Below are 46,494 nucleotides of genomic sequence, written 5' to 3'. Positions count from 1 at the left end.
CAAATTAAAATGAGGACATATAAAACAAAAAACACTTGCAAAAACGTTTTTGCAAGTGTTTAATTAAATATTTTTATCTAATAATCTGTATCGGTTATTCAGGACAAGACAATATTTAAGTCATTTAAGTTTTTAGTTATAAAATTATCAATTAAAATTATTTTTAAACGATTAAGAAATTAAGTTTCATTTAGAATTAACACTTAATTTTTCTTAATTTCTTAATGGTTTAAATCAGAAACTTTTTAATTTCTCTTAAAAATTAGACATAAAATAAACCTCCAAGTTTGCTACGCCAATTCACTTTGTTTGTGTCTTTGAAGGTTTTAGAGGCATCTCCCGAAGCTTCGGGACGGATTCGAACTACATCTTTATTAAATTTTTTCTAAAAATTAAGCATAAAAAAAAGAGACACATTTCTGTATCTCTTTTAGAGGCATCTCCCGAAGCCTCGGGACGGATTCGAACCATATCTTTATTTAATTTTTTCTAAAAATTAGTCATAAAAAAAAGAGACACATTTCTGTATCTCTTTTGGAGGCATCTCCCGAAGCCTCGGGACGGATTCGAACCATATCTTTATTTAATTTTTTCTAAAAATTAGTCATAAAAAAAAGTGACACATTTCTGTATCTCTTTTGGAGGCATCTCCCGAAGCCTCGGGACGGATTCGAACCACATCTTTATTTAATTTTTTCTAAAAATTAGTCATAAAAAAAAGAGACACATTTCTGTATCTCTTTTGGAGGCATCGTCCGGATTCGAACCGGAGTAGGAGCTTTTGCAGAGCCCAGCCTAGCCGCTCGGCCACGACGCCAATTATTTATTGGTGTGCAAATATAGTAAAAAAGTTAAAAAAGGAAAGCTAATAATTACAAAGTTTTTAAAATTCATAATTCATAATTTGTAATTCATAATTAACTTAACTTCTATATTCTTCCATTTCTATAGTAACTGCTTCAACATCACCACCAATAGGAGGATTGAGTTTAGAAACCGCCACAATAATTCTGGAAACTTCAGGAATTTCTTCAAAAATTCGAGTTATGATTCGGTGAGCAACATGTTCTAATAAGTCCGAACGAATAGCCATTTCTTCCACAACAATGCGATTTAAAAGCACATAATCCACTGTATCTTTTAAATCATCTGATATACTTGATTTTCTCAAGTCAGTCTTAACTTCTAAGTTTATGGTATAGTCAGAGCCAATTTTTCCTTCTTCGATCAAGCATCCGTGGTAAGAGAAGGTTCTGATATTTTTAAGTTTTATAATTCCCATTATTATATTTTTTATTTATGGTGTAAAGTATAAAGTGCAATTGCGAACTTTTCATAGGTTTCTATGGAAACAGTAAACATTAAACCTTAAACTTTTTTACCTTTGCTAAAATAAAACAAAAAAATGTCAACTGAAGAAAAATCACTCCATTTTATAGAACAAATCATTGAAGACAGTGTATCCAACGGTTTTCCCCAAGATAAATTACGTTTTCGTTTTCCACCAGAACCTAATGGATATTTACACATAGGTCATGCCAAATCGATTTGCTTGAATTTTGGATTGGGTTTAAAGTACAATGCGCCAGTAAACTTGCGTTTTGACGATACAAATCCAGCCAAAGAAGAGCAGGAATACGTAGATGCCATCAAAGAAGATTTGCAGTGGTTGGGTTTCAATTGGGCTGAAGAACGCTATGCATCTGATTACTTCCAACAATTGTACGATTGGGCTGTAAAAATGATTAAAAATGGGAAAGCGTATATTGACAGTCAATCTTCAGAAGATATGGCTGCGCAGAAAGGTACGCCTACACAACCTGGAGTTGATGGTCCTTACAGAAACCGTTCTATTGAAGAAAATCTTGCTTTGTTCGAAGGAATGAAAAATGGAGATTTTGAAGAAGGAAGCCATGTTTTGCGTGCTAAAATTAATATGACTTCGACTAATATGTTGATGCGTGATCCATTGATGTATCGTGTATTACACCGTCATCACCACAGAACTGGAAACGATTGGAAAATCTATCCTATGTATGATTTTGCACATGGAGAAAGTGATTATATAGAGCAAATTTCACATTCTATTTGTACATTAGAATTTGTAATGCACAGAGAATTATACAACTGGTTTTTGGACCAAATTTATGATGACTCAAAAGTAAAACCACATCAATATGAATTTGCCCGTTTGAACTTGAATTACACTGTAATGAGCAAGCGAAAACTGTTGCAATTGGTACAAGAAAATATAGTAAATGGTTGGGATGATCCTAGAATGCCAACAATTTCAGGATTGCGTAGGAGAGGGTATACAGCCAATTCTATTCGAAAATTTTGTGATATTATTGGTGTTGCCAAAAGAGAAAATATTATCGATTTTTCACTTTTGGAATTTTGCTTGCGCGAAGATTTGAATAAAACGGCTCCAAGAGTTATGGCGGTTTTAGATCCAATAAAATTAGTCATCACAAATTATCCAGTAGATAAAGAAGAATGGTTGGAAGCCGAAAATAATCAGGAAGATGAAAGCGCGGGATTTAGAAAAGTACCTTTTTCGAGAGAATTATTTATTGAAAGAGAAGACTTTTTAGAAGATGCTCCCGCAAAGTTTTTCCGATTGAGTTTAGGTAGAGAAGTGCGTCTTAAAAATGCGTTTATCATTAAAGGAGAAAGTGTTATAAAAGATGCTGCTGGAACTATTACTGAGATTCATGTAACGTATGATGAAGACAGTAGAAGTGGAAGTGGGAGCGAAGCCAGTCAACGGAAAGTAGCTGGAACCTTGCATTGGGTTTCTTTACAACATGCATTAGAAGCTGAAGTTCGTTTGTACGATCGCTTGTTTATTGATGAAGCTCCAGACAGTCATAAAGAGAAAAATTTCTTAGAATTTATGAATCCAAGTTCTTTACAAATTGTGAAGGGATTTGTAGAACCAAGTTTAGCAACGGCGCAATCTGGAGAGAAATTCCAGTTTCAACGTTTGGGTTATTTCAATGTAGATAAAGACACGGTTGAAGGCAAGATTGTCTTTAATAAAACGGTTGGATTGAAAGATGCCTGGGAAGAAAAAGGCAAAAAAGAAGAAAATGTATTGATGAATACTCAAAAAGAAATCAATAAATATGTAAAAGAAAAGGGTGAAAGCAATGCTAATTTGATTCTAAATAATATTGTTGACAACATTAAAAGTATTGACAATTACAGTTTAATTATTCAGACAATTGTAAAAAGCATTAAAAATGATAACAACTCGCTGTTATTTTCTAATTTGATTTTGCATCATTCAGATAAAGTAAAAGTAAAAGATATCGAAGAAGAAGCTTTGACGAAATTATACACCATGTCATTAAAAAGTCAAATGGCAGCGGTTAGAATTTTAGCGATTGAAAATTTGCAAAATGATTTGAATAATTATAGCCTTTTCGAAACACAGCTTTCAGAATTAAAATCAATCGAGAAAAACGAAAAAGTGTTACAATTATTAAAAGACCTTAAATTTTAAGACTTTTATTTTAAATAGATTTTATCAATCAAAAGTTCTCTTTTTAGAGGGCTTTTGTTATTATTGCAATTAATTATGAAAATATTGTTTTTAATATTTTTTTATTATTAAAAATGACTTTCATAAATCGATTTTAAGACCTTTTTTTAAAATAAATAACGATCTATATGGAATTAAAATAAACGTGAAACAGTTCGCTTGTATTCGCTTTTTGTCTTGTGAAATTACACTTTAACGAGTTGTTAACAGGGAGTTGTTAATAAACAGGTACCTTTATGAAACAAACTTTTAAAATTAAGAATCATGTCGAATTCAACAGGAAATACATTTTTGGCTCTTTTGACCGGAGCAGTAATTGGAGCTGGAATCGGGATTTTATTTGCTCCCGATAAAGGATCAAAAACCAGAGAAAAAATGAAAGATGGTTTTGATGATGTTAAGAATGAATTAAAAAATAAACTGGATCATGCCTCAGAAGAATTTAAAGACAAATTTTCTACTGCAAAAATTGATCTGGAAGAAACCTATGAAGAATTGGTTTCAAATATGAGTCACAAGACCGAAGATGTAATTTCGTTTTTAGAAGAAAAATTAGCAGAACTGAAAAGGCAGAACGCTAAACTTCAAAAATAATTTTGATGTACTCATTGTATCAAATCCTAAAATAAAATCTATGGCTTTTGAAGAATTAAAAGAAAATACAGAAAACATTCAAGAACAAGCTAAAGCGTATATAGAAAGTACTGCGGCTTATTATAAATTGTGGGGTTTTAAGGTTGCAATGAAATCAACAACGATGATCATAAAATTTTCATTGATTTTATTGTGTTTCAGCATGGTCTTATTATTTTGTTCTGTAGCTGCTGCTTTAGCTATAGGCATAGCTTTAGATAGTTACGCTTTGGGGTTTTTAATTGTTGGGGGAGTTTATCTTGTAGTAACAGGAATTTTATTTTCTATAAAAGATAAAATCGTTGAAGGACCCATTTTAGAGAAATTTTCAGAAATATTTTTTAACGATTAATTTATGGAAACCAAAAAATATTCTTCATATGCTCAAATAGAAAGGGAACTCGAAATTTTAAAGATTGAAAAAGAAATCAGTTATCAAAAATTGGCTTATGGTTTTCAAAAAACAAAGGAAAGTATTACGCCTCAAAATATTGTAAGTGACTTAATAGGGACGTATAGTTCTGTTATTCCGTATGGAGCAATTGTTTCTACTGCGGCTCCTTTTATATTAAATAAAGCAATATCGTTTATAAAAAATTGGTTTACTAAAAGAAAAAGAGGCAATTAAGCCTCTTTTTTTTATGAATTCAAGTACTCTATTCTTCTGTTTCCGGTGTTTCTTGAGCTTCTGGTTTTTCAGGTAGTTCGATGTTTTTTTCTCTTCTTGAAGTTCCTTTTTCACTTCTCTTTTTCATCAATTCACCCACTTGATTAGAAGCGCTAAACGATGCAATCATATTGTTAAGCATGTCGCTTCCTGCTTGTGGAGAATTAGGTAATAAAATTAAATTTGAATTGGTATCAGCACCAATAGCTTGCAGCGTATCATAATGTTGGGTTACAACAATCAATGCAGAAGCTTCTTGAGAATTGATTCCAACTCTATTTAAAACATCAACACTTTCTACTAAACCTTTGGCAATTTCCCTTCTTTGGTTTGCAATACCTTGTCCTTGTAAACGCTTGCTTTCTGCTTCGGCTTCGGCTTTAGCCACAATTCTAATTCTTGATGCTTCTGCTTCAAATTCAGCTACTGTTTTTTCTCTATCAGCAGCATTAATTCTATTCATGGCATTTTTCACTTGAATATCAGGATCAATATCTGTTACCAAAGTATTGATAATTGTGTATCCATAAGTCGTCATGGCTTCGTTTAATTCTCTTTTTACAGCAATGGCAATATCATCTTTTCTTTCAAAAACATCATCCAGTTTTAGTTTTGGAACTTCGGCACGAACAACATCAAATACATAAGAAGTAATTTGATCGTGTGGATATTCCAGTTTATAAAAAGCGTCATAAACGGTCTCTTTGATAACCATAAATTGGACTGAAACTTTAAGCTTTACAAAAACGTTGTCTTTGGTTTTTGTTTCAATGATAACATCTAATTGTTGGATTTTAAGATTCACGCGTCCCGCAATACGATCGATCAAAGGAATTTTTAAATGTAGTCCCGATTGTCTGATACTTAAAAATTTTCCGAATCGCTCTACAACAACAGCTGTTTGTTGTTTCACTGTAAAAAAAGAAGACAGTAAAATAAAGAATCCAAAGACTAGTAAGATAATTAATGCAATGTTCATGATAATTTGTTTTAGTTTAATTATAAATTTACAAATTAAACTTTAGAATTTATCGTATTTATCTTTCTTTATTTTTTGTGTAAAGGAAAGCTAAAAAATAAATCATATTTATCTTTTGTATTACTATTTCAAAACCTTTTTAAGCAATGTTTATCTTGAATGATGCAGTATTATTTTATCTGTATACTTTATTTTGTAATTTTTAATAAATTGTTTATAGGAAATATATCATTAATTTCTGTTTGCAAACACGAAAATGTCTATTTTTGACTCATCACTATTTTATAATCTTTTAATTTATTTTTATGAATAAATCTTTTTTATGCGTTGTACTACTTTCGAGTATTTATGGTACTGCTCAAACCACAGTTGTTGACGAAAAATTTGTCAAAGATGACAAACCCATTGAATTTCAATTATTAAAAAAACAAAACTTATTATTGGTTAATAAGGGTAAGCCTTATGGGTCTATTAGAGGAATTAATAAATCAGAATTGTATTCTGTTGAAAATTCCTCAAAAAAAACAATATTTGAAGATGGTAAATTTTTGGACTTTAACCCTTCAATTATTGATGACTCTTTTAGTGGTACACAATTTAATGGGGTTGGTTGGATATCAGACACTAAAGTGTATGATGGAAATAAGTTAATTGCGACAATTGACACCAAAAAACCAATGCTTTTATTTTCTAAAGAGTTTTCCATAAGTATCGGTAATGAAAAAAATAAAAGTGTAGGATCATTAGAGAAAGAAGATATTTTTTTACATAAATTTACCTATAAAACTGGAAAAACAGAAATTATTAAACTGGTTAAGCCAAAGTTTTTAAATGCAAACAAAAAAGATTATTTCAAATTAAAAGATATTAATTATAAGTTATATTATAACAAAGAATCGTTTGAAATAGCTACTAAATTTATCAATAATAGTACTAAATCATTTATACTTCATAGAGCAATTTATGATTATAATGGTAATATCATTGAAAATCTAGCTTACGATATTGATATCAATAAGCCGTTAATTTTTTCTAACAATGGTGGTGGAGCTATTGGTTCTGCAGCTAATGGATTTTCTATGTCATCAAACCGGACTTTTGGGAGTTCAACCGTTGATGTTTTTTCAGATCAATTATCAATTAATAATTATTATTTAGATCCTGGTGCCAGTAACTTATATATTTATGGTTTATATGGTAAGAAAAATGGTGAATTTGTGAACAATGATGTTCAAGGTTTTTACATAGTTAAATTTGATGCTAAGGGTAATAAAATTTGGCAGAAAACGGAAGAATTAATAGATGAACAAATAAAAAGGAATGCTGTTAAACTTAAATTGAACCTTGATTTTGATATTGTTCAAGGTAACATTTTGTTATCAATTCATAATAGTGCGTCAGATCCATATTATTTTTATAGTAAAATTAGTTCCAATAATGGATATATGATTAAGAATGATAAAATACTTTTTGAAGTTGATAAAATGGGTGTAGGCGAATACGTACAGACTGAAGTGGTTGCTTTCTATTATTTAAAAGATTTTAAAAATCTTAAATTTGACATGAATACTTTTAGTTTTTTAAAAGATAACCAAAAAGTTCAAAGCTATCTAGCCGGTTTGGGTAATCCTAAGAAAAAAATTTCGATCAACTCATTTACTTCTGATAAAGGTATTTGGTTAATAGAATCTGATAATAAGGAATATTATAAAGTTACCTATTTTAATCACTAGTAATAATTAAAGCCCACGTATAAATGAAAATGCCCCAAAAGTTCAGCACTATTTGGGGCATTTTTAATTACAAAGTAGCTATTGCTTTCTGAATTCTGCTTACTGTTTCTTCTTTTCCAATGACTTCAACGATATCAAATAGGTGAGGGCCTTTCAACGCGCCAACCAAACTCAAACGAAACGGTTGCATTACTTTTCCCATTCCAATTTCGTTTTTTGTCATCCAGTTTTTGACAATGGTTTCGATATTTATAGAGGTGAAGTCGGTAATTTTCTCTACAACAGAAATTAATTCTTGCATTAATGCCGGAGTCTCAGCTTTCCAGTTTTTACTGGCTTTTTCATCATAATTTGTTGGAGCTACAAAAAAGAAATCACTCATTTCCCAAAATTCTGATACAAAATGTGCTCGTTCTTTAATCAAGGAAACAATTTTCGTAACCTTAGACTCTTCAATATCAAAACCTTTTTCAGCCAAAATAGGGGAGAAGGCTTTAGCTAAAATAGCATCGTCTTGTTTGATTAAATACTGGTGATTGAACCATTTGTTTTTTTCCGGATCAAATTTTGCTCCAGATTTGTGAACTCTATTTAAGTCAAAAGAGTCTACTAATTCTTCCAGTGAGAATAATTCTTTTTCTGTACCGTCATTCCAACCTAATAATGCTAAAAAGTTTATTACGGCTTCCGGGAAAAATCCTTTTTCTCTGTAACCTGACGATTTTGTCATGCTGGAAGCATCAGTCCAATCTAATGGAAATACTGGAAATCCCATCTTGTCACCGTCACGTTTGGATAATTTTCCGTTACCAATAGGTTTCATGATCAATGGTAAATGAGCAAATTCTGGTGCTTCCCAACCAAATGCTCTGTACAATAAAACGTGCAAAGCCATGGATGGCAACCATTCTTCACCACGAATTACGTGAGACGTTTCCATTAAATGATCATCCACAATATTAGCCAAATGATAGGTTGGCATTCCGTCACTTTTGAATAATACTTTATCGTCTAAAAGATTGGTATCAAATTTTACATCACCACGAATAATGTCATGCATATGCAAGGTTTCATTCACCGGAGTTTTAAAACGGATGACATAATGTTCTCCATTAGCAATTCTTTTAGCAGTTTCGGTTGCAGAAATCACTAACGAAGTATCCAGTTTTTCTCTATTTGTATGGTTGTAGATAAATGTTTTTCCTTGTTCTTCTTCTAATTTTCTTGCTTCATCCAAAGCTTCGGCTGTATCAAAAGCATAATACGCATTTCCGGAATTGATTAATTCAGTAGCATATTGTTGGTACAAATCTTTTCTTTCGCTTTGGCGGTAAGGCGCAAATTTTTCATTTTTACCAATAGTTTCATCTGGCGCAATTCCTAACCATTCTAGAGCTTCCATGATATATTCTTCGGCACCTGGAACAAATCGGTTTTGATCCGTATCTTCAATTCTTAGGAAGAAAACGCCATTGTTTTTTTTGGCAAATAAATAATTGAATAATGCGGTACGAACGCCGCCAATATGTAAAGGTCCAGTTGGACTTGGTGCAAAACGCACCCGAACTTGTTTAGACATTGCTGTAAATTTTTTGCGAAGATACAAATTCGATTTCTGATGTTATTATCTGAAAATGAGATAATGTAAGATTAATGAGTTTGGTGATTTTTAACATTTCTTTATTCATTTAAATTATTACTTTTAGTGGTTATAAAAAATCAAAGTATAAATTTTGGAAAAACAGCAATTTATTTATCAAAAATTAGAAGCTTTCATCAGAAAGTTTTATACCAACGAATTGATTCGGGGAACTATTTTCTTTATCGGTTTAGGTTTGTTGTATTTTCTATTTACGCTTTTTGTCGAATATTTTCTTTGGCTCAAACCAATGGGAAGAACCATTTTATTTTGGATTTTCGTTGGTGTAGAAGTCTATTTGTTGTGTCGATTTATTTTGTTCCCCATTTTTAAATTATTCAAACTTCAAAAAGGAATCGATTACAATCAGGCTTCGGCAATTATAGGAAATCATTTTTCGGAAGTGAGTGATAAATTGACTAATTTTTTACAATTATCAAATCCTAATGAGCATCAAATTAAATCCGAATTATTATCCGCTTCGATTGAACAAAAAGCCAATGCGTTGCAACCAATTCCTTTTGGTAATGCCATAAATTATAACGGTAACAGGAAATATTTTCCTTTGGCTTTGATTCCAATAGTGTTATTTGCTTTCTTTTATTTTTCAGGAAACAGCAGCATGATTTCTCAAAGTTTTAATAGAGTAGTGCATTTCAATTCAGCTTTTATGCCACCGGCTCCATTTAAATTTGTAGTTCTTAATTCGAATTTACAAACCGAACAAGGAAAGGATTTTATACTTCGAATTAAAACAGAAGGGAAAGTAGTTCCTGAGAGTGCGATGATTTTTATTGATGACGAAAGTTATTTTATGGAATCTACTAAAGCAGGAGAGTTTCAATTTAAGATGGCAAAGCCCTCAGAAAATATTTTGTTCCACGTGGAGGGAAATGCTATTTCTTCTCCTGATTATGAACTTAAAGTGATAACCGTTCCCTCTATTGCAAATTTCGAAATGCAGTTGAACTTTCCAGCGTATTTGAATAAAAAATCAGAAGTTATCAAAGGAACAGGAAATGCTGTTATTCCCGAAGGAACGCGTGTTACTTGGAAGATGAATACGCTAGCGACACAAAGCGTGGATTGGATAGACGGAATTGTAAAAGCTACCTTTTCAAAAACAGAAAACACTTTTATTTTATCAAAAAATATTAGTCAAAATACAGATTATCAAATTCTTACTTCGAATGATAAAGTAAAAAACTATGAAAAACTCAATTATCAGCTTACTATTGTAAAAGATCAGTTTCCAACGATAAATGTGAACAATGCACCCGACAGTTTGAAGGTGGCTAAGAACTATGTTTTAGGTCAAATTTCGGATGATTATGGCTTGTCTAAACTTCAGGTTGTGTATTACGAAAGAGAGAAACCGCAAACTGCTAGACGTGGAACAATTGCTGTCGAGAAAAGTGCTTTTGACCAATTTATATTTTCGTTCCCAAGTAATCTCCCGGTTGAGCAAGGTGTATCTTATGATTATTATTTTGAAGTTTTTGATAATGATGCCATTCATAATTTCAAAAGTACGAAGTCATCTGTTTTCTCTAATCGTGTTGCTACAGATGAAGAAAATGAAGATCAAATTTTGCAACAACAAAATGACAATATCAATAGTTTAGAGAAGTCTTTGAAAAACCAAGACAAGCAAATTTCTGAAATGGAGAAGTTGCAAAAATCGGGAAAAGAGAAAGAAGTATTGGACTTCAAAGATCAGCAGAAAGTAAATGATTTTATCAAGCGTCAAATGAAACAAGATGAGATGATGAAGGAATTCACAAAAAAAATGAACGATAATTTGGAGCAATTTAAAACGGAAAAAAAGGATGATTTAAAAGAGGAGCTTCAAAAGCGAATGGACAAAGCGGAAAAAGAATTGGAGAAAAATCAAAAGCTTTTGGATGAATTGAAGGAACTGAATGATAAAATTCAGAATGAAGAGTTGTTGACTAAGTTGGATAAATTTAAGCAAAACAGTAAAAATCAAACTAAGAATTTAGAACAGTTGGTGGAGTTGACCAAGAGGTTTTATGTAGAAAAGAAAGCCGAACAACTACGGGACAAATTGGACAAGCTTTCTGAAAAGCAAGATCGATTATCCAATGACGAAAAGGAAAACAAACTGGAAAAGCAAGAAGATATTAATAGGGAGTTCGATAAAATTCAAGAAGATTTAAATGAGGTGGATAAAGAAAATAAGGAATTAAAATCACCTTTGGATTTACCAAAAGACGATACTAAAGAAAAAAGTATTGATGATGATTTAAAGAAAGCTTTGGAGGAATTGAAGAAAGACAAAAAAGATAAAGCGAAGCCAAATCAAAAAAGTGCATCTAAAAAGATGAAAGAGATGTCGAAAAAAATGGCCGAAAGTATGGCTGCAGGAGATATGGAGCAGTTGGAGGAAGATGTTGCGATGTTGCGACAAATACTAGATAATTTATTGGCTTTTTCTTTATCTCAGGAAGATGTTATGAATCAGTTTAGAAAACATAAATCTGGTTCGCCTGCATTCAATAAAAATATTAAAATTCAGCAAGATTTAAAACAACAGTTTAAGCATGTTGATGATAGTTTATTAGCGATGTCGTTGCGTAATCCAAAAATCGCTGAGGATATTACCAAAGAAATTGGCAATGTAATTTACAACGTCGACAAATCGTTGTCCAGTTTAACCGATGCACAAGTTACCAAAGGTTTGTCGCATCAACAATACACTATCTCAGCAGCTAATAAGTTAGCAGATTTTCTAAGCGACATGCTTAATAATATGCAAATGCAAATGTCAGGTGCTGGTTCTGGCAAACCGAAACCGGGTCAAGGACAGGGCATGCAATTGCCAGATATTATTAAAAAACAAGAAGGTCTTGGTGAGAAAATGAAAGATGGAATGAAAAAAGGAGATAAGCCAGGTGAGGGACAAAAAGGACAAAACGGCAAACAAGGCAAAGCAGGTCAGTCTGGACAAGAAGGTGAGGGTGGTGAAGGGGATGCGCAAGCTATTTTGGAAATATATAAGGAGCAAAAGCAATTACGTGAAGCACTACAAAACGAATTGAACAAACAAGGATTAGGTGGCAATGGACAAAGCGCTTTGGATCAAATGAAGCAAATTGAAAAACAACTATTGAATAAAGGGTTTAAGAACGAAACGCTTCAAAAGATGCTGAATGTAAAACAGGAATTATTAAAATTGAACACCGCCATTCAACAACAGGGAGAGGAAAACAAACGCCAATCTGAAACCAATAAAAAGGAGTTTAATAATCGATCTAATGCGTTGCCAGCTGCTTTATTAGATTATTTGAATAGCATAGAAATATTAAATAGACAATCCTTACCTTTGCGCTCGAATTTTAATCAAAAGGTTCAAGAATATTTTAATAAAAAATGATCAATTTTAATTACGAAACCGATTTTAATTTAGACAACGAAGACGTTGTTGCCGCTTGGTTAGGAAAAGTTATTACCTCGGAAAACAAGAAAGAAGGAGAGATAAATTATGTTTTTTGCGACGATGAATATCTGCATAAAATTAATGTAGAGTATCTTGATCACGATACGTTAACGGATATCATCAGTTTTGATTATTCTATGGGTAACGAATTGCACGGAGATATTTTCGTTTCTATCGAAAGAGTTAAAGACAACGCTGTTGACTTCAATGTTTCTTTTGAGGAAGAATTAAAGCGCGTTTTAGTTCATGGAATTTTACACTACTGCGGCTACAAAGACAAAGGCGAATCAGAAGAGCTTTTAATGCGTTCTAAAGAAGATGAAAAAATCGCTTTGTTCCACGTGAAACATTAGTGTTTTTTTGGTTTTCAAATCTAAAGTGTTTCACGTGGAACACACGGTACAGATCTGAAAAATTATTCGTCAATGTTTCACGTGGAACAAATACATAGATTTCTAAATTACAATCCTGAATCAGGGTTAAATTATATAAGAAGATGTTTCTAAATGAATATGATGTGATTGTTGTGGGCGCAGGACATGCTGGTTCTGAGGCTGCAGCTGCTGCCGCAAATCTGGGTTCGAAAACTTTATTGGTGACAATGAGTTTACAGAATATAGCCCAGATGTCATGCAACCCAGCGATGGGCGGAATTGCAAAAGGACAAATTGTGCGTGAGATTGATGCATTGGGTGGATACTCGGGAATTGTTTCGGACAGAACTGCAATCCAGTTCAAGATGCTGAACAAATCTAAGGGTCCTGCGATGTGGTCGCCACGTGTTCAAAGTGACCGTATGCGTTTTGCTGAAGAGTGGAGAATGATGTTGGAAGGAACTCCAAATCTTGATTTCTATCAAGAAATGGTCAAAGGTTTGATTATTGAAAACGGAAAAGTAAAAGGAATCCGTACTTCTCTTGGATTGGAGATACGATCTAAATCGGTTGTGTTGACCAATGGAACTTTCTTGAATGGTTTGATTCATATTGGTGAAAAACAATTTGGAGGAGGAAGAGCAGGCGAGAGTGCGTCGCATGGAGTTACAGAAGATTTAATTGCTGCAGGTTTTGAATCAGGTCGAATGAAAACAGGAACGCCTCCAAGAGTGGATGGTCGTTCGTTGGATTATTCGAAAATGAACGAAGAAAAAGGAGATGCCAAGCCGGATAAGTTTTCCTATTCAGATGTGACTTCGCCTTTGGTTCATCAGAGATCGTGTCACATGACGTACACTTCACTTGAAGTGCATGATATTTTGAGAGAAGGTTTTGATCGTTCGCCAATGTTCAACGGGAGAATAAAAAGTCTTGGTCCAAGATATTGTCCGTCTATTGAAGATAAAATTAATCGTTTTGCTGACAAGGAAAGACATCAATTATTTGTGGAGCCCGAAGGATGGAATACGTGTGAGGTTTATGTAAATGGATTTTCAACTTCGCTCCCGGAAGATATTCAATTTAAAGCCTTAAGTTCTGTTGCAGGATTTGAGAAAGTTAAATTCTTTCGTCCAGGTTATGCAATCGAATATGATTATTTTCCGCCAACACAATTGAAACATACTTTGGAAACAAAGCTTATTGAAGGATTGTATTTCGCAGGACAAATAAACGGAACCACCGGTTATGAAGAAGCAGCTTCCCAAGGATTGATGGCTGGAATAAATGCGCATCTAAAAGTGCGTGAAAAAGCGCCGTTAATATTAAAAAGAGACGAAGCATACATCGGAGTTTTAATTGATGATTTAATCACAAAAGGTACAGAGGAGCCGTATAGAATGTTTACTTCTCGTGCAGAATACAGAACTTTATTACGTCAGGATAATGCCGATTTCAGATTGACGCCAATGTCGCATATAATAGGTTTGGCTTCAGAAGCGCGTTTGCGTAGAATGGAACACAAATTAAATGAATCTGAAAAAATGGTGGCTTTCTTCAAAGAAACGAGTGTTTCGGTTGCAGAAGCAAATCCTATTTTAGAATCAAAAGATACGGCGCTGATTACGCAAGGGGATAAAATGTTCAAAGTTTTCTCTCGTCCGCAAATTGATTTGGAAGACATCATGAAATTCGACAAGGTTGCAGCGTATGTGGCAGAAAATGATTTGGACCAAGAAATTTTGGAACAAGCCGAAATCCAAGTCAAGTATTCTGGTTATATAGAAAAAGAAAGAAATAATGCGGATAAACTGCTTCGATTAGAAGATGTAAAAATACCAGAGAATTTTGATTATGAAAAAATCAAATCGATGTCTATAGAAGCAAAACAAAAATTAAGCAAGATTCGTCCAGTGACCATTTCTCAAGCATCAAGAATCAGTGGTGTATCACCAAGTGATGTTTCTGTTTTGTTGATTTACATGGGACGTTAGGCATTGTAGATTTTTGATTAACGATTTTGGATTGCTGATTTATGTAAAACCTGAAATCGTTAATCTTTATTCTTAAATCAATTTGTTCCACGTGAAACTACGTTGTGAAGGCTTGCTATAATTGAAGAATCACACAAATAAATAATTTAGCCCTGAAAGCATCCGTTGGTGTTTTCAGGGTTTAGTTTAAAATTAAAATATAAAAGCACTATTAATTAATGGACATTTCAAACCAACAGCCTTTTTTAACCGTTAAAGATTATTCTGTTTCTCAGGAAATTTTCGATTTATATCATGATGATAAATTGGATATGCTGATTACGACTCCGCAACCTAGTTTCGAAAATTTAGGAAAGTATTACGAAAGCGTTGATTATATATCGCACACAGATAGCAAAAGGTCTTTATTTGAAAAAGCATATCATTTTGTAAAAAACATTGCGCTTAAAAATAAATTGAATTTAATCAATTCATTGCAACCGAATAAAGGAAGCATTTTAGACATTGGTGCCGGAACAGGAGATTTTTTGTCCGTTGCCAAAGAAAACGGTTGGCATACGATAGGAGTAGAGCCTAGTGAAAAAGCAAAAGCTATTGCAAAAAATAAAGGTGTTTCATTTGTTGAAGAAACCAGAGAGTTAGAGATTCATTCTTTTGATGTGATTTCGATGTGGCATGTTTTGGAACACGTTCCAAATTTGGAAAACCAAATCAAAGAATTGAAACGATTATTAAAACCAAACGGAACTTTAATTATTGCGGTTCCAAATTTCAAATCCTTCGATGCAAAATATTACGGAAAGTTTTGGGCCGCTTATGATGTACCTATTCATTTTTGGCATTTCTCTAAAACAGCTATAAAAATGCTTTTCGAAAAAGAAGATATGAAATTGGTAAAAGTACTTCCTATGAAGTTTGACTCTTTTTATGTGAGCTTACTTTCGGAAAAATACAAAACTGGTAAAATGAATTATGTCAAAGCTTTTTTTGTGGGATTGCGTTCAAATTTTAAAGCAAAGCAAAATTTTGAGTATTCATCACACATTTACATCCTCAAAAACAACTAAAAATCATTTTAAACGCATTTAAACACCGATTTTTAATCAATCCACATCAGTAATCGGTATTTTAAAGAAGGTTCATTTAAATTAAGATATGAAAGCCGATTTTAATAGTTGTAAATTATATCAAAACCAATCGCAATAATAAAATCCTATATCATAAAAAAAGTAGCATTTTTAAAACTTTATGTCAATCCTATCTATTTTTTTATATTTTTGTCCATATTACTCAAAACTAGAAATTCAATAAAATGAAATCAATGATCTACGAATACCAAAAAAGCAATTTTAAAAATAAAAGTAAAAAAGCATTAGTGTTACTTGCATTATCAATTTCGATTGTTGCTTGTAACAAACCTGTCGAAGCAGTCAAAGAAGTAAAAACCGCTTACGTAGACACTTCAGAATTGATGAAAGAATATACAGAGGCAAAAGATCTTGAAGCAAAATACAAAGCAAAATCTGAAGAGAAAGGTAAACAGCTAGAAGCTGAAATTAATCGTTTCAAACAAGAAGCTGCCAACTTTCAAGCACAAGCACAAGCAAACGGTCAAGCTTGGGCACAGCAAAAAGGGGCTGAATTACAAAAAAGAGAGCAACAATTAGGGTACGCACAACAAGCGTTATCTCAGGAATTGCAAGTAGAAAGCGGAAAAGAAATGGATTCACTAGTTTCAGGAGTCAAAAAATTCATCAAAGCATACGGTAAAGAAAAAGGATATGCGTACATCTACGGTACAGGTGACGCGGCTTCAATTCTATATGCTGAAGACAAATTTGATATCACAAAAGAAATCATTAAAGCCTTGAATGACAAATACAAAGCACCTGCTAAAACAGAAGAAAAAGCAGAAGCTAAAAAATAATTTTTTTATATTAATTCAAAAAATTGCCTTCGTCTATCCTTAGATTGAAGGCATTTTTTTTGAAGCTAGTTACTTCGTCAGTTCGCTTCGCTCGTGTCCCGCTATCCGCTGTAAACGTAGTTCACTTAACGCCAATAAAATAAATGTACAATGAAGTAATCTCTCGTTTATAAAGTGTTTTTTCTTACCCTTCAAAGAAGCTTCCGTTGGTCGCTCTTTTCTGGCTATAAAAAAATCACTTTCTAAGTCTCGAGGATTTCCGCTACTATAACGGCTAAAAAAAACAATTCATCAGACAAATAGTTTCTTCAACTATAAAAAGTATTCCTAAAATTCAATACTTTAGCTTTATATATACACGCCAAATGCAAACTATTTCAGAAGCCGCCGCTTATACCTTACAATTCATCAATCAAACCCATCGATCCGTTTTCCTTACCGGGAAAGCAGGAACGGGAAAAACGACACTTTTACGGGAAATTATTCAAACCACGCACAAGAATACGGTTGTTGTGGCGCCAACAGGAATTGCGGCTTTAAATGCTGGCGGAGTTACGATTCACTCCATGTTTCAATTGCCGTTTGGAGGATTTATTCCAGATAATTCATCGCCTCAATTTTCAGAAAGTACTAAGTTTGAAACAAAAGCGACTCTACGCAGACATTTTAAAATGAGCGGGTTGAAGAAATCGGTCATTCGCAATATGGAATTATTGATTATTGATGAAGTGAGTATGCTTCGTGCAGATTTACTAGATGCTATGGATTATATGATGCAAACCGTTCGTAAAAAAAGCACTGCTTTTGGTGGTGTTCAAGTGTTGTATATTGGAGATTTATTGCAGTTGCCACCGGTAATTCGGGACGAAGAATGGCGTACGCTGAAAAGTTATTACAAAGGAAAATTCTTTTTCCATTCGCACGTGGTGCAACAAAACCCGCCACTTTATATTGAATTATCCAAGATTTTCCGTCAAACTGACGATACGTTTATTTCGGTTTTGAATAATCTGCGCAACAACCAGATTTCTCAGCAAGACATTCAAACTTTAAACCAATATGTAAAACCCGACTTTGATTTAAAAGCCAACAAAGGATACATTACATTAACTACGCACAACAACAAAGCTGATTCGATGAATGCGCAAGCTTTAGAAGATCTAGAAGGAAAATTAGTTACGTATCAACCAGTTATTACAGGCGATTTTCCCGATAAGATTTTTCCCGTGGAACAAGAACTGAAATTGAAAGTAGGTGCCCAAATTATGTTTGTGAAAAACGATTTGTCCTTTGATAAACATTATTTCAACGGAAAAATGGGCGTTATCAAATCCTTGGGAAGTCATGAGATTTTGGTTCATTTTCCCGAAGAAAACAAAACTATAGAAGTCGAAAAATACGAATGGCAAAACATTCGTTACAAAGTAGATCCAGCCACCAAGGAAATTGAAGAAGAGGTTTTGGGAACTTTTGTGCATTATCCCATCAAATTAGCGTGGGCCATAACGGTTCATAAAAGCCAAGGATTGACATTTGATAAAGCTGCGCTCGATGTATCGCAAGTTTTCCTACCAGGACAGGCATACGTGGCGTTATCGCGTTTGCGCTCATTAGAAGGGCTTATTTTGCTTTCTCCGTTGCGCATGAACGGCATTTCAAACGATCAGGATGTGATGGATTATTCGTTGAACAAAGCTTCGGATTCGTTTTTAGCTAATGCTTTGCATTTTGAAACCAAGAATTTTATCCATAACTATCTGATCAATACGTTCGATTGGAGTGAATTGGCACAGGAATGGCGTAACCACCGATTTAGTTATAATGAAAACTCGGAAGTTTCAGGAAAATCAAAACATGCGTTGTGGGCCAAAAAGCAAAACGAAGTCATCGAACAGCTTTTGAATCCATCCAAGAAATTCATATCGCAATTAAACAAGCTTTTTGCTCCCGAAACTGTAGATTTAAATCATGTCTCGGAACGCATTCAAGCCGCTTTTAGTTATTTTTTGAAACCTATGGATGACTTAGTATTTGAAATCCTTTGGAAAATCGAGGAAGTAAAACGCATCAAAAAGGCAAAGATGTTTTATGAAGAATTGATAGTTTTAGAAGAGGTACAAACCAAAGCCGTTCTGCGCCTGATGAAGGCAAAATTATTAATAGAAACCGTTGTTGCGGGCGAAACCATTTCGAAAGAAAAATTGACCTCCTCAGAAATAAAAAATTACATCATCCGCAAAACGGAAGCGATTCAAAATCAATTCAAAGAACTCAACATTACTTTGATAGATGATGAGAAAGACGTGGAACGCTACACTTCAAAAAAATCAAAAACTGTATTGCCAAAAAAATCAACGGTGCAAGAAACCTACGAATTGTGGGTCGAAAAGAAATCCATTGATGAGATTGCGACCATTAGAGTATTGACCAAACAAACCATTTATTCGCATTTTGTAAAGTTGATACAAACTAAAGCAGTAGCCATTTCAGAGGTTTTACCAGCAGATAAAGTGCAGGATTTAGCCGCCGCTTTTGAGGGGTACCGCGAAGAATCACTCAATGCTTTAATGGAAAAACACGGTCAAAAATTCTCTTGGGAAGAAGCCAGAATGTACAAAGCGAGTTTGAATTAACAACAAGAAAGTCTCACAACTAAAAAACCCTATTCGGTAAGAATAGGGTTTCGTTATTATAGTGATTCAATCAGTATCCAAGCCTCTGGATTGTGCTTTATATTGATTTCTTTTTTTGCTTTTTCGGCTTCAGCAAATGTGGCATAACTACCATATAAAACCGGATAATAACCGTTTTTGTTCGGCGCGATTCGTTTGGCATCATATCCTAAACGATTTAAAATTCGCAAGGTTTTATCAGCATTTTTTTCTTCTCTGTAAACTCCAGCCATAATGTGATAGGGCATTTTTGCTTCCGTAGTCGATTTTACTGCCAGTGTCACTGCAGGAACTGGGCTTTCGATAAAGAAAGTAGCTTGCTGAATTTTATTTTGAACTTGTTTTTGAACTGCAGTTTCAACCAGCAACGTTTCTGAGGCGATTTGGTTTTGATACATTGGATAACCAACACTTCCTGCAAGTCCTAATCCTAATACAAAAATTGCAGCGTATTTTAAGTAAGAATTTGTAGTTCTGGTTTCTTCAGGAATTAAAGTAATTGTTGCTTTTTCTTCAATTACCTCTATCTCTTTTTCGAAAATTTTTCTTTTTACAAGTGGAGAGACAAAAGGTGCCAACCCAAAAGAACTGGTCAAATAATTGGTTTGATCGTACGGAGTAAAAACAATATTTTTATCAGCGTTTAAACGAAGTTCACCGACATTTTTTATCGTAACATTCTGGTTTTCTTCGAATGTTTTTTTCCAATTAAAAACTTCGTATTGAATTTTACTAACAGCATATTCATAAGATGTCTTTTCAGCTAAAGCAATTTGATTGGCTAATAAACCGTCATTGTTTTTTAGATTCGCATTAAAGGCAATTCTTTTTGTAGGAGGAGAAAACGAATGCGTACTCTCATTAAGTGCTGCCGATTTGATTTCGGTCAAAAAAGCTCCGAAACCTGGCACGGTAACACATTGATAACGGTACAAAAGCTGTGCGATATAAAGTTCGATTTTCATACTTACAAAGTTATACAACCAAAATAGTTATCAAAATTTTATTCACAATTTTTATTAACAATCCGCATAAAAATTTATACATTTCACGTTCAAATAATTAGCATGAAGGAACAGGATTTATTTTATTTATTAGCATTGCAAAGAATAGAAGGCGTGGGCGATATTATGGCCAAAAAACTGCTCACGCATTGTGGTTCGGCCGAAGCGATCTTTACTACAAAGACTTCAGCGCTAGCGGCTATTGACGGAATTGGTAGTGTGTTGCTGAAAAATTTAAGAGATAAATCCGTTTTCGAAAAAGCAACTCAAGAACTGGAATTTATAAAATCGAATGAAATCAATGCAGCTTATTTTCAGGACGAGGATTATCCGGAACGTTTGAAACAGTGTATTGACGGTCCACTTTTATTATTCACCTCCGGAAATATCAATTTAAAAAACAGACGAATCATTAGCATTGTAGGAACGCGGCAAATTACCTCGTATGGAACGGAATTTTGCCGAAAACTGATCGAAGATTTAGCACCGCTTGATCCTATAATCGTGAGTGGTTTTGCTTATGGTGTTGATATTGTTGCGCACCAACTGGCAATGGAACATAATTTACAGACGATAGGAGTGGTGGCGCATGGTTTAAACCAAATTTACCCGAAAACCCATAAAAAATATGTAGCGAAAGTGGAGCAGAACGGTGGTTTTATGACCGAGTTTTGGAGTTCATCCAATCCAGATAAAGAAAATTTCGTTAGAAGAAACAGAATTGTTGCAGGAATGTCCGAAGCGACCATCGTAATCGAATCAGCCGATAGAGGCGGTTCCTTAATCACGGCAAATATGGCAAATGATTACAACCGTGATGTATTTGCAGTTCCAGGCCGTGTTACCGATAAGTACAGTCAAGGTTGCAACAACCTGATAAAAACCCAAAAAGCAAATGTATTGACTGGTGCCGCTGATTTGATATATATATTGAATTGGGATATTCAAAAGGAATCTAAACCCGTACAGAAACAACTCTTTGTAAGCCTTGACGATGACGAGCAAAAAGTCTACGATTACCTCCTTAAAACCGGAAAAGAACTGATGGATATTATTGCTTTGCGCTGTGATTTCCCTATTTACAAAATCTCAGGAATGCTTCTAAATATGGAGTTAAAAGGCGTTATAAGGCCATTACCAGGCAAATTATTCGAAGCAATATAAATGCGACAATCGAGGGTTTTTTGTTAAAACAGCACCTTAAAAACAGCGTTAATTTTTTTAAAGGTTATTGCAGAAGTATGTCCATAGAAATCATGCAGGTGTTTTTTTAGGAGCAGCACATTTTTTGCATAGCACCCGAGTTGTCCCGCTGTACTTTTCAATCTCTTATGCCGAACCCCGTCACAAGAGGATTTTCACTACCATCTGGGCTAGGTGAGAACGTTTTGTTTTCATAACAAAAAAAATAGGAACTACGTTTTGTAATACTGCTAGTTGAATTATTCGTTTTACAAGCGCTACGGTTTGTTTAGACCTAACAGGTTTTTAAAACCTGTTAGGTCTAAGTCCTAATAAAATTCTAGTATATTGTAAATAAAAAACGCTAATTCAATTAAGAAATAGCGTTTTTTTAAAAACCAGCAATAATGTTTATGAATTATTTAAGCTCCACTGGTACTCGTTTGCAACTAGTGCCTACTCTCCTCGCTACAGCACAAATCCTTTCTTGTGGTTTCTATTCAAATTATAAATTAACATTTTTAAACAAAATAAATCTAGAAAAATGGCTTTCATTTCATACTTATACCCTACAAAACTTGAGTGGTAACTAGTCATTGATCAGATGATAGTTTATCAAAAAGAACTTACATAAGTAGCATTGTCATCTTTATAAACTTTCCAATTGGTATTGGAGTAATTTACATCATCTACCGCTATTTTAAGAGTAGGCTGCATTAGACCTAAAATTTCCTCCTATAAAATTTACATTGTTACCGTTTTTTAAATTTAATTTCGTCAATAAATTATTAGCGCAAAGTAAATAATTAAGACTTCCAGTTGCAATAAGCGTATTCTTTGAAAGATCCAAATCCGTAAGTTTATTATTACTACATTTTAAATAAGTTAGTTTTAAATTATTGCTCAAATTTAAACTAGTGAGGTTATTATCTCCACAAGATAGTTTTACTAGTTGAGTATTTTTGCTGGTATTAAGAGTGGTTATTTTATTATATTCAGCATTAATGTCAATCAATGCGGGATTATTTGTTATATCTAATCCTGTCAATAGATTATAATTAGAAAGTAAAATTCTCAAGGCTGGATTTTTAGAAATGTCTAAAGTGCTTAATTGGTTACTACCAACCCATAATACTTCTAAAGTACTGTTGCTAGAAATATCCAAGTTTGTAAATTTACAATCATTAGCATATAGATTTACTAATGCAGTATTTTTAGAAACATCTAAAGTATTTACACTACTACTAACTGCTAGCTCTTTTAATAAAATATTTTTAGTTACGTCTACAGATGTAAGAGGATTTCTGTCGATAAACAATAAAGTCAATGCCGTGTGCTTTGAAACATCTAAACTAGTTACCAAATTAGAACTTAATTTTAATGAAACCAATGCTGTATTCTTTGAAATATCTAATGATGCTATTTTATTGAACGAAACATCAAGTAATTTTAATGCAGTATTATTAGAAATATCTATTGATGTAATCTTAACCACAGAAGCAGCATAAATATTAGAACAATAAAAATTTTCTAAGGCGGTAAAATCCTGAAGTCCCGTTAAATCTGCTACTCCTGAATCATTTAAAACCAATGTTTTTATCTTATTAATTTTATATGTAGGCACACTTCCATCAATTGGAGCTACATCGTGGCCTAGCTTGATTAATTTTTCTTCAAATTTAGCATCTGGGATCAGTGTTTTTACTGTCAAATCTCCTCCCATAGCCACAGCTACATTAGTCGTTTTACCTGCCGTTACACTAGCCTCTATAGTTTGAGAAATGTACAAAGGAAAAGAAACCATTAGGCTAACATTTCCTACAGGTAAATTGCTAAAACTAAAAACACCATTTGTTCCTACAGTAACACTTTTATCTTGTTGCCCTGTTTGTTTTAAGATTACGGTTGCTCCGGTAAGATTATTACTATCTTCTTTAACAGTTCCTGAAACTGAACCGACAGTTGCAACTGGTAATGTTGGTAATTCTGGAGCGTCGTCTTTGCTGCACGATGATGTAGTTAGGGCGATTATTGTAAGGAATAAGAAAAAAATTCTATTTACTTTTTCGAACTTAAATAATTCAGTTGTGTAATGGTTGTTCATAATGGTTATATTGGTTTAAATTATTACAAATTAACATATAAAATAGCTCAAAAGCAATCTCAAAATTATTAAAATTTATAATCACTTGAAGATTTAAAAGGGGATTAAAAAGAGAATTAGAAAGATGTAATATTTAAAACTCTAGCACACGAGTTGTCCCGCTGTCCGTTACAATCTCTTATGCCAAACCCTGGCACAAGAGGATTTTCACTGCCATCTGGGCTAGGTGAGAACGTTTTGTTTTCAGCACAATAAAAAACAGGAACAACGTTTTGTGTACTGCTTTTTGAATTATTCGTTTTGCAAACACCGCGTTTTGTTTAGACCTAATAGGTTTTTAAAACCTGTTAGGTCTAAGTCCTTATTCAACTCAGGATTTTGTAATTGGTGCACACTAGAATAGGAAACAAAAAACAAATTTAAATACTTCATTTAAAATAACTTAAAAGCTTCAAAAAATGAATCTTCTTTCTTTCAAGAAAATTTATAACTTTTTGAAGAATATAACTCATCGACTTGTTTTGTTTGTACAACTTTGTGGGCACGGAATGCAATTCCTCGCTATAGTAAGTAGAGACATATCCTCGCAATCGGGACTTTTTATCAAATACTAAGTTATGGTGGATTTATTCGCGATTCTCTTTTCAATTTTCAAGAGCAGTTTATTTCTAGCTTTATAAATATGCAATGTAAACACGTTCTGCTTTGTTTGACTGCGCTTAATCTCAGTTGGGAATAGCTCACAAATTTAACAGGTTTTTAAAACCTGTTAGGTCTGAGTTGTAATTGAACGTGGGTTTTAAAAAACAAAAACGCCATTTCAGTTAAGAAATAGCGTTTTTGTAAAAACGAGTACAAATAGTAAATAAATTATTTAACCATTACTTTTTTTACTGTTGTAGCATCATTACTAGTAAGGTAAATATAATAAATACCAGTAGGTAACTGTTCTAAATTTGCTGTAGAACTATTGCCCGTACTTGTAAATGGCACATTCATCAGTTTTCCTAAGGCATTATAAACTCTTATTTTATCAATTGCAACATTATCAAAGAATAATGCACCACTTGTAGGGTTAGGATACATACTTAATTTTTCAAATACAATTTCTGAAGTAGATAAATTGGTACATGATTCAGAATACGATGCAGCTGTGTCCTTACTCGATGACCAGTTGGCATCAGCATACGTTTTACTATCTACTTGAATACAAGTTAAATTAGGATTTCCTCTGGATATATAATAAGAAGCATTTGCATTGTATCCATTTTTTAAATTCAGGGTAGTCAATTGATTATCTCTTAAATTTAATTCTTTCAATACTTTATTGGTAGACACATCAAATTTTTGTAAGCTATTTTTATTAGCCTGTACAATTGTTAGTAGTACATTTTTACTAACGTCTAATGATGTTATCGTATTAAAATGACAATAAAGTTCAGTAAGTTTTAAATTCTTAGTCACATTCAATTGTGTCAAACTATTAATTGCACAGTCAAGTACTTCTAAATTTTTAAAATCTTCTATTCCTGTTAAATCTTTAATTTCCGAAAACTGTAAATTAATTGATTTTAAGTATTCGATACTGGTTGTTTTGACCTTTCCGTTTTTCCCGTCATTATCAATTCCTAGAGCAATTAATTTTTCTTCAAATTTAACATCAGGGATCGTGGTGTAAACCACAGTAGCAGTACAGTTTAATGAATAGTCAGATGTGACATCTTTTTGTGTAAAATTAGCAACAGCATATTCTACATTATCCACTAAAATACAAGAAAGGGCACTATTGTTTCTAGTATCTAGTATAGACAATAATGTATTTTTACCATTTTTTAAGTTCAAGGTAGTCAATACATTGTCTTTGCAAATAAGTGTTTCTAAAAGTACATTCTTAGAAAGGTCTAAACTAGCAATTTTATTATTTCTACAGCTTAGTGTTTTGAGCAGTACATTCTTGCTGACATCTAAAGCTGCTATCTGATTGACAAAACAAGCCAAATAAGAAAGGTTTATGTTTGTAGAAACATCTAGCGTGGTAATTAAATTATTGTTGCAATATAACTCTGTTAAAGCGATATTTTTACTAAGATCAATAGTGGTAAGTTCATTAGCGTTACAAATCAGAGTTTTTAGTGCTTTAAAATCTTGAATTCCCGTTAAGTCTTTAATCCCTGCATTGATTATACTAAGATCAGTTAGCAATGCTATACTTGCAGTTTTTACTTTTCCGTTTTTACCATCGGTATCGATGCCTAGTACTATTAATCGATCCTCAAAACGTCCGTCTGGAATCAAAGTGTAAGGCGTACAATCAGTTCCATTAAAAGAGGCAGTAGCATCTTTTTTGGTAGACCAATTAGCATTAGCATACGTCTCATCATCTACTAAAATGCATTTTAAATCAGGGTTATTAAAGAAGCGAACGCCTCCATTATTACTATTAGTAATTGGGATAGATGTGTTTTTTCCGTTTTTTATATTTAAACTTACTAAGTTATTGTTGCTACAAATAACTTGTGTTAATAATGGGTTTTTAGAAAAATCTAATGTTTTTATTTTATTTTCTTGACACCAAACTTGATATAACTTGACATTATTAGAAACATCTAAATTGGTTAATTGATTATTGTTACATAAAAAATAACCTAGAACTATATTCTTAGAAACATCAAGTGTGGTTAATAGATTATTAGTACATTCAAAATGAGATAGAGCTATATTTTTTGAAACATCAAGTGTGGTCAGTTGATTTCGAGAACAGTCTAAATAATTTAAGGCCAGATTTTTAGATAAGTCAAGTGTTGTTAATTGATTATTGTAACAAGAAAAAGTAGTTAAAGATACATTTTTAGAAATATCAAGTATGGTTAATCGATTAGAGTCACAAAATAATGAAGCTAAAGACACATTTTTAGAAACATCTAAAGTAGTTAATTGATTGTTTCTTAAGCTTAAAGAAGTTAAAGCAACAAAATCCTGTATTCCTGTTAGATTTGAAATTGAACTAGAATCAAGATTAATTGAGGTTACAGTAGCTATACTTTCTGTGGCTACTTTTCCGTTTTTACCGTCTCTATCAATACTAAGAGCAATTAATTTGTCTTCGAATTTTGCGTCAGGAATTAACGTATAAATGGTACAATCAATACTAAAACTAGCTATGGCATCTTTGGTAGTCGTCCAACTAGCAGCTGTAGCAATATCACCTACTTGAATACAAGTTAAACTTGAATTATTAGAACAATTTAGAGTAGCTATTGTAGTGTTTTTAGATAGATCTAATTTTTTCAATTGATTTCCAGAACAATTTAAAGTAGTCAAGGCTTTAAACCCTTCGATACCTTTTAAATCTATAATGCCACTATTACTAACATCCAACATAGTTATAGTTGCAATACTTGAGTTTAAGATTACACCATTTTTCCCATCAGTGTCAATTCCTAACGCAATGAGTTTGTCTTCAAATTTAGCATCTGGTATTTGTGTTATTAAGCTACAATCATACGGTGAGAAAAAAGCAAAAGAATCTTTTTTATCCGCCCAATTGGTGTTGGCGTAGGCAACATCGTCTACCACAATACAGTTTAGATTTGGGTTACTAGTAAGATTTATATTTATGTTAGCTAGTAAAGTATTTTTACCATTTTTGAGATTCAAACTGGTTAATTGGTTACTTGTTACATTAAGTCCGAATAAAGCTACATTTTTAGAAAGATCCAGTGTGGTTAATTTGTTATTTTGACATTGAAGACTTAATAAAGCCAAATTTTTAGCAAGATCTAGCGTGGTTAATTGATTATAATAACAATAAAGCTCTCTTAAAGCCAAATTTTTAGATAGATCTAGTGTAGTTAATTTGTTGACATAACTGTCTAGTCTAGTTAGCTCCACATTTTTAGAAAGGTCTATTGTGGTTAATTGATTGCTAGAACAATTAAGAAATGATAAAGCCACATTTTTGGTTATATCTAAGCTGGTTAAACCATTACTGTTACAATTCAAGTTTTTTAACGATACAAAATCTTGTATTCCGTTCAAGTCTGTTATCGAACTAGAAGAAACATCAAGTGAGGTTATGCCCGCTATACTTTGGGTAGCCACTTTACCGTTTTTACCATCTTTATCAATCCCTAGTGCAATCAGTTTATCTTCAAATTTAGCATCTGGAATTAACGTGTAAATAGTACAATCTAAACTAAAACTTGCTGTAGCATCTTTGGTAGTGTTCCATTTTTCAGCAGCAGCAATATCAGCTACTTGTATACAAGTTAAAGTAGAGCTACTAGAACAATTTAAAGTAGCTATTGCAGTGTTTTTAGAAAGATCTAATTTTTTCAATTGATTTCCCGAACAATTTAAAGTAGTCAAGGCTTTAAAACTTTCGATGCCTTTTAAATCTGTGATGCCATTATTACTCACATCTAATGTATTTATAGTTGCAATACTTGAACTTAAGACTACACCATTTTTCCCATCAGTGTCAATGCCCAAGGCAATAAGTTTGTCTTCAAATTTAGTATCAGGTATTTGTGTAATCAAGCTACAATCATACGGTGAGAAAAAAGCAAAAGAATCTTTTTTATTCGCCCAATTGGTATTGGCATAGTTAGTATCATCCACCAAAATACAGCTTAGATTTTGGTTTTGAGTAAGGTCTATATTATTTGTAGTAATTAAAGTGTTTTTTCCATTTTTAAGATTCAAACTGATTAATTTATTATATGAACAATCAAAATTTGATAAAGCCACATTTTTAGAAAGATCTAATGTGGTTAATTGGTTCCTCCTACAATCTAGTCTTGTTAAAGCGACATTTTTAGACAGATCTAATGTGGTTAATTGGTTGAAAGAAAAATAAAGAGTAGTTAAAGCCACATTTTTAGAAACATCAAGCGTTGTTAATTGATTGCTAGAACAATAAAGATATGATAAAGGCACATTTTTAGAAATGTCTAAGGTTGTTAATTGGTTGGTAGAACAATCAAGATTAGTTAAAGCTAGATTGTTAGAAACATCCAATCCAGTCATCCCATTCGCAGAAACACCTAAATAATTTAGCATCAAGTTCTTAGAGATATCTATACTTTTTATTTTATTATAACTAATATTCAAACTAGTTAAGACACTGTTATTGGAGACATCAATTTTTGTCAATAACCCATTCCCACCATTGGGCGAACCACTATTACCTGAGCAAATTAATGTTTTTAGAGCCACAAAATCCTCTATTCCAGTTAAATCAGCAATGGTTTTTGCGTCAAGAGTGAGTGATGTAACAGCTTTTATATTCGAAGTCAACACCTTACCATCAGGAGCACCAGAATCATACCCTAATTCAATTAATTTTTTCTCAAAATTAAGGTCAGGAATTGAAGTGTATAGTGGCCCTAAAGTAGCCGCATCAACTACAGAAATATTGTCTATCAAAATTTCTGAGTTCAAGGTACCAGTTGTCCAGATATCTACTTCTATAGATTCGCTTACGGTTGGGGTGTAGTCAAATTCTAATTTTCTCCATTCGGTGCTGGAAGTTACCGCAGTTGTTTTTTTAGCAATTTCTGTTTTAAAAGTACCTGGTTGGTGATACAAACTTAGGTCAATGGCCGAGAAAGTTCCTGTAACCAGTTTGTGATACATCGTAATGCGATACGTTTTACCGGCTACAACCGGAAAAAGCTCACTGTTGATGTAATTAAATGTACCGCTTGTAATTTGCATTTTTGTACTAGAGCTTCCATTTTGAGCAGATGAACTTTGGAATACTAATCCGCTAAAAGATCTGAACCATTTGTCTGGTTGTGAGGAGGATGTCCAGTTTTCGAAGTTTCCATTGGGCACCAAATTGGTTTGGGCTTGCAAGGTAATCGTCAAAAACATAAACATCAAAAGTAATTTTGTTTTCATAAAATATACACTGTTGATTTTTACTACAAAAGTATGATTTTTTTTAAAACTTTTTGAACTTTTTATCAAATACTAAGTTATGTTGGTTTTATAAGCGATTCTCTTTTCAATTTTCAAGAGCAGTTTAATTTCTAGCAATATAAATGTGCTATGTAAACACTTACTGCTTTGTTTTTATGAAGTTAATCTCAGTTGGGAATAGGTCAAATATTTATTTTATACCTAACAGGTTTTTAAAACCTGTTAGGTATAAGTTTTCATATAATTTTTGGAAATCACTTTCTGCATAACAGTATTTGCATCACGTTATTGGAGTGGGTGCGAAGTCGGGGACATTCGCACAGCAACTTGTAGTTTTTAAGGATGTTTTTTTTAAGGACACTTCGAGCAGCGGGGGTCAGAGACATTCGCGCAGCAGCCTGAAGTTTTTAAGAACGTTTTTTTTGAATACTTCGAGCAGCTGGGGGTTTTTGCTCCATCAGCTAATGATTTTTTTTCTAAAAAAAAATATTATCGATAAAGGAAAATAAGCCAAAAATAGATTTTTTGCCATATTCCATAAAAAAATAGATCTTCCTTCTGTAAAAGTAAAAAATAAAAGAATCGATGAATAAAAGATTATTGGAAACAAAAAAAAGTATTTTCTTTTCTCGCATTCATCTCTAAAAAAAAATCTTAAAAATGAACTGAAATACAAAATAGTAAAACAAAACAATTCTATAAAATAGACTAAACCCTCTTCTTTACTATGAAAACCTCCAGATAGATCTATTTTACACAACATTATAATTAGTATAGATCCTACTATGTAGTTAATAGCTCCATAAAGTTTAAACTTAAAAAAAATATAAAACATTAACACTACAATTATAATAACAAACAGCAACAATACTATTTCTAACTTCATAACTTTCTAATTTATAGTTATTTTATATGCCTCAATATCAAATACGCCATTAATATTGATTTTTCTTTGGACTCCTTTAATTCCCCTCTGGTGCTCGTTTGCAACGAGTACCTACTTACTTCATTTACGAAAATAAAGCGTTTGCAACGCGGATTACTTAGACAGATTACCCCTCTGGTGCTCGTTTGCAACGAGTACCTACTTACTTCATTTACGAAAATAAAGCGTTTGCAACGCGGATTACTTAGACAGATTACCATAAAGGTTCAACATTGAGGTTACAAAAAACAGTATTTTCTTCTTCATAATTTCTATAGCTGCTATTTACATAATCTCTTTCATGAAATACAATTTCCGCTTCAACTGGATTATAATGGATGTAGTTTACACGTTGTTCCATTTTTTCTAAAGTATCTAAGATAACGGGATGAAAACCATCTTTCCATAATTTATAATGTTTTGCTCTTCCTGATTTTTCAGCTTCAAAACTAAATTTTTTTAAAAGCCATTCGCGTCTACTTTCGGGATGTTCTTGTATTGCTTTAATTAATTTTTTTGAGGTATACTTTTTAAAATCACGTATCACATTTTGCAATTCCCCTTCAAGTGCTGTAACTATTAAATGAATATGGCTTGTCAAATAGACATAGGCATGCACACTCAATCCCTTTTCTTTAATACAATAATTCAAAGATTCATCTAAGATATTGCAATAAACGGGACGTGTAAATGAATCAACCCAATCAACAACGGTAATGGTAATAAAAGTAGGTACCGTACTATCTATGACTTTGTATTTCTCAGACATTTTTTTTAATCAAATGTATTGATTTTATAAGAAAAATTTACATGCATAAATTAACTCCTGTCTTAGTTAGCCGCGTTGCAAACGCTACGAATTGTTTTTAGAAGATAAATAGGCACTCGTTGCAAACGAGCGCCAGTGGGGGATACAAACTTAGGTCAATGGCCGAGAAAGTTCCTGTAACCAGTTTGTGATACATCGTAATGCGATACGTTTTACCGGCTACAACCGGAAAAAGCTCACTGTTGATGTAATTAAATGTACCGCTTGTAATTTGCATTTTTGTACTAGAGCTTCCATTTTGAGCAGATGAACTTTGGAATACTAATCCGCTAAAAGATCTGAACCATTTGTCTGGTTGTGAGGAGGATGTCCAGTTTTCGAAGTTTCCATTGGGCACCAAATTGGTTTGGGCTTGCAAGGTAATCGTCAAAAACATAAACATCAAAAGTAATTTTGTTTTCATAAAATATACACTGTTGATTTTTACTACAAAAGTATGATTTTTTTTAAAACTTTTTGAACTTTTTATCAAATACTAAGTTATGTTGGTTTTATAAGCGATTCTCTTTTCAATTTTCAAGAGCAGTTTAATTTCTAGCAATATAAATGTGCTATGTAAACACTTACTGCTTTGTTTTTATGAAGTTAATCTCAGTTGGGAATAGGTCAAATATTTATTTTATACCTAACAGGTTTTTAAAACCTGTTAGGTATAAGTCCTTATCCAATTCTATGAAATAACTTTCTGCATTACTGTATTTACACCAAGGGATTGGAGTGGGTGCGAAGTCGGGGACGTTCGCACCCATTTCTACATGCCGTTACAACTTTATCAAACTCAACATTCGTTGTATTTGGTAATATTATTCAAATTCATAACATCAACAATTGGAGTGTCTACTTTTTCTATTTTCAATAATCCTGAATCGGAGCTAGAAATTCTTTGAGGCGCTTTGATTTTAACATATAAGTCATCTAAGCTTTTGTAAATTGTAATAAACTATAAAAAACCTACATGACTTATATGTTTTAAAAAATAAGTTTGTTACACCTCAAACCCCAATTTTTCGCGCACTCTACCCAACACACCATTGGCAATAGCCGAAGCTTTCCCAGCACCTATTTTCAATAAGTCATCTACTTCAGGAAGGTTATTCATGTAATAGTTGTATTTTTCTCTTTCGGTTTTAAAAGTCTCACAAATTAATTCATATAACGCTTGTTTGGCATGACCATAACCGTAATTTCCGCCAAGGTAAAGTGCTTTCATAGCCGCGATTTGATCTTCATTGGCCAATAAAGAATAAATAGCAAATGCATTACAAGTATCGGGATTTTTAGGATCTTCCAGCGGCGTGCTGTCGGTTTCTATGCTCATGACTTGTTTGCGCAAGGATTTGTCATCCAAGAATATATTAATAATATTATTGGCTGATTTACTCATCTTTCCACCATTGGTACCCGGAATCAGCATGCTGTCTTCCTGAATTTTAGCTTCGGGAAGTACAAAGGTTTCGCCCATTTGGTGATTGAAGCGTGACGCAACATCACGGGTGATTTCTAAATGTTGCAACTGGTCTTTACCTACAGGAACAAACTCGGCATCGTATAATAAAATATCGGCCGCCATTAACATTGGATACGAAAACAGTCCAGCGTTTACATCTTCCAGTCTATCGGCTTTATCTTTAAACGAATGCGCCAAGGTTAAGCGTTGAAAAGGGAAAAAACAACTCAAATACCACGACAATTCTGCTGTTTGTGGCACATCAGATTGTCTATAGAAAACCACTTTATTTACATCTAAGCCACAAGCCAACCAAGCTGCGGCAGTGCTGTAAGTATTGGTTCGTAGGGTTTCACCGTTTTTGATCTGGGTGATAGAGTGTAAATCAGCAATGAAAAGAAAGGATTCGTTTTCGGGTTTATTGGATAATGCTATTGCGGGGATAATTGCGCCAAGTAGGTTTCCTAAATGTGGTGTTCCGGTACTTTGAACGCCGGTAAGTATTTTTGCCATTATTTCTTTTTTCTTAACCGCAAAGTTCGCAAAGATTTTCGCAAAGTTTGCAACGATTGTAAAGTTTTTCTATAAGGTAGATTTCCAAAGCAAATTCTTTTATTATTATTCGCCTTCGATTTCTTACTTTTGAACTTATGAAAGGATTAAAAATTATTTTTTGGGTACTGTGGCGCGTGTGGTTTTATATTTTAATGGCCATTCCCATATTGGTGATGTTTCCTTTTTTGGTGCTGTCTATATTGACTGAAAGTGGCTATCCTTATTTTTTTAAGATGGCTCGTATTTGGGCAAAATTCATTCTTTTTGGTATGGGATTTTACTATAAAATAGATAAAGAGCAGGAAATGCAGTATCAAAAAAGCTACATGATTGTTGCCAATCATACTTCTATGGCTGATATTATGTTGATGCTTGCTATTACTAGAAATCCTTTTGTTTTTGTAGGTAAAAAGGAGCTTTCAAAAATTCCTTTGTTTGGGTTTTTCTACAAAAGAACCTGCATTTTGGTTGACAGAGGGTCTACAAAAAGCAGAATGGAAGTTTTTGATCGGGCGCAAAAAAGAATCAATCAAGGTTTAAGCATTTGTATTTTTCCAGAAGGCGGAGTTCCTGATGATGAATCGATACTTTTAGATACTTTTAAAGATGGTGCTTTCCGCTTAGCGATTGAACATCAAATTCCGATTGTTCCCATCTCGTTTGCTGATAATAAAAAGCGATTTTCTTATACTTTTTTCAGCGGAAGCCCCGGTATTATGCGTGTTAAAATGCATGATCATGTTGATACTGGAGGTAAAACAGGAGTTGATCGCAAAAAAATTCGAGAGGATGTTCGCGACATAATTTACAATCAGCTAGTTGCTTTCGATTCAAATCCAATTAAAAGCTATAACTAACCCCAGAATATAGTCCAATAAATAAAGGTGTAAAGCCTCCTGAGTTATTTGAAAACGTATTCACTTGGTACTTTAGCATTGGTTCTACATTGATTTGAAATGATTCTAGTATTTTGTATCTAAATCCAAGTCCCACATTCGTACTAAAATGAATCGGATTTAAATTGTTTGCTTCGCCTAAATTCATATTGGTTTCTGAGGAAACTAACGCTATTTTATTTTGACTCAAAAACAAAGTACTAAAACCACCGATTAGGTTAATGCCAAATTTTTTGTCTAATACTGTATAGGAAACTTCAAATGGGATTTCATAATATCCCATTTTTTGATTGATAGCACCCGTATTTGTTTTTTGCAGGTCTTTTTCAAAAGGTGTTAGCGAATTGAGCGATGCTGCATTTTTGATTTCAATCAAGGCTTTTGATGAATACCGTATATTGGTAAGGTTGTTGTTTACCAGTCCCGTTGTATACACGACGTTATTTGTGTTGTATCCTAACGACAACCTGCTAATTCCGCTTCGTAAGGTTACTTTTTTAGAAATACCATACGTTATGCCAATTCCAAAACTTAAGCTGTTTTCGGCTGTTTTTTGATTTTCTAAAAATTGAGGATCAATAGCAGAACCGCCCGAATTGGGATTTAAATAAACCGCCGCAACATTGGGCGTAATGTGCCATTTTTTATTTTGGTTTTGTGCGATAACCTCCTTTTCGGACTCAGATTTGTTTTTAAGAATATCCTCTAGTTCGTTTGGGGTTTTTATGGACAGTTCAGATTGATGGTTTGTATCAATTACTGCAATGGACACGCGTGGGATATCTGCAACCTCACTTTTGCCAAAAGGCATTTTTTGAGAGGTGTTTTCAAGTATTAGATTTTTTTGTAAGCTGTTCTTTTCCTCTGCTATTGAATTGTTTTCATTTAGAGGATTGGTCGTTTTTTGTTTTATCGGTGAATGATTTTTTTGGAAATAAACGACATTAGATTTTTGATTCTTTTCTTGGTGTGAATTGATTTTAAATTGGTCAGGTGATGTAGAATTTTTTTCATTGTTTTTCACGGTTTTAATGGTGTTCACTATAACTTGAGGAATTCTATTTATTTCTAAAGCATTGCGCTCTTTTTTTATTGAACGAGTAATAGAATCCATGCTATCGAACGAATTTTTGATCATTTTAGTTTCTATAACCACATCTTTTTGAATATCATTTTTGGTAGCGGTGTACAATGCAAAGACGCCTAGAAGGAAAGTGGCCGCAATACCAGACGTTTTTATCCAGAAAGGAATACGTTTTTTGTCTTTATCTTTTTCTTTTAAAGCCAATTGAATGTTCTCCCATGCCTGTTTGCTGGCCTCTGATTCAAAATCTTTGAAGCGTTCTTGAAACAACCGATCTATGTTTTTCTTGTCGTTCATTGTGCCTGTGAATTTGTTTTGATTTTAGTGTGATGGTCTATTTTTTCTTTCAAAATAGCTCGGGCTCTAGCGAGATTTGACTTTGTTGTGCCAGTTGTAATTTGTAACATTTGAGCAATTTCCTTGTGAGAATAACCGTCGAGCACATAGAGACTGAATACTAATCTATATTGATCTGGTAACTCTTGTATGATTTGCAGTAGATAATCAATTGAGATGTTTTCGTCCTCAATTTCGACATTTTCCTCATTAATTGCTTCGTTGATGACTTCCATATAGCGTACACCTCTGAATTTTTGAAGCGCATTATTAATCATTACTTTCTTTGCCCAACCTTCAAAAGAACCTTTAAAAGTAAACTGTTCGATTTTGTCAAAAATAAGTATAAAACCATCTTGCAGGTTGTCTTGGGCATCGGCAAAATTGCTAGAGTATTTTAAGCAAACACCAAATAATTTCTTAGAAAATAGATGGTAAAGTTGCTCTTGTGCCTTAGGGCATTTTTTTTTACAATCAGCAATTATTTGATCTAATCCCACAGATATTAGCCTATTATTTAGTTGGTAACGGGCACTTCTACTTCTTCAAATTGGTTGACACCATTGGCGTCCTTTCCTTTATAAAATTTAAAAATATACGAACCGGTATTGGTTACATAAAAATTAAAAGTAACTTCTGATTGTGCTGGTACTACCTGTGCACATGCTTGATCTTTATCAACGGCAGTTTGAATAGCGATGGTTCTTGTATTCAAGTCTTTACTGTAATATATTCCTTGATAGAAGTGGCATTCCGTGGGTCTTGTAAATTTTAATGTGATTTCGTACGTTTCTCCTAATTTAAAAGTGGTAGGAATGATGAAGCTGTCTATTGGATTGACTTCATAACTGTAATTGGATTGGTCATTGTCTGTGCTGCAACTTATTAAAGTCAATAAAATAAAAGTGAGTAAAATAAATTTTTTCATTTGTACTAGTTTTAAAGTTATTATTCCGCTCGTTTTTAAGAACTAAAAACGATTTTAGTATTGGATGGTTAATTATAAAAAAGGTTGCGTTGTTCATAAAAAAAACCCGAGAATATCGGGTTTTAAGGTTTAAGCTTCAGCTAATTCTTTTATTCTAGCTTTAATTTTTTCTTCTAATTCATCCGCCAATTCCGGATTGTCTTTGATCAATGATTTAACAGCATCTCGGCCTTGTCCTAATTTGGTTTCGCCATAACTGAACCATGATCCTGCTTTTTTGATGATTTCAAATTCTACAGCAAGATCTAAAATCTCTCCTGTTTTTGAAATTCCTTCACCATACATGATGTCAAATTCAGCAATTTTAAATGGTGGAGCTACTTTGTTTTTTACGACTTTTACTTTAGTTCTGTTTCCAAGTACGTTGTCACCATCTTTAATTTGAGTAGAACGACGAATATCTAAACGAACTGAGGCATAAAATTTCAATGCATTTCCTCCTGTTGTTGTTTCTGGATTTCCAAACATAACCCCAATTTTTTCTCTTAATTGGTTAATGAAGAATACCGTACAATGAGTTTTACTAATGGTTCCAGTTAATTTACGCAAGGCTTGTGACATCAAACGCGCGTGAAGACCCATTTTTGAATCTCCCATTTCTCCCTCAATTTCACTTTTAGGAGTCAAAGCTGCCACCGAGTCAATAACTACAATGTCTATGGCTCCAGAACGAATTAAATTCTCTGCGATTTCAAGGGCTTGTTCTCCATTATCAGGTTGCGAAATAATCAAGTTTTCTATATCTACACCTAATTTTTCAGCATAATTTCTATCAAATGCGTGTTCTGCATCAATAAAAGCTGCAATTCCTCCTGCTTTTTGTGCCTCGGCAATGGCGTGAAGTGTCAAGGTTGTTTTTCCAGAAGATTCTGGACCGTATATTTCAATGATTCGTCCTCGTGGATATCCACCAACTCCAAGAGCTAAATCAATCCCTAAAGATCCAGATGAAATAGTTTCTACTTCTTCAATGGCCTTGTCACCCATTTTCATAACCGTACCTTTCCCGTAGGTTTTGTCGAGTTTGTCAAGCGTGAGTTGTAGCGCTTTTAATTTGGATTCTTTTTCTGTACTCATCTTCTCTTTTACCTTTTCTTTCATCTATTTGTATTATTTTATAACGGTAAGAAACTGATAGAATGACTATTTATCCTATCAGTTTCATTTGTAAACTGAATATTTGTTTTGTAAAAATACTTCTTTTTTTAATTAAAAATTTCGCTTTCAAGAATATTTTAAATTAAAAATTACAAGTCAATAATGCGATTTAAGTGAACAAAGCTTTCAGTTCCGTTGCATCGTGAGGATTGAGTTTCCCAGCAAGCACTAAACTCAATTGTTTGCGTCTCAAGGCTGCTTCAAAACGTTGTTTTTCTAGTTCAGTTTCAGGTATTATTTGCGGTACTTCAACAGGTCTTCCCGTATCATCAACGGCGACAAAAGTATAAATGGCTTCGTTGGCTTTAGTTTTGTTTCCAGATTCACGGTCTTCTACCCAAATATCAATATAGATTTCCATCGAACTTTTGAAAGAGCGGGAAACTTTGGCTTCGACCGTAACGACACTTCCTAGCGGAATGGCTCTGTTAAACGCCACGTGATTTACAGATGCTGTTACAACAATTCTTCGGGAATGTCTTCTTGCTGCAATACTTGCTGCGCGATCCATTCGGGCTAATAATTCACCGCCAAAAAGATTATTCAAAGGGTTTGTTTCACTTGGTAAAACTAAATCAGTGAGTATTGTTAAGGATTCAGAAGGATATTTTGGATTCATATTTTTAAAATAAAAAGTAAAATATTATTATATAAGATAATGAGTTTAGTTCAACCAATACACAGCTAGTATTGCGGGGATGAAATAAATCACAATGGTTCTTGCGCCATCATAATCTTTAGCAAGGCGCTGGCCAAATAGTAACATCAATAAGGTAACACAAGAAAAAACGGCACCGTAGAAACCAAAAACTCTTCCGTTATTGATCAATAGTTCGATACAACCGACCACACATAAAATTCCGGAAATCAATTCTAGAATTAAAATAGTAGCCAAAGCTAATGGGACTTGATTTTTTAAAGGTGTCTTTGCAAAGTGGCCTTTCAACCAATCGATATTGTCTTTCCAATAAAAAAGTTTGTCGTATCCAGATTGTAAAAAAGTAATGGCCAAGAAAATTAAGATTAAGATAGAGGTAATGTTGTTCATTTTTTTTATTTTTTATGAATTAATCGAGTGAGTTTTATAGATAAATCGGTTAAAATAATTTTGGCGTTCCCGTTGCGCTCAATGTGATACATAGCCTCCGAAAGTTCTGTAAAAATAGCATTGATATTGTTGCTATTTACAAATGGTGCAAATTTCCCCAGTTCAAATTTCTCCACTTGAGGTTCCATGTAAACTAAGCTTGGTGTTTGATAATTTAACAAAAGCGCTTGGCGAAACATTTCGATACAAAAATGTAGAAATTTCTTTTGGGTTTCTCTTCCTAAACCCGCTATTTGTTCACTCCACAGAATCAAATCTTGAATCGCTGCCGCATTTCCTTTTGCTCTAAATGCCGCTCGTACCCAATCTACAAACCATTTTTCAAAAAAAACGGATTCGCTATCGGGTTGCAGTAATTGCAGTGCTTTGTTAAAATTTCCCTGTGCTTGATGTGCTATTTTCAAGGCTGTTTTTGGGTCAATATTTTTTTTCGAAACTAAGGCGTCGGCGATATCGGCTTCGGGTAATCCATTGAAATGAAGCACTTGGCATCGAGAGCGAATGGTTTGAATGATATCTTCCTCGTTTTCCGAAATAAGAATGAAAACTGTTCTCTCGGTAGGTTCTTCCAATAATTTTAATAATTTATTGGCGGCAGCGGTATTCAATTTATCTGCCATCCAGATAATCATTACCTTATAGCCACCTTCATAGGATTTTAAAGCAAGTGATTTTAAAATTTCTTGTGCATCATCTACCCGGATCTCTCCTTGTTTATTTTTAATACCTAATATTTGATACCAATCAAATAGACTGGCATACGGATTTTGCTCTAGAAATTCGCGCCATTCTCTGATGAAATCAATGCTTTTTGGTTTTGTTTTTACATCTTCGGTACTTACGGTTGGGTAAATAAAATGCAAATCAGGATGCGCTGTTTTTAGAAATTTGATGTTGCAAGCAGGGTTAGAACTATCGTTTTCTGCATTTTGATTGTTGCAAATAATATATTGTGCATAGGCTATAGCCATTGGTAAAGTCCCACTTCCTTCCGGTCCAATAAACAATTGCGCATGTGGAATTCTTCCTAGATCAGCACTTTTTGTCAAATGACTTTTAATATGTTCTTGTCCTAAAATTTCTGAAAATAGCATGAAGCAAAGATAGAAGAAAATGGTTTAGTCTAAAATTTTTACAGGGCAAAGTTTATCGACAAACAGCTTATAAATGTCTGCTTTAAATTATGAGAATTGCTTTCATATTTTTGCGGATTGCATTAAATTAGTGTTTTATAGAAGTAAAAACTAGTGTGAACGGCTACCTAAATTTTAGTCATTGACAAGTATCAATTTAAGTACCAATTTGACAAATTTAGGTAGATTTAGGCATCAATAATATAATGGTAAAACGCTATTTTTTTTTGTTGAAAAGAGTTGAATAAAATATTGAATAATTAGTAAAAAGAATGGTATTTTCTGCATTTAATTTCGTAAGCTTTTGATTTTAAAAGTGAATTAAGTTTAAAAAAAGTCATTAAAATGATTCTAAAAGCGTTACAAATATCAGTTTATAGCTACAATAAATAGTTTGTAAATTGCAAATTTATTTGTTTTTATGGCACTGTTAAATTTTTACTTTATGAAGTAATATCTTATTTTTTATTCTTTTATTTTGTGCTTTTTTTTGTATGAAATAAAACCAAAAACAAAAGTCTTAAATAATTTATTAACAGTACTTTAAGTTCATTATTTTGAATTTATATTGTTTTTTTTTGGTATTTTTTACATTAATAAATCTTACATTTTTTTATTTTTTTTATTTTAGGTAAAAATAAAAAAAACCGACTAACTGCTTGTTTTGTCGACCATTTACTTTTATTTTTCCATTTGCAACGTTTTTTTAGTTAAAATAATTAACAGTAAATGTTTTTTATTTTGGTTTTATTGCTTAGTTTTGGAGCATACTACTAATTATAAAGTTCAGATTATGAAGACAAATATTGTTTTTTTAAGTATTTTTTTAAGTACCGCAAGCGTAGGGTTTTCTCAAAATAAAGTTGTTGTTCAGAGTATTATAAGTAGAGATGCTGCGATTAGAAAATACCACGAGTTAGATGAATTAAAAGCGATGCAAAAAGGGCAACTTGCAGAATTGTATACGGAGCGTTTTAGAGTTTTGACAAAAATTTTGCCAAATATCGCTTTGGCTAAAACTCCAGGGGTCACAATTGCAGATTTAGGCATTCCAAATGATTCTGAAAATAGGAAAACGATGGAGGCGCAATCAGCAAGTACAACTGTATTTATAACACAAACAGAAGATTTTCAAAAAAAAATGCTGCCTTATTCAGATAAAAACACCTTGATATCAGCAATTTTATTTTATGAAAGCACATTAAAATCATTACATGAATTTGAAGGTTTGTAGGCTGATGGTCCAAGTTTTCAATTCAATAAATAATTTATTAATTTAATTTTTACATCCAATGAAAAAAATTACTCAAACAATAGCAATGTTTCTTTTGGTGTTTTTCAGTGCGAATGCACAACAAGAAAAAGGGATCACAGGTTTAAACAATTGGTTGAATAACTGGACCGAATTCAAGCCTAACAAGGTGGAGTATGGCGAGGCGAATCAAATACTAGCTGGAAACATTTCAGTCAATACTAAGTTGTTAAAGAGAAACATATACTTAATTCAAGGTAATGTTTATGTAACTAACAATGCCGTTTTAACTATTGAGCCAGGAACTGTAATTATTGGAGACTTTGAATCAAAAGGTACTTTGGTAATAACTAAAGGAGCTTCAATGATAGCAGATGGTTTAGAAACAGATCCTATCGTTTTTACTTCAAATAGAAGTTTAAAGAAAGCAGGGGATTGGGGTGGAATAATAATTTTAGGAGATGCGCCAATCAATAAATGGGGAGGCGTAGCATCGGTTAGTCCCGCTAATTCTTATTTAAATCCATTGCTAACTTCTTATGGTGGATTGAATGCGTCTAGCTCATCGGGTATATTACGATATATGAGAATTGAGTTTGGTGGAGCTAAATTAGCAAATGGTGGTGGAAATCTAAATTCATTATTGATTGCTGGAGCTGGAAACAAAACGGTTATTGAAAATATAATGGTTAGTTTTTCTGGTGGAAACTCAGTTGAAGTATATGGAGGTGATCTTAATATGAACCAAATGGTTTCTTTCAAATCGAGTAATGATGATTACAGATTTAATTATGGAGCACAATGTCGAATTACTAATTCGTTAGCAGTTCGTTCCTCATTTTTATCCAGTAAATTAGGTTCAAGATGTTTAGACATAGCATCCTATGATAAAAAAGAGGAAGTTGATTTAGCTAAGAAACAAACATTTGTTGTAGCAACCAATTTAACTTTTGTGAACAATAGTACAAGTATTCTTGCTGATATTGAGTCAGGTTTGGTAAAAGAGGCTATTTATGTAGCTGAAAATACAACCTTACAATGTAAAAAAACAGTGATTTCGGGTTTTAAACCGGCAATCTTGTTAGATAGCAACATACAAATTAATTCAGAAAATCTTAATAAGATTAAATTAGATGCATTGCATATCAATAATTGTAAAGGCAACATTTTTACAGTTGACAACTCTAATAACGACGATTTAGAAAGTCATTACGGACAACCTGCTTTCAATAATTATTTTTCAAACACAAATAATTCGGAGACATTTATTGATTTTTCTAACGAGAAAAAGCCAGATTTCCGCTTACAAATATCAAAATTTACAGCATCAAAATAGATTGGATGGTAATAATTTGATTAGTAAGCATCATAAATATTGATTTTATAATAAGATATGAAATGTAGCTCCACCGCCATTTTAAATAAATATATTATTTTTTTTATTTTGGTGGTTTTTCCATCGACTGCCTCATTATGTGCACAAGTAGCAATTGGCAAACCCACACTTGGGTTTAGCCAAATTTGTGCTAATCCTAGTTTTAATACTTTTGAAGTTAGTTTCTCATTCTCACCTGCGGGATCTTTAAGCCCAACGAATCAATTTTTTTTAGAACTTTCAGACCCTGCTGGAAATTTTGGAACCCCCATAGCGCTTAATTATACTGAGAAGCCGCTAACAGCTACCCCAACATCTAGAACGTTTGTTTTTTCAGTTCCTACCAATACGGCTGGCGAACTCTATCAATTACGTGTTAAAAGTACAGCTCCAGCTTCTATAAGTCAATTATCTAATATTTTTGCTGCGTACTATAAAATTCAAGATTCACAATTTACTATCAATAATTTCAATGGAACTGCAACTTATTGTACTGGAGGCTCATTGGTTTTAAGGATAGACAATCCAGGTACAGGAACAAACGATTCTCCATTAAAATATCCTTCACTTACTTTTAAATGGTTTAAAGAACCGAGTTTAGTTCCAATTGCTACTACAGCAAGTTTAACAGTAAACCAACCTGGACGTTATTACGTTGAGACTAATTACGGAACATGTACTTCTGATTCCTACTCAAACAGAGTTACAGTTTCTGAAGCTACGGGAGTTACAGCAACTATAACTTCAAGTAAAGGAAACCCTTTTTGTCCTTCAACTGGCCCTACAACGTTGAGCACTCAAACAGGAAATTCGTACCAATGGTTTAAAGATGGCGCAGCTATTTCAGGTGCAATAAGTCAACAATATCAAACAAGTACAGCGGGGCAATACGCTGTAAAGGTTGATTTTGGTAGCTGTAGTTCGACACCTACTATAACTCTAGAAGACGTACCATTTACCAGTTCTTTAAACGTTTCTGCCACAACAATTATAAATGAAGGCGAAACAAAAACGGTTATCGCTACAACTAACGCGGTTAATCCTGTTTTTGAATGGTATCGAAACAGTACTATAATTGCCGGAGCAACCACCAATACTTTGGATGTTACCCAAGAAGGCAATTATACGGTTGTTATCAAACAAACATCAGGTTGTGTATCCCAAAAAACACTCCCCTTTGAAATTAAATTTCCGTTTGTAGATCCCAATGTAGTTTTAATTCCAAATTATATAAGCCCAAATAATGATGGCGTAAACGATACTTGGATTTTACCACAAGAGTATGTAAGCGGATCAAACACAGAAATTGTGTTATTAAATTCAAGAGGCGAAGTTGCTTTACAAACAAATAATTATCAGAATAATTGGCCGGAAAACAAACTTGATTTTAAGTCTGTGAATCCCATTTATTATTACATAATTACAACAACAGACAATAAAGTAAAAAAAGGTTCTATCACCGTAGTCAAGTAGTATGAAAAGTAGGTTTTTAATTTTAGTTTTTTTTTTCTGTTCACTACAGGCACTCTACTCTCAAGAAGGGGGAGTAGCTTCATTTGATATACCCGTTAGAAATTCGATGAGGTTTAATAAATTTTTATTAAATCCCGCTTTTAGTTTTGCTAGAGAACAAAACTCATATATTACACTCTTCAACAAACGAGAATGGGTACAGTTTGACAATGCTCCTCAAACGTATTTAGTAAGTTATTCCGGTCGCTTTAGAGAAAATCAAGGCGTATCATTGGGCGTTTTTCAACAAAATTATGGGGTACTCACGACTTTTGGCGGAGTAGCCAATTTTGCACAAAATGTGTATTTGGACCAAGACAGTAACCTTACTTTTGGTGTTAATTTAGGTTTTTATAAAAGTGGCATTAATAACGGAAAGGTCATTACCAATTATCCAGATCCAACTTTAGAAACAATACCTTCTAATTCTCTTTTTACTTTAAGCCCTGGGATCAATTATGGAAATGCTTTTTTTGATTTTGGATTGGCTGTAAAAAATGCAGTTTTATATAATCTTCAAAGTTCCAATTTAGTACAAGATGATCCATCTCGCAGCATACAAGCACACTTAATGTATACCGGATTTATTGATAGTTATGGTTTTTTTGACAGAAGCAAATTTTCAGGACTGATTCGTGCTGAAAGTAAAAAAGAGCAGACTATTGTTTCAGGATTAGTAATGTTCAGTATTCCAAAAGGAGTCTGGGCACAAGCTGGTTACAATAGTTTTCATGGAGTTTCAGGGGGAATTGGAATGAATGTAACTCCAAGAATCGCATTAGAGTATAATTATGAAAAAGCATTAGGTAGCTTTTCACAGTTTGGACCTTCGCATGAATTAGTTTTGGCTTACAAATTCAAAAGTGATTATAGCGATGATGACGAAGAAGAAGGAGCTATAATCCCAGCTGCTGAAGACAGGAGAGCTGCCCCTTCAAAAGCTGTTGTAAAACCTACGGTTAAATCAGATGCGGATATTCAGATAGAAAATGAGCTAAAAGCAGCCCGACAAAAAGCAATAGCAGATGCAAGAGCTACGGCTGATGCACTTGCACAAACGAGGTTAGAGAATGCTGCTAAGGCCAAAGCATTGTTCGAAGAAAATCGATTAAAAAGAGAAAAAATTGCTGCTGATGCTGCTGCCAAAGCGAAGGCAATCGCAGATGCTAAAGTGAAACCAACACCAGCACCAGTTGTTGCAAAACCACCTGTGGCAGTTGTACCAGATGCAAAAGCAATAGCTGATGCAAAAGTAAAAGCCGATGCTGCAGCCAAAGCCAAATTAGCCGCAGCTGCCAAAGCAAAAGCTGATGCTGATGCAAAAGCGAGACTAGCTGCAGGAGCAAAAGCTAAAGCCGATGCTGACGCGAAATTGGCAGCAGCTGCAAAAGTCAAAGCTGATGCTGACGCCAAAGCTAAATTGGAAGCAGACGCTAAAGCGAAACTGGCCGCTGATGCAAAAGCAAAAGCCGATGCAGACGCTCGTGCAACATTATCGGAAGAGGCCAAAGCAAAAGCTGATGCTGACGCCAAAGTTAAAGCAGACTCTGATGCGAAAGCTAAATTAGAAGCTGACGCTAAAGCAAAAGCCGATGCTGATGCCAAAGCTAAATTGGAAGCTGATGCGAAAGCTAAATTAGAAGCAGACGCCAAAGCAAAAGCCGATGCAGACGCTCGTGCAAAGTTATCGGAAGAGGCCAAAGCAAAAGCTGATGCTGACGCCAAAGTTAAAGCAGACTCTGATGCGAAAGCTAAATTAGAAGCAGATGCAAAAGCAAAAGCCGATGTAGACGCTCGTGCAAAATTATCGGAAGAGGCCAAAGCCAAAGCAGATGCTGATGCTCAAGCGAAACTAGCTGCAGATGCAAAAGCAAAAGCCGATGCTGATGCCAAAGCTAAATTGGAAGCTGAGGCTAAAGCAAAACTAGCATCAGATGCGAAAGCCAAAGCAGACGCTGATGCGAAACTAGCTTCAGATGCAAAAGTTAAAGCCGATGCCGACGCTAAAGCTAAACTGGCTGCAGATGCGAAAGCAAAAGCTGATTCAGAAGCTAAA

Annotated in this window: 33 protein-coding genes and 1 tRNA gene; 17 read left to right on the top strand and 17 right to left on the bottom strand. The window is 33.5% G+C overall.

Annotation, left to right across the window (positions count from 1 at the left end; all coding sequences use genetic code 11):
• Positions 1-743: 743 nt before the first annotated feature.
• Positions 744-817 (bottom strand) — tRNA-Cys (locus ACNQGO_RS13995).
• A gap of 105 nt (positions 818-922) precedes the next feature.
• The gene (folB, locus tag ACNQGO_RS13990; RefSeq protein WP_417985647.1) at positions 923-1,282 is read right to left on the bottom strand and encodes a dihydroneopterin aldolase; all 360 of its coding nucleotides are present in this window, start codon (positions 1,280-1,282) and stop codon (positions 923-925) included.
• Between the two features lie 123 nt (positions 1,283-1,405).
• On the opposite strand from folB, the gene ACNQGO_RS13985 reads away from it, so the two are divergent.
• The 4 genes from ACNQGO_RS13985 (at position 1,406) to ACNQGO_RS13970 (ending at position 4,808) form a co-directional block, all read left to right on the top strand.
• The gene (locus ACNQGO_RS13985) at positions 1,406-3,508 is read left to right on the top strand and encodes a glutamine--tRNA ligase/YqeY domain fusion protein (RefSeq protein ID WP_417985646.1); all 2,103 of its coding nucleotides are present in this window, start codon (positions 1,406-1,408) and stop codon (positions 3,506-3,508) included.
• Positions 3,509-3,811: 303 nt separating this feature from the next.
• Complete coding sequence (locus tag ACNQGO_RS13980) at positions 3,812-4,141, top strand: YtxH domain-containing protein (RefSeq protein ID WP_417947988.1); 330 nt, start codon at positions 3,812-3,814, stop codon at positions 4,139-4,141.
• A gap of 40 nt (positions 4,142-4,181) precedes the next feature.
• The gene (locus ACNQGO_RS13975; protein ID WP_417947989.1) at positions 4,182-4,532 is read left to right on the top strand and encodes a competence protein; all 351 of its coding nucleotides are present in this window, start codon (positions 4,182-4,184) and stop codon (positions 4,530-4,532) included.
• A 3-nt stretch (positions 4,533-4,535) separates the two neighbouring features.
• Positions 4,536-4,808, top strand: coding sequence for a DUF6327 family protein (locus tag ACNQGO_RS13970; RefSeq protein ID WP_417947990.1), 273 nt, complete (start codon positions 4,536-4,538; stop codon positions 4,806-4,808).
• A gap of 28 nt (positions 4,809-4,836) precedes the next feature.
• Here the strand turns inward: ACNQGO_RS13970 and ACNQGO_RS13965 are convergent, their stop codons facing one another.
• Positions 4,837-5,826 carry an SPFH domain-containing protein gene (locus ACNQGO_RS13965; protein ID WP_417985645.1) on the bottom strand — a complete coding sequence of 330 codons (990 nt, stop codon included), beginning with the start codon at positions 5,824-5,826 and terminating at the stop codon, positions 4,837-4,839.
• A 305-nt stretch (positions 5,827-6,131) separates the two neighbouring features.
• Between ACNQGO_RS13965 and ACNQGO_RS13960 the strand changes: the two genes are divergently transcribed.
• Positions 6,132-7,559, top strand: coding sequence for a hypothetical protein (locus ACNQGO_RS13960; protein WP_417985644.1), 1,428 nt, complete (start codon positions 6,132-6,134; stop codon positions 7,557-7,559).
• 67 nt (positions 7,560-7,626) lie between these two features.
• Here the strand turns inward: ACNQGO_RS13960 and gltX are convergent, their stop codons facing one another.
• Positions 7,627-9,138, bottom strand: a complete 1,512-nt coding sequence (gltX, locus tag ACNQGO_RS13955) for a glutamate--tRNA ligase (protein WP_417947808.1) — start codon at positions 9,136-9,138, stop codon at positions 7,627-7,629.
• Between the two features lie 154 nt (positions 9,139-9,292).
• On the opposite strand from gltX, the gene ACNQGO_RS13950 reads away from it, so the two are divergent.
• The 6 genes from ACNQGO_RS13950 to ACNQGO_RS13925 all read left to right on the top strand — a co-directional run bounded on the left by ACNQGO_RS13950 (position 9,293) and on the right by ACNQGO_RS13925 (position 19,586).
• Positions 9,293-12,595 (top strand): hypothetical protein, encoded by a 3,303-nt coding sequence (locus tag ACNQGO_RS13950; RefSeq protein WP_417985643.1) that lies wholly within the window; start codon positions 9,293-9,295, stop codon positions 12,593-12,595.
• Positions 12,592-13,011: an rRNA maturation RNase YbeY gene (gene ybeY, locus ACNQGO_RS13945; protein ID WP_417985642.1), complete on the top strand. Its 420-nt coding sequence runs from the start codon at positions 12,592-12,594 to the stop codon at positions 13,009-13,011. Before ACNQGO_RS13950 ends, ybeY begins: the two co-directional genes overlap by 4 nt.
• 143 nt (positions 13,012-13,154) lie before the next feature.
• Entirely contained in the window at positions 13,155-15,026 is a 1,872-nt protein-coding gene (gene mnmG / locus ACNQGO_RS13940) for a tRNA uridine-5-carboxymethylaminomethyl(34) synthesis enzyme MnmG (protein ID WP_417985641.1), read from the top strand.
• 218 nt (positions 15,027-15,244) lie between these two features.
• On the top strand, positions 15,245-16,093 hold the full coding sequence (locus tag ACNQGO_RS13935) for a class I SAM-dependent methyltransferase (protein ID WP_417947966.1): 849 nt from the start codon (positions 15,245-15,247) through the stop codon (positions 16,091-16,093).
• A 254-nt stretch (positions 16,094-16,347) separates the two neighbouring features.
• Positions 16,348-16,953, top strand: a complete 606-nt coding sequence (locus ACNQGO_RS13930) for an OmpH/Skp family outer membrane protein (protein WP_417968587.1) — start codon at positions 16,348-16,350, stop codon at positions 16,951-16,953.
• Between the two features lie 365 nt (positions 16,954-17,318).
• Entirely contained in the window at positions 17,319-19,586 is a 2,268-nt protein-coding gene (locus ACNQGO_RS13925; protein WP_417985640.1) for a helix-turn-helix domain-containing protein, read from the top strand.
• Positions 19,587-19,642: 56 nt separating this feature from the next.
• Here ACNQGO_RS13925 and ACNQGO_RS13920 read toward each other — a convergent pair whose 3' ends face one another.
• Complete coding sequence (locus ACNQGO_RS13920; RefSeq protein ID WP_417985639.1) at positions 19,643-20,590, bottom strand: HU domain-containing protein; 948 nt, start codon at positions 20,588-20,590, stop codon at positions 19,643-19,645.
• Positions 20,591-20,692: 102 nt separating this feature from the next.
• On the opposite strand from ACNQGO_RS13920, the gene dprA reads away from it, so the two are divergent.
• Positions 20,693-21,793 carry a DNA-processing protein DprA gene (gene dprA, locus ACNQGO_RS13915; protein ID WP_417985638.1) on the top strand — a complete coding sequence of 367 codons (1,101 nt, stop codon included), beginning with the start codon at positions 20,693-20,695 and terminating at the stop codon, positions 21,791-21,793.
• 718 nt (positions 21,794-22,511) lie between these two features.
• On the opposite strand, the gene ACNQGO_RS13910 is transcribed toward dprA, so the two are convergent.
• The 5 genes from ACNQGO_RS13910 to trpS all read right to left on the bottom strand — a co-directional run bounded on the left by ACNQGO_RS13910 (position 22,512) and on the right by trpS (position 33,554).
• Complete coding sequence (locus tag ACNQGO_RS13910) at positions 22,512-23,915, bottom strand: carboxypeptidase regulatory-like domain-containing protein (RefSeq protein WP_417947362.1); 1,404 nt, start codon at positions 23,913-23,915, stop codon at positions 22,512-22,514.
• A gap of 870 nt (positions 23,916-24,785) precedes the next feature.
• Entirely contained in the window at positions 24,786-29,819 is a 5,034-nt protein-coding gene (locus ACNQGO_RS13905; RefSeq protein WP_417985637.1) for a leucine-rich repeat domain-containing protein, read from the bottom strand.
• Positions 29,820-30,979: 1,160 nt separating this feature from the next.
• The gene (locus ACNQGO_RS13900) at positions 30,980-31,534 is read right to left on the bottom strand and encodes an REP-associated tyrosine transposase (RefSeq protein ID WP_417947804.1); all 555 of its coding nucleotides are present in this window, start codon (positions 31,532-31,534) and stop codon (positions 30,980-30,982) included.
• Positions 31,535-31,631: 97 nt separating this feature from the next.
• Complete coding sequence (locus ACNQGO_RS13895; protein ID WP_417985636.1) at positions 31,632-31,997, bottom strand: hypothetical protein; 366 nt, start codon at positions 31,995-31,997, stop codon at positions 31,632-31,634.
• A gap of 582 nt (positions 31,998-32,579) precedes the next feature.
• Positions 32,580-33,554: a tryptophan--tRNA ligase gene (trpS, locus tag ACNQGO_RS13890; protein WP_417985635.1), complete on the bottom strand. Its 975-nt coding sequence runs from the start codon at positions 33,552-33,554 to the stop codon at positions 32,580-32,582.
• A gap of 137 nt (positions 33,555-33,691) precedes the next feature.
• On the opposite strand from trpS, the gene ACNQGO_RS13885 reads away from it, so the two are divergent.
• A complete protein-coding gene (locus ACNQGO_RS13885; protein ID WP_417985634.1) occupies positions 33,692-34,453 on the top strand; it encodes a lysophospholipid acyltransferase family protein in 762 nt (253 codons plus the stop codon).
• Here ACNQGO_RS13885 and ACNQGO_RS13880 read toward each other — a convergent pair.
• From ACNQGO_RS13880 to ACNQGO_RS13850, 7 genes are all read right to left on the bottom strand, one after another.
• Positions 34,437-35,873 (bottom strand): hypothetical protein, encoded by a 1,437-nt coding sequence (locus ACNQGO_RS13880; protein ID WP_417985633.1) that lies wholly within the window; start codon positions 35,871-35,873, stop codon positions 34,437-34,439. The two genes, ACNQGO_RS13885 and ACNQGO_RS13880, sit on opposite strands and share 17 nt — an antisense overlap.
• On the bottom strand, positions 35,870-36,412 hold the full coding sequence (locus ACNQGO_RS13875) for an RNA polymerase sigma factor (RefSeq protein ID WP_417985632.1): 543 nt from the start codon (positions 36,410-36,412) through the stop codon (positions 35,870-35,872). The genes ACNQGO_RS13880 and ACNQGO_RS13875 overlap by 4 nt, the downstream gene beginning before the upstream one ends.
• A 17-nt stretch (positions 36,413-36,429) precedes the next feature.
• Positions 36,430-36,840: a hypothetical protein gene (locus ACNQGO_RS13870; RefSeq protein WP_417985631.1), complete on the bottom strand. Its 411-nt coding sequence runs from the start codon at positions 36,838-36,840 to the stop codon at positions 36,430-36,432.
• A gap of 129 nt (positions 36,841-36,969) precedes the next feature.
• Entirely contained in the window at positions 36,970-37,977 is a 1,008-nt protein-coding gene (gene recA / locus ACNQGO_RS13865) for a recombinase RecA (RefSeq protein ID WP_035674074.1), read from the bottom strand.
• Positions 37,978-38,167: 190 nt separating this feature from the next.
• Positions 38,168-38,677 carry an acyl-CoA thioesterase gene (locus tag ACNQGO_RS13860; protein WP_417968288.1) on the bottom strand — a complete coding sequence of 170 codons (510 nt, stop codon included), beginning with the start codon at positions 38,675-38,677 and terminating at the stop codon, positions 38,168-38,170.
• A 45-nt stretch (positions 38,678-38,722) separates the two neighbouring features.
• The gene (locus ACNQGO_RS13855) at positions 38,723-39,106 is read right to left on the bottom strand and encodes a DoxX family membrane protein (RefSeq protein WP_417948124.1); all 384 of its coding nucleotides are present in this window, start codon (positions 39,104-39,106) and stop codon (positions 38,723-38,725) included.
• 5 nt (positions 39,107-39,111) lie between these two features.
• The gene (locus tag ACNQGO_RS13850; protein ID WP_417985630.1) at positions 39,112-40,260 is read right to left on the bottom strand and encodes a DNA polymerase III subunit; all 1,149 of its coding nucleotides are present in this window, start codon (positions 40,258-40,260) and stop codon (positions 39,112-39,114) included.
• A gap of 832 nt (positions 40,261-41,092) precedes the next feature.
• Between ACNQGO_RS13850 and ACNQGO_RS13845 the strand changes: the two genes are divergently transcribed.
• The 4 genes from ACNQGO_RS13845 to ACNQGO_RS13830 all read left to right on the top strand — a co-directional run.
• Positions 41,093-41,533 carry a hypothetical protein gene (locus tag ACNQGO_RS13845; RefSeq protein ID WP_417985629.1) on the top strand — a complete coding sequence of 147 codons (441 nt, stop codon included), beginning with the start codon at positions 41,093-41,095 and terminating at the stop codon, positions 41,531-41,533.
• Between the two features lie 58 nt (positions 41,534-41,591).
• A complete protein-coding gene (locus tag ACNQGO_RS13840) occupies positions 41,592-42,887 on the top strand; it encodes a hypothetical protein (protein WP_417968293.1) in 1,296 nt (431 codons plus the stop codon).
• Between the two features lie 57 nt (positions 42,888-42,944).
• Positions 42,945-44,399, top strand: coding sequence for a T9SS type B sorting domain-containing protein (locus ACNQGO_RS13835; RefSeq protein WP_417985628.1), 1,455 nt, complete (start codon positions 42,945-42,947; stop codon positions 44,397-44,399).
• 1 nt (position 44,400) lies between these two features.
• A partial coding sequence (locus ACNQGO_RS13830) for a PorP/SprF family type IX secretion system membrane protein (protein ID WP_417985627.1) occupies positions 44,401-46,494 on the top strand: 2,094 nt, incomplete at its 3' end.

This window comes from Flavobacterium frigidum (genome assembly GCF_048286735.1).
Lineage (GTDB): Bacteria > Bacteroidota > Bacteroidia > Flavobacteriales > Flavobacteriaceae > Flavobacterium.
The sequence above is the reverse complement of the archived record's forward strand: the minus strand, read 5'-3'. Positions and strand labels throughout refer to the sequence as shown.

Coding starts and splice junctions, on each gene's coding strand:
- ACNQGO_RS13850 (WP_417985630.1), bottom strand. CDS start 40,260: ATGCTATTTTCAGAAATTTTAGGACAAGAACATATTAAAAGTCATTTG.
- ACNQGO_RS13835 (WP_417985628.1), top strand. CDS start 42,945: ATGAAATGTAGCTCCACCGCCATTTTAAATAAATATATTATTTTTTTT.
- ACNQGO_RS13895 (WP_417985636.1), bottom strand. CDS start 31,997: ATGAAAACAAAATTACTTTTGATGTTTATGTTTTTGACGATTACCTTG.
- ACNQGO_RS13980 (WP_417947988.1), top strand. CDS start 3,812: ATGTCGAATTCAACAGGAAATACATTTTTGGCTCTTTTGACCGGAGCA.
- trpS (WP_417985635.1), bottom strand. CDS start 33,554: ATGGCAAAAATACTTACCGGCGTTCAAAGTACCGGAACACCACATTTA.
- ACNQGO_RS13845 (WP_417985629.1), top strand. CDS start 41,093: ATGAAGACAAATATTGTTTTTTTAAGTATTTTTTTAAGTACCGCAAGC.
- ACNQGO_RS13935 (WP_417947966.1), top strand. CDS start 15,245: ATGGACATTTCAAACCAACAGCCTTTTTTAACCGTTAAAGATTATTCT.
- ACNQGO_RS13870 (WP_417985631.1), bottom strand. CDS start 36,840: ATGAAAAAATTTATTTTACTCACTTTTATTTTATTGACTTTAATAAGT.
- ybeY (WP_417985642.1), top strand. CDS start 12,592: ATGATCAATTTTAATTACGAAACCGATTTTAATTTAGACAACGAAGAC.
- ACNQGO_RS13930 (WP_417968587.1), top strand. CDS start 16,348: ATGATCTACGAATACCAAAAAAGCAATTTTAAAAATAAAAGTAAAAAA.
- ACNQGO_RS13910 (WP_417947362.1), bottom strand. CDS start 23,915: ATGAACAACCATTACACAACTGAATTATTTAAGTTCGAAAAAGTAAAT.
- ACNQGO_RS13925 (WP_417985640.1), top strand. CDS start 17,319: ATGCAAACTATTTCAGAAGCCGCCGCTTATACCTTACAATTCATCAAT.
- ACNQGO_RS13960 (WP_417985644.1), top strand. CDS start 6,132: ATGAATAAATCTTTTTTATGCGTTGTACTACTTTCGAGTATTTATGGT.
- ACNQGO_RS13905 (WP_417985637.1), bottom strand. CDS start 29,819: ATGAAAACAAAATTACTTTTGATGTTTATGTTTTTGACGATTACCTTG.
- ACNQGO_RS13840 (WP_417968293.1), top strand. CDS start 41,592: ATGAAAAAAATTACTCAAACAATAGCAATGTTTCTTTTGGTGTTTTTC.
- folB (WP_417985647.1), bottom strand. CDS start 1,282: ATGGGAATTATAAAACTTAAAAATATCAGAACCTTCTCTTACCACGGA.
- dprA (WP_417985638.1), top strand. CDS start 20,693: ATGAAGGAACAGGATTTATTTTATTTATTAGCATTGCAAAGAATAGAA.
- ACNQGO_RS13880 (WP_417985633.1), bottom strand. CDS start 35,873: ATGAACGACAAGAAAAACATAGATCGGTTGTTTCAAGAACGCTTCAAA.
- ACNQGO_RS13900 (WP_417947804.1), bottom strand. CDS start 31,534: ATGTCTGAGAAATACAAAGTCATAGATAGTACGGTACCTACTTTTATT.
- ACNQGO_RS13855 (WP_417948124.1), bottom strand. CDS start 39,106: ATGAACAACATTACCTCTATCTTAATCTTAATTTTCTTGGCCATTACT.
- recA (WP_035674074.1), bottom strand. CDS start 37,977: ATGAGTACAGAAAAAGAATCCAAATTAAAAGCGCTACAACTCACGCTT.
- ACNQGO_RS13985 (WP_417985646.1), top strand. CDS start 1,406: ATGTCAACTGAAGAAAAATCACTCCATTTTATAGAACAAATCATTGAA.
- mnmG (WP_417985641.1), top strand. CDS start 13,155: ATGTTTCTAAATGAATATGATGTGATTGTTGTGGGCGCAGGACATGCT.
- ACNQGO_RS13970 (WP_417947990.1), top strand. CDS start 4,536: ATGGAAACCAAAAAATATTCTTCATATGCTCAAATAGAAAGGGAACTC.
- ACNQGO_RS13860 (WP_417968288.1), bottom strand. CDS start 38,677: ATGAATCCAAAATATCCTTCTGAATCCTTAACAATACTCACTGATTTA.
- ACNQGO_RS13885 (WP_417985634.1), top strand. CDS start 33,692: ATGAAAGGATTAAAAATTATTTTTTGGGTACTGTGGCGCGTGTGGTTT.
- ACNQGO_RS13920 (WP_417985639.1), bottom strand. CDS start 20,590: ATGAAAATCGAACTTTATATCGCACAGCTTTTGTACCGTTATCAATGT.
- ACNQGO_RS13965 (WP_417985645.1), bottom strand. CDS start 5,826: ATGAACATTGCATTAATTATCTTACTAGTCTTTGGATTCTTTATTTTA.
- gltX (WP_417947808.1), bottom strand. CDS start 9,138: ATGTCTAAACAAGTTCGGGTGCGTTTTGCACCAAGTCCAACTGGACCT.
- ACNQGO_RS13975 (WP_417947989.1), top strand. CDS start 4,182: ATGGCTTTTGAAGAATTAAAAGAAAATACAGAAAACATTCAAGAACAA.